The 56,523-nt window shown below is 64.6% G+C and carries 56 protein-coding genes (2 of these 56 only partly in view); 31 read left to right on the top strand and 25 right to left on the bottom strand.

Annotation, left to right across the window (positions count from 1 at the left end):
* The 3 genes in view from U0S50_RS10110 to U0S50_RS10100 are tightly spaced (at most 3 nt apart) and all read left to right on the top strand, a layout consistent with a single transcriptional unit that may run on beyond the window.
* Nucleotides 1–614: the 3' portion of an RDD family protein gene (locus tag U0S50_RS10110; protein WP_322308643.1), read on the top strand. 256 nt of this gene lie to the left of the window's left edge; only the last 614 of its 870 coding nucleotides appear in the window; the start codon falls outside the window, past its left edge; its stop codon occupies nt 612–614.
* The gene (locus U0S50_RS10105) at nt 601–1,296 is read left to right on the top strand and encodes a nitroreductase (protein WP_322308642.1); all 696 of its coding nucleotides are present in this window, start codon (nt 601–603) and stop codon (nt 1,294–1,296) included. Before U0S50_RS10110 ends, U0S50_RS10105 begins: the two co-directional genes overlap by 14 nt.
* A 3-nt stretch (nt 1,297–1,299) precedes the next feature.
* Nucleotides 1,300–1,806 carry a hypothetical protein gene (locus tag U0S50_RS10100; protein WP_322308641.1) on the top strand — a complete coding sequence of 169 codons (507 nt, stop codon included), beginning with the start codon at nt 1,300–1,302 and terminating at the stop codon, nt 1,804–1,806.
* A 331-nt stretch (nt 1,807–2,137) separates the two neighbouring features.
* On the opposite strand, the gene U0S50_RS10095 is transcribed toward U0S50_RS10100, so the two are convergent.
* Complete coding sequence (locus U0S50_RS10095) at nt 2,138–2,629, bottom strand: hypothetical protein (RefSeq protein WP_322308640.1); 492 nt, start codon at nt 2,627–2,629, stop codon at nt 2,138–2,140.
* A gap of 50 nt (nt 2,630–2,679) precedes the next feature.
* On the opposite strand from U0S50_RS10095, the gene gyrB reads away from it, so the two are divergent.
* The 7 genes from gyrB (at nt 2,680) to U0S50_RS10060 (ending at nt 15,105) form a co-directional block, all read left to right on the top strand.
* Nucleotides 2,680–5,232, top strand: coding sequence for a DNA topoisomerase (ATP-hydrolyzing) subunit B (gene gyrB / locus U0S50_RS10090; protein ID WP_322308639.1), 2,553 nt, complete (start codon nt 2,680–2,682; stop codon nt 5,230–5,232).
* 137 nt (nt 5,233–5,369) lie between these two features.
* Complete coding sequence (locus U0S50_RS10085) at nt 5,370–5,768, top strand: septal ring lytic transglycosylase RlpA family protein (protein WP_322308638.1); 399 nt, start codon at nt 5,370–5,372, stop codon at nt 5,766–5,768.
* A 148-nt stretch (nt 5,769–5,916) separates the two neighbouring features.
* Nucleotides 5,917–8,325 (top strand): ligase-associated DNA damage response DEXH box helicase, encoded by a 2,409-nt coding sequence (locus U0S50_RS10080; protein WP_322308637.1) that lies wholly within the window; start codon nt 5,917–5,919, stop codon nt 8,323–8,325.
* Nucleotides 8,326–8,386: 61 nt separating this feature from the next.
* Nucleotides 8,387–9,421: a retroviral-like aspartic protease family protein gene (locus U0S50_RS10075; protein ID WP_322308636.1), complete on the top strand. Its 1,035-nt coding sequence runs from the start codon at nt 8,387–8,389 to the stop codon at nt 9,419–9,421.
* Nucleotides 9,422–9,468: 47 nt separating this feature from the next.
* The gene (gene pdeM / locus U0S50_RS10070) at nt 9,469–10,176 is read left to right on the top strand and encodes a ligase-associated DNA damage response endonuclease PdeM (RefSeq protein ID WP_322308635.1); all 708 of its coding nucleotides are present in this window, start codon (nt 9,469–9,471) and stop codon (nt 10,174–10,176) included.
* 170 nt (nt 10,177–10,346) lie between these two features.
* Nucleotides 10,347–13,178, top strand: coding sequence for a TonB-dependent receptor (locus U0S50_RS10065; protein WP_322308634.1), 2,832 nt, complete (start codon nt 10,347–10,349; stop codon nt 13,176–13,178).
* 103 nt (nt 13,179–13,281) lie between these two features.
* A complete protein-coding gene (locus U0S50_RS10060; protein ID WP_322308633.1) occupies nt 13,282–15,105 on the top strand; it encodes a sodium:proton antiporter in 1,824 nt (607 codons plus the stop codon).
* A gap of 62 nt (nt 15,106–15,167) precedes the next feature.
* On the opposite strand, the gene holA is transcribed toward U0S50_RS10060, so the two are convergent.
* Genes holA through U0S50_RS10040 form a run of 4 tightly spaced genes read right to left on the bottom strand, consistent with a single transcriptional unit; the run spans nt 15,168 to nt 19,792 of the window.
* Nucleotides 15,168–16,199, bottom strand: coding sequence for a DNA polymerase III subunit delta (gene holA, locus U0S50_RS10055; RefSeq protein ID WP_322308632.1), 1,032 nt, complete (start codon nt 16,197–16,199; stop codon nt 15,168–15,170).
* Nucleotides 16,196–16,723 (bottom strand): LPS assembly lipoprotein LptE, encoded by a 528-nt coding sequence (lptE, locus tag U0S50_RS10050; RefSeq protein WP_322308631.1) that lies wholly within the window; start codon nt 16,721–16,723, stop codon nt 16,196–16,198. The genes holA and lptE overlap by 4 nt, the downstream gene beginning before the upstream one ends.
* Before the next feature lies 1 nt (nt 16,724).
* The gene (leuS, locus tag U0S50_RS10045) at nt 16,725–19,274 is read right to left on the bottom strand and encodes a leucine--tRNA ligase (RefSeq protein ID WP_322308630.1); all 2,550 of its coding nucleotides are present in this window, start codon (nt 19,272–19,274) and stop codon (nt 16,725–16,727) included.
* Nucleotides 19,275–19,330: 56 nt separating this feature from the next.
* Nucleotides 19,331–19,792, bottom strand: coding sequence for a DUF3576 domain-containing protein (locus U0S50_RS10040; protein WP_322308629.1), 462 nt, complete (start codon nt 19,790–19,792; stop codon nt 19,331–19,333).
* A gap of 279 nt (nt 19,793–20,071) precedes the next feature.
* Between U0S50_RS10040 and U0S50_RS10035 the strand changes: the two genes are divergently transcribed.
* Nucleotides 20,072–20,791, top strand: a complete 720-nt coding sequence (locus U0S50_RS10035) for a hypothetical protein (RefSeq protein WP_322308628.1) — start codon at nt 20,072–20,074, stop codon at nt 20,789–20,791.
* Here U0S50_RS10035 and U0S50_RS10030 read toward each other — a convergent pair.
* Nucleotides 20,764–21,411 carry a thiamine phosphate synthase gene (locus U0S50_RS10030; protein WP_322308627.1) on the bottom strand — a complete coding sequence of 216 codons (648 nt, stop codon included), beginning with the start codon at nt 21,409–21,411 and terminating at the stop codon, nt 20,764–20,766. The genes U0S50_RS10035 and U0S50_RS10030 overlap by 28 nt on opposite strands.
* A 60-nt stretch (nt 21,412–21,471) precedes the next feature.
* On the opposite strand from U0S50_RS10030, the gene U0S50_RS10025 reads away from it, so the two are divergent.
* The gene (locus U0S50_RS10025; protein WP_322308626.1) at nt 21,472–22,134 is read left to right on the top strand and encodes a YggS family pyridoxal phosphate-dependent enzyme; all 663 of its coding nucleotides are present in this window, start codon (nt 21,472–21,474) and stop codon (nt 22,132–22,134) included.
* Nucleotides 22,135–22,231: 97 nt separating this feature from the next.
* Here the strand turns inward: U0S50_RS10025 and U0S50_RS10020 are convergent, their stop codons facing one another.
* The gene (locus tag U0S50_RS10020; protein ID WP_322308625.1) at nt 22,232–22,759 is read right to left on the bottom strand and encodes a DUF4402 domain-containing protein; all 528 of its coding nucleotides are present in this window, start codon (nt 22,757–22,759) and stop codon (nt 22,232–22,234) included.
* A gap of 149 nt (nt 22,760–22,908) precedes the next feature.
* Here U0S50_RS10020 and msrB point away from each other — a divergent pair, with 149 nt between their 5' ends.
* Nucleotides 22,909–23,316 (top strand): peptide-methionine (R)-S-oxide reductase MsrB, encoded by a 408-nt coding sequence (msrB, locus tag U0S50_RS10015; protein WP_322308624.1) that lies wholly within the window; start codon nt 22,909–22,911, stop codon nt 23,314–23,316.
* 170 nt (nt 23,317–23,486) lie between these two features.
* Complete coding sequence (locus U0S50_RS10010; RefSeq protein WP_322308723.1) at nt 23,487–25,583, top strand: PBP1A family penicillin-binding protein; 2,097 nt, start codon at nt 23,487–23,489, stop codon at nt 25,581–25,583.
* A 23-nt stretch (nt 25,584–25,606) separates the two neighbouring features.
* On the opposite strand, the gene U0S50_RS10005 is transcribed toward U0S50_RS10010, so the two are convergent.
* From U0S50_RS10005 to U0S50_RS09995, 3 genes are read right to left on the bottom strand one after another with little or no spacing between them, the layout of a single operon-like run.
* Nucleotides 25,607–26,338: a M48 family metallopeptidase gene (locus U0S50_RS10005; RefSeq protein ID WP_322308623.1), complete on the bottom strand. Its 732-nt coding sequence runs from the start codon at nt 26,336–26,338 to the stop codon at nt 25,607–25,609.
* Nucleotides 26,319–26,756, bottom strand: a complete 438-nt coding sequence (locus U0S50_RS10000; RefSeq protein WP_322308622.1) for a YcgN family cysteine cluster protein — start codon at nt 26,754–26,756, stop codon at nt 26,319–26,321. The genes U0S50_RS10005 and U0S50_RS10000 overlap by 20 nt, the downstream gene beginning before the upstream one ends.
* 5 nt (nt 26,757–26,761) lie before the next feature.
* The gene (locus U0S50_RS09995) at nt 26,762–27,409 is read right to left on the bottom strand and encodes an SCO family protein (RefSeq protein ID WP_322308621.1); all 648 of its coding nucleotides are present in this window, start codon (nt 27,407–27,409) and stop codon (nt 26,762–26,764) included.
* 85 nt (nt 27,410–27,494) lie between these two features.
* On the opposite strand from U0S50_RS09995, the gene U0S50_RS09990 reads away from it, so the two are divergent.
* Genes U0S50_RS09990 through U0S50_RS09970 form a run of 5 tightly spaced genes read left to right on the top strand, consistent with a single transcriptional unit; the run spans nt 27,495 to nt 31,415 of the window.
* Nucleotides 27,495–28,118, top strand: coding sequence for an ankyrin repeat domain-containing protein (locus U0S50_RS09990; protein ID WP_322308620.1), 624 nt, complete (start codon nt 27,495–27,497; stop codon nt 28,116–28,118).
* A gap of 56 nt (nt 28,119–28,174) precedes the next feature.
* Entirely contained in the window at nt 28,175–29,452 is a 1,278-nt protein-coding gene (ribB, locus tag U0S50_RS09985; protein WP_322308619.1) for a 3,4-dihydroxy-2-butanone-4-phosphate synthase, read from the top strand.
* Between the two features lie 7 nt (nt 29,453–29,459).
* Entirely contained in the window at nt 29,460–30,302 is an 843-nt protein-coding gene (locus U0S50_RS09980; RefSeq protein ID WP_322308618.1) for a DMT family transporter, read from the top strand.
* A 35-nt stretch (nt 30,303–30,337) separates the two neighbouring features.
* Entirely contained in the window at nt 30,338–30,763 is a 426-nt protein-coding gene (gene ribH, locus U0S50_RS09975) for a 6,7-dimethyl-8-ribityllumazine synthase (RefSeq protein WP_322308617.1), read from the top strand.
* Entirely contained in the window at nt 30,756–31,415 is a 660-nt protein-coding gene (locus tag U0S50_RS09970) for a hypothetical protein (RefSeq protein ID WP_322308616.1), read from the top strand. Before ribH ends, U0S50_RS09970 begins: the two co-directional genes overlap by 8 nt.
* Before the next feature lie 79 nt (nt 31,416–31,494).
* On the opposite strand, the gene U0S50_RS09965 is transcribed toward U0S50_RS09970, so the two are convergent.
* The gene (locus tag U0S50_RS09965; RefSeq protein WP_322308615.1) at nt 31,495–32,580 is read right to left on the bottom strand and encodes an alkene reductase; all 1,086 of its coding nucleotides are present in this window, start codon (nt 32,578–32,580) and stop codon (nt 31,495–31,497) included.
* Nucleotides 32,581–32,693: 113 nt separating this feature from the next.
* On the opposite strand from U0S50_RS09965, the gene U0S50_RS09960 reads away from it, so the two are divergent.
* From U0S50_RS09960 to U0S50_RS09935, 6 genes are all read left to right on the top strand, one after another.
* Nucleotides 32,694–33,611 carry a DMT family transporter gene (locus U0S50_RS09960; RefSeq protein WP_322308614.1) on the top strand — a complete coding sequence of 306 codons (918 nt, stop codon included), beginning with the start codon at nt 32,694–32,696 and terminating at the stop codon, nt 33,609–33,611.
* Nucleotides 33,612–33,616: 5 nt separating this feature from the next.
* Nucleotides 33,617–34,282, top strand: a complete 666-nt coding sequence (locus U0S50_RS09955; RefSeq protein WP_322308613.1) for a COQ9 family protein — start codon at nt 33,617–33,619, stop codon at nt 34,280–34,282.
* 64 nt (nt 34,283–34,346) lie between these two features.
* On the top strand, nt 34,347–34,601 hold the full coding sequence (locus U0S50_RS09950; RefSeq protein WP_322308612.1) for a FeoA family protein: 255 nt from the start codon (nt 34,347–34,349) through the stop codon (nt 34,599–34,601).
* The gene (gene feoB, locus U0S50_RS09945; RefSeq protein WP_322308611.1) at nt 34,598–36,469 is read left to right on the top strand and encodes a ferrous iron transporter B; all 1,872 of its coding nucleotides are present in this window, start codon (nt 34,598–34,600) and stop codon (nt 36,467–36,469) included. Before U0S50_RS09950 ends, feoB begins: the two co-directional genes overlap by 4 nt.
* Before the next feature lie 32 nt (nt 36,470–36,501).
* Nucleotides 36,502–37,059 carry a single-stranded DNA-binding protein gene (ssb, locus tag U0S50_RS09940; RefSeq protein ID WP_322308610.1) on the top strand — a complete coding sequence of 186 codons (558 nt, stop codon included), beginning with the start codon at nt 36,502–36,504 and terminating at the stop codon, nt 37,057–37,059.
* 13 nt (nt 37,060–37,072) lie between these two features.
* Nucleotides 37,073–37,543 carry an MmcB family DNA repair protein gene (locus U0S50_RS09935; RefSeq protein ID WP_322308609.1) on the top strand — a complete coding sequence of 157 codons (471 nt, stop codon included), beginning with the start codon at nt 37,073–37,075 and terminating at the stop codon, nt 37,541–37,543.
* Here the strand turns inward: U0S50_RS09935 and U0S50_RS09930 are convergent.
* The 6 genes from U0S50_RS09930 to U0S50_RS09905 form a co-directional block, all read right to left on the bottom strand.
* A complete protein-coding gene (locus U0S50_RS09930) occupies nt 37,540–37,974 on the bottom strand; it encodes a GFA family protein (RefSeq protein WP_322308608.1) in 435 nt (144 codons plus the stop codon). The two genes, U0S50_RS09935 and U0S50_RS09930, sit on opposite strands and share 4 nt — an antisense overlap.
* Nucleotides 37,975–37,988: 14 nt before the next feature.
* The gene (locus tag U0S50_RS09925) at nt 37,989–38,612 is read right to left on the bottom strand and encodes a riboflavin synthase (RefSeq protein ID WP_322308607.1); all 624 of its coding nucleotides are present in this window, start codon (nt 38,610–38,612) and stop codon (nt 37,989–37,991) included.
* Nucleotides 38,613–38,620: 8 nt separating this feature from the next.
* On the bottom strand, nt 38,621–39,565 hold the full coding sequence (gene ribD, locus U0S50_RS09920; RefSeq protein ID WP_416194979.1) for a bifunctional diaminohydroxyphosphoribosylaminopyrimidine deaminase/5-amino-6-(5-phosphoribosylamino)uracil reductase RibD: 945 nt from the start codon (nt 39,563–39,565) through the stop codon (nt 38,621–38,623).
* A 36-nt stretch (nt 39,566–39,601) separates the two neighbouring features.
* Nucleotides 39,602–40,075 (bottom strand): hypothetical protein, encoded by a 474-nt coding sequence (locus U0S50_RS09915; RefSeq protein WP_322308605.1) that lies wholly within the window; start codon nt 40,073–40,075, stop codon nt 39,602–39,604.
* A 254-nt stretch (nt 40,076–40,329) separates the two neighbouring features.
* Complete coding sequence (locus U0S50_RS09910) at nt 40,330–40,791, bottom strand: thioesterase family protein (protein ID WP_322308604.1); 462 nt, start codon at nt 40,789–40,791, stop codon at nt 40,330–40,332.
* A 7-nt stretch (nt 40,792–40,798) separates the two neighbouring features.
* Nucleotides 40,799–42,625 carry an aminopeptidase P family protein gene (locus U0S50_RS09905; protein ID WP_322308603.1) on the bottom strand — a complete coding sequence of 609 codons (1,827 nt, stop codon included), beginning with the start codon at nt 42,623–42,625 and terminating at the stop codon, nt 40,799–40,801.
* A gap of 67 nt (nt 42,626–42,692) precedes the next feature.
* On the opposite strand from U0S50_RS09905, the gene U0S50_RS09900 reads away from it, so the two are divergent.
* From U0S50_RS09900 to U0S50_RS09885, 4 genes are all read left to right on the top strand, one after another.
* On the top strand, nt 42,693–44,858 hold the full coding sequence (locus tag U0S50_RS09900; protein ID WP_322308602.1) for a S9 family peptidase: 2,166 nt from the start codon (nt 42,693–42,695) through the stop codon (nt 44,856–44,858).
* 109 nt (nt 44,859–44,967) lie between these two features.
* Nucleotides 44,968–45,429, top strand: a complete 462-nt coding sequence (locus tag U0S50_RS09895) for a hypothetical protein (protein WP_322308601.1) — start codon at nt 44,968–44,970, stop codon at nt 45,427–45,429.
* The gene (locus tag U0S50_RS09890; RefSeq protein WP_322308600.1) at nt 45,426–46,394 is read left to right on the top strand and encodes a S41 family peptidase; all 969 of its coding nucleotides are present in this window, start codon (nt 45,426–45,428) and stop codon (nt 46,392–46,394) included. Before U0S50_RS09895 ends, U0S50_RS09890 begins: the two co-directional genes overlap by 4 nt.
* A 93-nt stretch (nt 46,395–46,487) precedes the next feature.
* Entirely contained in the window at nt 46,488–47,930 is a 1,443-nt protein-coding gene (locus U0S50_RS09885; RefSeq protein ID WP_322308599.1) for a serine hydrolase domain-containing protein, read from the top strand.
* Here the strand turns inward: U0S50_RS09885 and U0S50_RS09880 are convergent.
* The 6 genes from U0S50_RS09880 to U0S50_RS09855 all read right to left on the bottom strand — a co-directional run bounded on the left by U0S50_RS09880 (nt 47,915) and on the right by U0S50_RS09855 (nt 53,671).
* Nucleotides 47,915–48,526: an HAD family phosphatase gene (locus U0S50_RS09880; protein ID WP_322308598.1), complete on the bottom strand. Its 612-nt coding sequence runs from the start codon at nt 48,524–48,526 to the stop codon at nt 47,915–47,917. The genes U0S50_RS09885 and U0S50_RS09880 overlap by 16 nt on opposite strands.
* Before the next feature lie 97 nt (nt 48,527–48,623).
* The gene (ykgO, locus tag U0S50_RS09875; RefSeq protein ID WP_003046794.1) at nt 48,624–48,749 is read right to left on the bottom strand and encodes a type B 50S ribosomal protein L36; all 126 of its coding nucleotides are present in this window, start codon (nt 48,747–48,749) and stop codon (nt 48,624–48,626) included.
* Between the two features lie 234 nt (nt 48,750–48,983).
* Nucleotides 48,984–50,447, bottom strand: a complete 1,464-nt coding sequence (rpoN, locus tag U0S50_RS09870; RefSeq protein WP_322308597.1) for an RNA polymerase factor sigma-54 — start codon at nt 50,445–50,447, stop codon at nt 48,984–48,986.
* Between the two features lie 14 nt (nt 50,448–50,461).
* Nucleotides 50,462–51,226, bottom strand: a complete 765-nt coding sequence (gene lptB / locus U0S50_RS09865; protein WP_322308722.1) for an LPS export ABC transporter ATP-binding protein — start codon at nt 51,224–51,226, stop codon at nt 50,462–50,464.
* Nucleotides 51,227–51,449: 223 nt separating this feature from the next.
* On the bottom strand, nt 51,450–52,832 hold the full coding sequence (gene pgmG, locus U0S50_RS09860; protein ID WP_322308596.1) for a phosphoglucomutase/phosphomannomutase PgmG: 1,383 nt from the start codon (nt 52,830–52,832) through the stop codon (nt 51,450–51,452).
* A gap of 29 nt (nt 52,833–52,861) precedes the next feature.
* Nucleotides 52,862–53,671, bottom strand: coding sequence for a division plane positioning ATPase MipZ (locus U0S50_RS09855; protein ID WP_322308595.1), 810 nt, complete (start codon nt 53,669–53,671; stop codon nt 52,862–52,864).
* Nucleotides 53,672–53,756: 85 nt separating this feature from the next.
* On the opposite strand from U0S50_RS09855, the gene panC reads away from it, so the two are divergent.
* Nucleotides 53,757–54,596 carry a pantoate--beta-alanine ligase gene (panC, locus tag U0S50_RS09850; RefSeq protein ID WP_322308721.1) on the top strand — a complete coding sequence of 280 codons (840 nt, stop codon included), beginning with the start codon at nt 53,757–53,759 and terminating at the stop codon, nt 54,594–54,596.
* Between the two features lie 132 nt (nt 54,597–54,728).
* Nucleotides 54,729–55,043, top strand: coding sequence for a hypothetical protein (locus U0S50_RS09845; RefSeq protein ID WP_322308594.1), 315 nt, complete (start codon nt 54,729–54,731; stop codon nt 55,041–55,043).
* 104 nt (nt 55,044–55,147) lie between these two features.
* On the opposite strand, the gene U0S50_RS09840 is transcribed toward U0S50_RS09845, so the two are convergent.
* On the bottom strand, nt 55,148–56,302 hold the full coding sequence (locus tag U0S50_RS09840; protein WP_322308593.1) for a GNAT family N-acetyltransferase: 1,155 nt from the start codon (nt 56,300–56,302) through the stop codon (nt 55,148–55,150).
* 7 nt (nt 56,303–56,309) lie between these two features.
* Nucleotides 56,310–56,523, bottom strand: the final stretch of a protein-coding gene (locus U0S50_RS09835) for a RidA family protein (protein WP_322308592.1). It continues 251 nt past the right edge of the window; the window shows 214 of its 465 coding nt (coding positions 252–465); the start codon falls outside the window, past its right edge; its stop codon occupies nt 56,310–56,312.

Genomic DNA, 56,523 nt, shown 5'->3' with positions numbered 1-56,523 from the left:
TCTGGTTCATCGGCTTCGAGCTGGGACAGCGCGCCGCGACCCCCGGCAAGCGCATGATGGGGATTCGCGTCGTCGCACGCGACGGCGGGCGGCTGACCGCCGATGCGGTGGTCGCGCGCAACCTGATCCGCGAACTCGAAGTCTTTCTGCCGCTCACGATGCTGGGCCTCGGCGCTGCCGAGGACATGGTATCGGGATGGACGATCCTCGCCGGGGTCGCCTGGTCGCTGACGCTCAGCCTGTTCCTGCTGTTCAACCGCGACCGGATGCGGATGGGCGACCTGATCGCCGGAACCTGGGTCGTGATGGCACAGCGCGCCAAGCTCGACAGCGACATTGCGGCCAGCGGCGAGACCGCCGGGACGCTCCGCTTCACCGACGCCGAATTGTCGGTCTATGGCATTTTCGAGCTTCAGGAACTCGAGCGCGTGCTGCGCGGCCGCGACGCCCGCGCGATGCGCGAGGTGGCCGACGCGATCCGCGTCAAGATCGGCCGGCCGGTGGCCGAAGAGGACGAAAGCTTCCTCCTGTCCTATTACCCGCAACTAAAGGCCCGGCTCGAACGCAAATTGCTGTTCGGCAAGCGGCGAGAGGATAAATATGCCAGCGACTGACACCCCGCCGCTTTCGGTTCGCGAAGCGCTCCGCATCCGCCGGTCCGTCCGTGCCTTTACCGATGCGCCGGTCGATCCCGCGCGGCTGCGCGACATTTTCGCCGCGGCACAGCGCGCGCCATCGGGCGGCAATCTGCAACCCTGGCAGGTGACGGTCGTGACCGGCGCGCGCTGGCAGGCTGTGAAGGATGCCGTCGCCGCGCGCATCGCAATGGGGCGCGAAGGTTATGAGCCCGAATATGACATCTACCCCAAGGGATTGACCGACCCGTGGGAGAGCCGCCGCTTCGGGGTCGGCGAAGCGCTTTACGGGGCGCTCGGCATCCCGCGCGAGGACAAGCCGGCGCGACTGGCTCAGTTCATGGACAATTATCGGGGTTTCGGCGCACCGGTGATGCTTTTCCTCCATACCTCGCGCATCATGGGTTCGCCGCAATGGTCCGACATGGGCATATGGCTGCAATCGGTCATGCTGCTGCTTGTCGAAGCGGGGCTCGCCAGTTGCCCACAGGAATGCTGGGCCATGTACGGCGCAACGGTGCGCCGCACGCTGGGGCTGGACGATGGGCAGATTTTGTTTACCGGGCTTGCGATCGGTCATGCCGACGCGGAAGCGGCGGTGAACCAATGGCCGGTGCCGCGCGCCGGTATCGATGAAGTGATTGATTGGCAGGGATTTTAAGTGATGACACAGTCCAGGTTTCGCTATGCGATGACGGCAATGCTGACGCTGGCGGTCGCGGGCTGTGCGGCAATCCCCCAGCCCGAAACACCGCCGCCTCCCCCGCCGCCGCCGGTCGCGCCGACACCGCCCCCCACCCCGCTTCCGACCCCGACGGCGGGCTGGGAAGATCGCGCCGTCGATCGCGGCGCCTGGCGCTATGACGCGGCCAGCCGCACGGCGGCCTTCGTTCCGACGGGCAGCGCCGATCCGCTGCTGACAATGGCATGCAGCAGTGGCGGCATCCGCATGACCGCGACGCTGGCAGGCGACGTCAGCCTGCGAACGAGCGCCGGAACCGACCGGATTCGCTTCGACGGGGGTAGCGCGAACCTGCCAAGCCGCGACCAACGGCTCGATCGCATCGCCTTCAGCCGCGGCCGCTTCGCCCTCGAAACGCCAGGCGGCGGCGCACTGACGCTGCCGGTACAATCCGAGATCGGACGTGTGATCGAGGATTGCAGGGGGTAGCTGTCGAAGGCGGTTTGGGGGCCGGAAGCTGCCGCCCCCCACTTTCGTCACCTCGGGTCAAGTCCGGGGTGACAATGATCGATGGGTCAACTTCCGGCCGGACAACAGTCGTTTCCTTTCAACGGAAATCAACGCTTTCCTACATTAATCCCCTGTGCCAGCCTTCCCGCTTGGCTCTTTGAATCGTCGATCATCGCCAGCCCCGGGCAGCCCCGCGCGTCGTTCCTAAAGCGACAAAGGAGACAATTCGGGCGCGCCCGTCCGTATCTTTTGTCGCCTTAAGGGCCAAAAAGGGCATGACCTGGATGGTTCATGCGGGGATTTGCGGCTTTTAGCCGCCCAGACGCACCGTCCCGCCGCGGATCCAGCCCCAGCGGCATGGGCCCTGATATTCGCGCGCATTGGGCACCGTCTTGGCCACTCCGCACATGTCGGGGTCGGTTCCCGGTGCGACGAACACGACGCCGAACCAGGCGTCATTGTCCGCCGCCTCGCACAGCGACACGCGCGCGCCGCCGGCCAGCCGCGCCTTGACCGCGCGGGTTTCTCCCGGGGCCCAATAGACGTCAGTGCCGCCATCCTTGACGCGGCTGATGCTCGAACAGGCGGGCAGGCTGGGGCCTTCGGTGCCGATCATCACCGCTCGGGTTGCGATCGGCTCCCCGTCGATGGCGGGGGCATTGTCGGTGGGCGGTGCCGGCTGGCTGCACGCCGCGAGCGACATCAGGGCAAGAACGGCGAGGGAGGAAGCGAAAGGCTGTTTCATGACCACGAAACTAGCCGCCGCGGCGACGCCGCGCAACGCCTCGCGCGCAGCGGCCAAGGGGCGCATTTTTGCTTGGGTTTTACCGCCGCCGACCCTATATAATCGGCATGACAGACACCCCCGACACCGGCGCGCACGAAGGCGCCGCGAAACAGCCGAACAGCAATGCCTATGGCGCCGATTCGATCAAGGTGCTGAAGGGCCTTGATGCGGTGCGCAAACGGCCCGGCATGTATATCGGCGACACTGATGACGGGTCGGGCCTGCATCATATGGTGTTCGAGGTGTCGGACAATGCGATCGACGAGGCGCTGGCGGGGCATTGCGACCTGGTGCTGATCACGCTCAACAGCGACGGTTCGGTCAGCGTCGAGGACAATGGCCGCGGCATTCCGACCGGCATCCATGCCGAGGAAGGCATTTCGGCGGCGGAGGTCATCATGACCCAGCTCCACGCCGGCGGGAAATTTGAAAACACCAGCGACGACAATGCGTACAAGGTGTCGGGCGGCCTGCACGGGGTCGGCGTCAGCGTCGTCAACGCGCTCAGCGAATGGCTCGAACTGACGATCTGGCGCGACGGCGAAGAGCATTGGATGCGCTTTGAACATGGCGATTCGGTCGCACCGCTCAAGGTCAACGGCCCCGCGCCCCAAAATCCCGATGGAACGGGCAAGAAGGGCACGCGCGTTACCTTCATGGCATCGACCGAGACGTTCAAGAACGTCACCGAGTTCGATTTCGAAAAGCTCGAGCATCGCTATCGCGAGCTCGCCTTTTTGAACTCGGGCGTCCGGATCAAGCTGGTCGATGCGCGCCACGCCGAGCATGAAACCCACGACCTCTTTTACGAAGGCGGGATCGCGGCGTTCGTCAAATATCTCGACCGCAACAAGAATGCCCTGCTGCCCGATCCGATCGCGATCAGCAGCGAGCGTGACGGCATCGGCATCGACGTCGCGCTCGAGTGGAACGACAGCTATTATGAAAATGTCCTCTGCTTCACGAACAATATTCCGCAGCGCGATGGCGGCACCCACCTCGCCGCCTTCCGCGCCGCACTGACCCGCACGCTCAACGGCTATGGCGAGAAATCGGGGCTGCTGAAGAAGGAAAAGGTCAGCCTGACCGGCGAGGATATGCGCGAAGGCCTGACCGCGATCGTCTCGGTCAAACTGCCCGACCCCAAATTTTCCAGCCAGACCAAGGACAAGCTGGTGTCGTCCGAGGTGCGCCAGCCGCTCGAAAGCCTGATGGCCGACCGCATGACCGAATGGCTGGAGGAAAATCCCGCCTATGCCAAGGCGGTGATCCAGAAGGTTATCGATGCCGCCGCGGCGCGTGAAGCCGCGAAACGGGCCCGCGAGCTAACGCGGCGCAAGGGCGCGATGGACATCGCCTCGCTGCCCGGCAAGCTCGCCGACTGCCAGGAACGCGACCCGTCGAAATGCGAGCTTTTCCTGGTCGAAGGGGATTCGGCGGGCGGCTCGGCAAAGCAGGGCCGCGACCGCCACGTCCAGGCGATCCTGCCGCTCAAGGGCAAGATTTTGAACGTCGAGCGCGCGCGTTTCGACCGCATCATCTCATCAAAGGAAGTCGGCACGCTGATCCAGGCGCTGGGCACCGGCATCCGTGACGAATTCAACCTCGACAAGCTGCGCTATCACAAGATCGTGATCATGACCGACGCCGACGTCGACGGCGCGCATATCCGCACCCTGCTGCTCACCTTTTTCTATCGCCAGATGCCCGAGATCATCGAGAGCGGCCATCTCTATATCGCCCAGCCGCCGCTCTACAAAGTCGCGAAGGGGCGGAGCGAGGTGTATCTCAAGGACGATACGGCGCTCGAAAATTATCTGGTCGACGCCGGAATCGATGCGCTGGTCTTTGAAACCGGCGGTGGCGCGCGGTCGGGCAACGACCTGCGCGCGCTGATCGATCATGGCCGCAAGCTGCGCGCGCTGATGCGCTATGTTCCGCGTACGCTCGATCACCGGCTGGTCGAAGCGCTGGCCTTTGCCGGCGCGCTCGATCCCGCGCTCGACGCGGCGGGACGCAACAGCGCTGCCGAAACCGCCGCCAAATGGCTCAACGCCGCCGAGCGCGCGTTGACCGGCGGCGGCGAGGCGCTGTGGACGATCGCGGCGGTCGAAGGCGGCGGCTATACGCTCGAACGCCGTTGGCGCGGAGTCAGCGATCATCATGTGATCGACACAGCCTTTCTCGCCAGCCAGGAGGCGCGTCGCCTCCATGCGCTCGCGCAGGCACAGGCCGACACCTATGGCCAGCCCGGCCGCCTCGTGAAGGCAGGCAGCGCCGCGGTCGAAACCGACAGCGACGGCGAAGAGGGTGACGCGCCCGTGGCCGCCAACGCCAAGGCGGTGTCGGTCACGCGCCCGTCCGAGCTGCTCGACGCGATTTTCGCGCACAGCCGCCGCGGCCTTGCGATCAGCCGCTACAAGGGGCTGGGCGAGATGAATGCCGAGCAATTGTGGGAAACCACACTCGACCCCGCCAACCGCTCGCTGCTGCGCGTCGAGGCCGAACAGGCCGATGTCGCGCACGAAATCTTCGAGCGGCTGATGGGCGACGAGGTCGAACCGCGCCGCGATTTCATCCAGACAAACGCGTTGTCGGTGGCCAATCTGGACGTCTGATCGACCGAATCGACTAAACGCAAATTCAAACCAGCACGCCGCCGACCACTTGCACCGCGTCGGCGGCGCTGCTTCACCGCGCCAGCCTTGAGAAAAGAGTTCCGAATGCGGGGCTCTGACCAACGGGGGAGGCCGATATGCGGCGCGGGTTCACGATTCTTCTGCCATTGCTGCTGGCGTTGCCGGCAACCGCGCAGGAAGCGCTGGGCGATGGCTTCGGCCTCGAAACCGAAGTCGGCAGCGGCACCGCCAGCTACTATGGCCGCGAACTGGCCGGAAACCGGACCGCGAACGGCGAACGCTTCGATCCCGATGCCCTGACCGCGGCCCACCGCACGCTGCCCTTCGGCAGCCGGGTGCGCGTGACCAACCTGACGAACGGCCAGAGCGTCGTTGTGCGCATCAACGATCGCGGCCCCTTTGGACGCGGCCGGGTCATCGACGTCAGCCATGCCGCGGCGCGCGAGATCGGCATGCACCGCAGCGGCATCGCCAGGGTCAGCATGACGCTGATCGGCGAGGAAGAAGGCGAATAGCCCGCGCCGCGAGGCACAGCCGGAAACCGCTCGCTGGAAAATCAGCCGTCCGGTATCATGGCGCCATGCGAGCCCCTGGCCCATGATGCGCCCGATCCGGCATGACTGAACCCTTGCCCCGCCCGCCCTCCCGCGCCACATCCTGACCATGCTTCTGCCTGCCCCCTTCGCCGACTGGTTCGCCGCGCGCGGCTGGCGGGTCCGGCGGCATCAGGTCGACATGCTCGACGCGGCGGGCCGGGGGGAACATGCGCTGTTGGTCGCGGCGACCGGCGCGGGCAAGACGCTCGCGGGATTCCTGCCCAGCCTCGTCGACCTGGCCGCGCACCCCTCCGACCGACTGCATACGCTGTATATCTCACCGCTCAAGGCGCTTGCCGCCGATGTCGAACGCAACCTCGGCGCGCCGATCACCGAAATGGACCTGCCGATCCGCGTTGAAAGTCGCAGCGGCGACACATCTTCGGACAAAAAGGCGCGGCAACGTGCCAAACCCCCGAACATCCTCCTCACCACGCCCGAATCGCTGTCGCTGCTGCTCTCCTATCCCGACAGTTTCACGATGTTCGCCGATCTGAAGACCGTGGTAATCGACGAAATCCACGCCTTTGCTCCGGGCAAGCGCGGCGACATCCTCAGCCTCGCGCTCGCGCGGCTTCAGGCGATCGCGCCGGGGCTGCGCCGCGTCGGCCTGTCGGCGACGATCGCCGATCCCGCCCAATATGCCGCCTGGCTCGCCCCCGATGCCGATGCAAAGGCGGTCACGCTGGTCGAGGGAGAAGCCGGCGCCGATCCCGACATCGCGATCCTGCTGCCCGAAGGCGCGGTGCCCTGGGCCGGCCATTCGGGGCGCTATGCGGTGCATCAGGTGATGGCAGAGGTGGCGCGCAACCGCACCACCATCATATTCTGCAACACCCGCGGGCTCGCCGAGCTGATCTTTCAGGAGCTGTGGAAGGTCAACACCGCCGGGCTGCCGATCGCGATCCACCACGGTAGCCTCGACCGCGAGGCCCGGCAAAGGGCGGAAGCGGCAATGGCCGAGGGGCGGCTGCGCGCACTGGTCGCGACATCCAGCCTCGATCTGGGGCTCGATTGGGGTGATGTCGATTGCGTGATCCAGATGGGGGCACCCAAGGGCTCCTCACGGCTGCTCCAGCGTATCGGGCGCGCCAACCACCGGCTCGACGAACCGAGCCGCGCGCTGATCGTCCCCGGCAACCGTTTCGAATATCTGGAGGCCCGCGCGGCATTGGACGCGGTCGCTGCGGGCGAGCGCGACGCCGATCATTTTCGCCCCGGCGCGCTCGACGTCCTGGCTCAGCATGTGATGGCGCTCGCCTGTGCCGCGCCATTTCGCGAACCCGAACTGCTGGCCGAAATCCGCAGCGCCGCCCCCTATCGCTGGATCGATGCCGCGACCTTTTCCCGCCTGCTCGGTTTTGTCCGCGACGGCGGCTATGCGCTCAAAAGCTATGACCGCTTCCGCCGCCTCGCTCCCGATGGTCAGGGCGGCTGGCGGATCGCGCATCCCCGGCTCGCGGCGCAGCACCGGTTGAACGCCGGGATCATCGTCGACGCCCCGACGCTCGACGTTCGCTTCAAGAATGGACGACGGCTCGGCACGGTCGAGGAATATTTTGCGAGCACCCTCGCTCCCGGAGACACTTTTGCCTTTGCCGGCCTCAGCCTCGAGGTCGAGGCGATCCGCGACACCGACCTCTACGTCCGCGCGACCAGCCGCCCGGCGCGTATCCCTTCCTATGTCGGGGCACGAATGGCGCTCAGCACCCGGCTCGCTGACCGGGTGCGCGCCTTCCTGGCCGACCCCGACGCTTGGCATCGTTTTCCCGAGGATGTGCGTTTCTGGCTGGAAATGCAGGCGCATCGATCGGTGCTGCCGCGCCCCGGCGAGCTGCTCGTCGAAACCTTCCCGCACGAGGAGGCGCATTATCTTGTCGCCTATCCTTTCGAAGGGTGGAACGCGCACCAGTCACTCGGCATGCTGATCACCAAGCGGATGGAGCGGGCCGGGCTTCAGCCGCTGGGTTTCGTCGCTTCCGACTATGCACTCGCCATCTGGTCGCTGCGCCCCGTCACCGATCCCGCCACGCTGTTCGATGCAGCAATCCTCGAGGATGAATTCATCCAGTGGGTCGAAGGGTCGCATCTTCTGAAACGCGCCTTTCGCGAAGTCGCGGTGATCGGCGGCTTGATCGAGCGCCAACATCCCGGAAAGCGCAAGACAGGCAAACAAGTCACCTTCTCGACCGACCTCATCTTTGACGTACTGCGCAAATATGAACCCGATCATCTGCTGCTCGAAGCGGCGTGGGCCGACGCGCGCACGCGGCTGACCGATGTGGCGCGGCTCGGCAACCTCCTCGACCGCGCAGCGGGCACGATGGTCCACATGCCGCTCGACCGGATCAGCCCGCTCGCCATTCCGGTGCTGGTGCTGATCGGACGCGAAAATGTCGCCGCGGCCGACATCGACGATGCACTGCTAGGCGAACTCGCCGATACACTGGCGGCGGCAGCCATGGCGCCCGGCTGATCCAAAGTTGCCGATAGCGGCCAATGGGTGTAATATGCGACCAAAACAGAGGATGCCGATCATGCTGCACGCTGTTTCCCGTTCCCGCCGCCGCTGGGCCGCCCTGTTGCTCGCCCCGCTGTTCGTCGGTGCCGCACCGCCCGCTGCCGCCCAATCGTCCGCTGCACCGGTGCCGCCGGCTGCCGCGCCGGACGTCGGCACCAGCAGCGAAGTGGTACCGATCATCCAGCCCTTCGATCTCGACGCAACGCGGCGGATGTCGGTGCCTGTGACCGTCGAAGGGCAGGGACCTTTTTCCTTTCTGGTCGACACCGGCGCCGAACGCACGGTGATCGCCAAGGAACTGGCGGAGCGGCTGGGCCTCGCCAATGGACAAAAACTGCGACTTGCAACGATCGGCAGTTCTGCCATCGTCCCGTCCTTTCAGGTCGCTTCGCTCGAGATGACCAATCTTCGACTGCAACCCTTCGACGCCCCCGCCTTTGCCGGGCGCCATATCGGCGCCCCGGGCCTGATCGGGGTGGACATGCTGGAGGAAAGGCGGGTCCTGATCGATTTCCGTAGCGAGACGATGCAGATATTGGAAACCCGCCGCCGTGCCCGGCCCATGATCAACAGCTATGACGCCATCGTCGTCAGCGCGCGCAACAGCGCGGGACGACTGATCCTTTCGGACGCGCGGATCGGCGGCAAGCGGATCGACGTCATCGTCGACACCGGCGCGCAAACCAGCATCGGCAATCCTGCCTTGCAACAGTTGGTGATGGCGCGGCGCGAAAATCGCTTCCCGCTCTTTCCGACCACGCTGAATGCCGTATCGGGCGAAGCCGTTCCGGCCGTGCGGACCGCGATCAAGACGATCGAGATCAACGGCGTCAATCTCAACGACCTGCCCATTTCCTTTACCGATGCGCAGGCATTTCGGGCGCTTGGCCTCGCCGATCGTCCAGCCATGCTGCTGGGCATGGACGGGCTTGCGGTTTTCGACCGGATCGAGATCGATTTTCCGAACAAGCGGGTGATTTTCGATCTGCCGAAGGACGCAGGGTCGCAGCCGCTCATGCGCCCGGCGCGCGGCAGCCGCCTGAACGGCTGATCGACCGTCCCTTGTTCGCCGGACGCGGGCTTGGCATAGCCGCGCCGATGGCGTCAACGACCGAGATCCAGTTTGCGGGACACCGCCTTGTACCGCTCGCCGAGCGGGCGCTGTTCTGGCCGCGGCACGAGGCGCTGATCGTCGCAGACCTCCACCTGGAAAAGGCGAGTTGGTACGCGACACTCGGCCAGCCCCTCCCCCCTTATGACAGCCACGACACGCTCGACCGGCTGGCACGGCTGGCGGCCGAAACCGGCGCGCGGTCCATCTGGTGCCTTGGCGACAGTTTCCACGACCGTCATGCCGCCGATCGCATCGATTCCACCGTGGCCGATCGGCTGCAAGCGCTCGCATGGCGACACCGATTGCTATGGATCGCCGGCAATCACGACGGTCTCTCGGGCGGTGCCTGGGGCGGCACGATCGCCGACGAGTTGGAAATCGACGGCGTCATCCTGCGCCACCAGTGCCGTCCCGGTGAGCTCCGTCCGGAAATTTCGGGGCATTTCCATCCCAAACTGCGGACGAATCTGCGCGGGCGTGCCGTGTCGCGCGCCTGCTTTGTCGGCGGCGATGCGCGGCTGATCCTTCCAGCCTTTGGCAGCCTGACGGGGGGACTCGACGTTCAGGATTCGGCAATAGCGGTCAATTTTCGAGGCGCCCCCTATTACGCCATGCTCGTCGTGGGCGACCGGCTGCTCCGTCTTCCCTGTGACAAGCCGCAGGCGATGACGTTACGGCAAGCGAGACAATAATCGCACCAGGACAACAGACGGCGGAATTCTGCCGCTTTACCGCTGTGGCCCAAAAACATCACTCGGCCAAAGAATGGCGCGAAACCGCGCCCCTCGGCTAGATTGCGGGGTTATTTTCGGTATGATTCATGGGCAACAATAAAAATGATATGTTGAGAGGAGTGCCCACCATGAAATCTTCTTCCCTTCTTGCTGCCCGCTTGCTGCGCACCAGTGCGCTCGGCGTGTCGATCGCCGTCGCGGCGATCGCGATGCCGGCGATGGCCCAGGAAACGGCATCCGATGCGGCTGCGCAGGATGACAGCTATGACGACAGTGCGGCGATCGTCGTCACCGCGCAGGGGCGTTCGCAGCTGCTGTCCGATGTGCCGGTCGCGATCTCGGCCGTCAGCGCCGAAACGCTGCAGAACAGCGGCGCCAACGACATCCGCCAACTGAACCAGGTCGCGCCGTCGCTGCTCGTCTCGTCGACCGGCTCGGAAGCCAATGGCTCGGCCCGTATCCGCGGCATCGGCACCGTCGGCGACAACCCGGGCCTCGAAAGCTCGGTCCCCGTCTTCATCGACGGCGTCTATCGCTCGCGCTCGGGCATCGGCCTTAACGAACTCGGCGAAATCGACCGGGTAGAGGTTCAGCGCGGCCCGCAGGGCACGCTCGGTGGCCGCAACTCGTCCGCGGGCCTCATCAGCATTTATTCGAAGAAACCGAGCTTCGAGTTCGGGGCGACGGGTGAGGTCACCTATGGCAATTACGACTATTGGCGCCTCGGCGGCAGCGTTACCGGGCCGATCACCGACACAATCGCGGCGCGGCTCGATGGTATCTGGGTCAAGCGCGACGGTTTCTATCGCGACACGACAAACAATACCGACGTCAATGATCGCAACCGCTACTTCCTGCGCGGCCAATTGCTGTTCGAACCGACCGATGCCCTCTCGGTCCGGCTGATCGCCGACTACACGTTCCGCGACGAAAAATGCTGTGCCGCGACCTATATCGACAACAGCGTCAATCCCTATATCGGCAATCTGAACAACCCCGGCATTCCCGCCACCGGGACTACGAATAATATTATCAAGGTACTCGCCGACCTGGGGCAACCGCTTGGCGCCTTCAGCCAAGGATATAGCCGCAACATTTCTGTCTCACCGGGCCGTAGCTTTGCAGGGGAAACCAAAGATTATGGATTTTCTGGCCAGATAGACTATGATTTCGGCGGCGCCACACTAACCTCGATCACCGGCTATCGCGAATATCGATCCAGTCAGGCGTCTGACACCGACTATGGTGCTGTCGATATTCTGTATCGGGCTCCAAGCGATGATGCCTATCGCCAGTTCCACACATTTACTCAGGAATTGCGCCTTCAAGGTGAGGCGTTTGACGGAAAGCTCGACTGGCTCGTCGGTGGTTATTACGCCAATGAAAAGCTGACCGTTCGGGATAATCTGCGCTTTGGCACACAATATGGCCAGTTTGCAGCATGTCGATTGATATCCGGCACTTCACTTGCCTTCGCTTATGGCCCGACGTCAGCCGGGTGCATAAGTCCGGGAGGCCGCGCTTTCCTGCAAGCAGCGAATGGCGGAGCGGGACAATTCGGAGCCGCAACTCCGCTCATTCTGGGGGCGATCGATCGCCTGAGCACGTTAAGTGATCTTGGGTCCGTCGATGATCGCTATTACCAGAAGGACAATAATTGGGCGCTGTTTACTCACAACATCTTCCATATCACTGACAAACTCGATTTCACCTTCGGAATTCGATATACTCACGACAAGAAGAAGCTCAACGCGACTTTCAGCAATGACAATGTGATCTGCACGCAAAATCAGGCGGCCATAGGGCCGCTGCTGGGGAACGCAGCACTCCAGCCACTTGTCGCGGGCATTTTGGGTTTGAGCTGTCAGGGCAATTCGACCGCTGAACTGGATGGGGTATCCATCAATGATACGCGCAGCGAGAGCAAATGGACGGGCACGGCAATTCTGTCATACAAGCCCGTTGACGACTTGCTGCTCTATGCGAGCTATTCACGTGGGTACAAGGCTGGCGGTTTCAACCTCGATCGGTCGGCATTGAAGCCTCCGGTAATTCTTGGAACAAGCCCCAGCACCACCTTCGCTGCGGTCGGCGGTGCTCAGGCACTGGTTGGCAACCTCCAGTTTGATCCGGAACTGGTCAACAGCTATGAAATAGGTGCGAAATATGCCACCGGCCCATTCAGCCTTGGGCTTTCACTGTTCCGGTCGGACTTCGAAAATTTCCAGCTGAACACGTTTAACGGCAGCGTCTTCATCGTCCAGACTATTAATGGCTGCAAGGCAGATCTGAACGGCGGCGACCGTGATCAAAGCAAATTCCTTGGGGCACCTAACTACAACGCCGCAGCCTCCACCACGGGCGCTTGTAACGCTGGCGATGTTGGCTGGGGGGTACGGACACAAGGCTTCGAGCTAGAGGCCTCCCTGGTTCCTATGCGCGATTTCCGCATGACAGCAGGCCTGACCTATGCGCGGACGAAGTTCCGCGGCAATCTAGTCGGCAACAAGTCCGGCGCTCCGCTAGACCAAGCGCTGCGCCTACTACCCGGCAATAATCTGTCGAACGCGCCCGAACTGGTCGCAACCGGCAGCATCACCTGGACCCCCGAGATCGGAAGCAGCGGCCTGACTGGCCTGGTCTATGTCGATGGCCGCATGACCAGCGACTATAACACCGGTTCCGACCTCTTCCCGCAAAAGGAACAGGATGGCTACGCCTTGTTCAACGCCCGCATCGGCGTTCGCGGTCCCGACGAAAAATGGGGCATCGAACTGTGGGCACAGAATATCTTCAACAAGCAATATGCCCAGGTCGCGTTCAACTCGCCTTTCCAGGAAGGAGCAACCTCCACAACGGCCGCTTTCGCCGATCCGCAGTATCCAGGTGGACGGCAGATCTTCTCGCAGTTCCTGGCCGAACCGCGGACATATGGTGTAACCCTGCGCGGTAAATTCTGATCGCGACAGGCTGAAAGGACGAAAAGGCCGCCCGTGCGCATCGGCGTACGGGCGGCTTATTTTTTGTGGCGCCCCTTCGGGTCGATGCCCTAGGCTGGCTACGATGTTCGCTATCGACTCCCTGCTCGTCAAAATCGCCCTGATCGGGGTCATCGGGATCGGTGCACAATGGCTCGCATGGCGAACGAACAAGCCAGCCATCGCCTTGATGCTGGTGGCCGGCATATTGGCGGGCCCGGTGCTCGGTCTGATCGACCCCGAGCGCGATTTCGGCGAACTGCGCGAACCGATCATCAAGCTGGCCGTCGCTGTCATCCTGTTCGAAGGCGGACTGAGCCTCAAATTCCGCGAGCTGCGCCAGGCCGGACTCGCCGTCTTCATGCTCGTATTTCTGGGCGTCCCGATCGGTTGGGCGCTTGGCACCGCCGCCGCCTATTACGGGGCCGGCCTGCCTTTCGAACTGGCGGCGCTGTTCGGCGGGGTCATGGTCGTAACGGGACCGACGGTGATCGCGCCGCTGCTCCGCTCGCTGAACATCGCGCCGCGGGTCAAGCACATCCTGAAATGGGAAGCGATCGTGAACGATCCGATCGGCGCGCTGCTTGCCGTCGGCATCTATTCCTACATCATCCATGGCGGCGCCGAGGCGAACAGCATCGGCATTGTCACCGATGTTGTCGCGGCCAGCGTTGTCGCCATCCTGCTCGGCGGCGCGGCCGGGTTCGCGCTGACCTGGGCGTTCCCGCGCGGCTGGGTTCCCGAATATCTGAAAGCACCGGTGCTGCTGACCACCGTCATCGCGGTCTTTGTCCTGTCCGATCTGATTCTCCACGAAACCGGACTGATCACGGTCACGGTCATGGGTGTCGTGATGGCGAACCGCGAAACCTATTCCACCCACATGTTGCAACGTTTCAAGGAGGATCTAACCGTCCTGCTTGTTTCGGGCGTTTTCATCATCCTGTCGGCGACGCTCGACTGGGAAGTGGTCCAGAATTTCCAGCTCCGCTTTGTGGTCTTCCTGTTGCTGCTGCTGTTTGTCGTGCGGCCGCTGACGATCATGATCGCACTGCTGTTCACGCGCATACCGCTGAACGAGCGGCTGTTCATCGCCTGGATCGCCCCGCGCGGCATCGTTGCCGTCGCCGTGATCGGCCTGTTCGCGCTGCGCCTGTCGGATTATGGCATCGCCGGAGCAGAAGCCCTCGTACCGCTGAGTTTCGGGGTCGTCATCGCGACCATCTTTGCCCATGGCTTCACGGCCGCCGCCTTTGCCCGATGGCTGGGGCTGGACCGCGGCAAGGGCGACGGCGTGCTGCTGGTCGGCGCCAACAGTTGGACCATCGCCTTTGCCGAGTTCATAAAGAAACAGGAACGCAAAGTGCTGGTCGCCGACCCCAGCCAGCTTGCGCTGCGCCGTGCCCGCCGCGCCGAAATCCCTGTCTATCACGGCGACATATTGGACGAAGCGCATGACGACGCCCTCGACATGGGCGAGTATCAACAGCTGATCGCTGCAACGGACAACGACAGTTACAACGCGCTGGTGTGCAGCGAGCTGGCGCCGGAAATCGGCCATGACCGGGTCAGCCGCCTGATCGGCGCTTCACGCAACGACAGCCAGCGGCGTGGCCGCGTCTTCACGCTGGGCGGCACTCCCGTCGAAGAACAGCTCGACCGGCTGCAGGCGGGATGGTCCTTCAGCCGTACGAAGATAACCGAAAAATTCACCTATGCCGATTTTGTCGCCCGGATGAAGGCCACGGGAGGCGACAGTCTGGCCGTCGCTCGCGCGTCGGGGGAACTCGCCATCTTCGCCCGCCATCATCGGCCGAGCGTCGATGCGGGAGACGAGATATGGAGCTTCGTCCCCCCCGACATTCCGAAGCCAAGGAAACCGGCCGACGAAGCCGCCGTCGCAATCTGAAATTCGTGAACAAAGAGCCGCGACCTTTCGCCTCTTCGTCCGGAGCGCCATCTGTCCGCGCGTCAGCGCGCGCGGGCGGCCTGATGCGCGATGTCGGTCATCAGCTTGCGGAAAAGCACGCCGCCAGCGGTCCCCGATGATTTGAGCGCCCTTTCGCACTCGATCAGCCGAGTCATCAGCCGCGCAATGCGCAGCGAATCCCAGATATGAAGCTGCGCCGTTACCGCGTCGCGCTCCTTCCAGAAGATACCACTGCTCCGCGATGCGGCGACGGTGGCGGGATGCGCGCCCGCGTCCACCTCTGCCCGCAACCGCGCCAGCGCCAGCGCGCGGATGGCGAGAGCGCGGATGATACGAATCTCGGCAACGCCCACCGCAGCCGCCTTGGCAAGCATGGCAGGCAGGTCGCGCACCTTGCCGCCCAAGGCGACATTGATGCACTCGCTGACATCTTCCTCATGCGTCGCGGCGCCCAGCATCGCGATATCCGCGGCGGCGACCTGCCGTTCACGATCCGGTGCGGCGTCGAGATAGAGCGCAATTTTTTCGATCTCGCGCCGCATCAGCGTCTGATCGCCCGAAACCAGATCAACGACGAGCTGCGCCTCGCTGTTCGCCATACGCAGTCCCTGTTCCTGCGCCGCCGCCATCGCGATGCTGACCAGCGCGCGTCGGTCGGGCTGGTAGCAGATCGAGGCGACCGCGTGGTCTGATCCTTCGATCAGCTTCACAAGCTTTGATTTTGCGGTCACGCCGGGGCCGACCGCAATGACGGGATTGATGGCGCTGTCGGCCGACATCAACGCGTCGACCGCCCCCATGCAATCGTCGCCGCTTCCCGAAATTTCGAGCCGAATGACCCGCTGGGCTGAAAACAGCGACATCGATGCGGCCTCGGCGGCGAGCAAAGCGGGGTCCTGCGCCAACTGCCCGGATGTCAGCACGACACGCTCGGCGTCTTTGCCGGCGAGCGCGATCAGACGCCCGGCGACCGCTTCCATCGTCGCATCGTCAGGTCCGGTCAAAAGGGTCAGGCGAACCGAAGGGTCTAGACGCGAGAGCCGCTCCAGCTCGGCGGGCTTGACGCTTTTCATTGCCCCTCGGCGGTGCGGCCCCCGCCGCGGTCGGCAAAGACCGCCAGCCGCGCAACGATCTGGTCGGCAACGCCAGAGGCAAGCCGTTCGAGCGCCGTCGATTCGGCCGCGATCGTCGCATATTCGCTGCCGACTACATCGATGCCGGCGTCTTGCGCCGCCGTTGCGTCGAGCAACACTTCGCCCGTCGCCGCATCGACCAGCTGATAACGCGCGCGCAGCGTCCGCCGCTCGCGCGTCACCGCATCGTCCGAACGTACGCCAAAGCCGGTGATGGAATCTTCGAGCCGCACGTCAAGGCGCAGGCGCCGCCCGGCGCCATCCCGGTCCTGCGACGCCTTCAGCCGGTCGCGCAGCGCATTGCGCACGAGCCAGCCCGAATGGCCCTCGATCGGCGCGACATCGACATCGGCCAACATCTGCGCCACGGCCCCCTTCCCGCCGCTCGCATAAAGCGGACGCAGCCCGCAGCCGCCAACGGCAAGCGAGGCGACAACGAGCAAGGAGACAAAAAGCGCGCGCATATCAGACGACGATATTCACCAGGCGATCAGGAACCACAATCACCTTTTTGGGTGTCGCCCCGGCCAAGAGCTCGGCGATCCGGGGACGCGCCAGCGCCGCCGCTTCGACGAGATCCTTTTCAAGCCCCTTTGCCACGGTCATCGTATCGCGCAGCTTCCCGGCCATCTGGATCGCGATCGTCACCTCATCGTCGACCAGCAGCGCGGAATCAGCAACCGGCCAGGCGGCATCCGCGACCATCGCGCTCGTCCGCTGCGCGTCAGGCAGAGCGGCCCAGGCTTCCTCGGCAAGATGCGGCATCATCGGCGCCACCAGCAGGATCAGCGTCGCACTCGCTTCGGCGCGGGTCGCCGACGGCTGGGCCTTTTCGATATCATTGGCGAGCGCGTGGATCTTGGCCACCGCCTTGTTGAAGCCGAGCGCCTCGATATCGGCGGCAACCCCGGCGATCGCTTGATGCAGCTTGCGTGCCAGCGCCTTGTCCTCGCCGCCATCGCCGACATTTTCGGTTTCGCCAAACAGGCGCCACAACCGCTGGACAAAGCGCCACGCGCCTTCGATTCCAGCCTCGCTCCACGGCAGGTCGCGCTCGGGCGGACTGTCGGACAGCATGAACCACCGCGCGGCGTCGGCGCCATATTGATCGAGGATGGCGTCGGGATCGACGACATTCTTCTTTGACTTTGACATCTTGATCACGCGGCCAACCGCCACGGCGGCGCCATCGGCGGTCAAGGTCGCGCCGTCTGCGGTCCGATCGATTTCTTCAGGCGTGAAGAAGATCGGCGGCAGCCCTTCGCCCTGTTCGCGGCTGTATGTTTCGTGCGTCACCATCCCTTGCGTGAACAGGCTGGCAAAGGGTTCCTTGATGTCGATCATCCCCAGCTTGTTCAATGCGCGCGTCCAGAAACGGGCATAAAGCAGGTGGAGGATCGCATGTTCGATACCACCGATATATTGATCGACGGGCAGCCAGCGGCGGATAACGTCGGGATCGAAAGGGCGATCCGACGGCGACGAGGCAAAGCGCAGAAAATACCACGAGGAATCGACAAAGGTATCGAGCGTGTCGGTTTCACGCCGCGCCGCGCGCCCGCATTGCGGACAATCAACATGCTTCCAGGTCGGGTGGCGATCGAGTGGATTTCCCGGAACCGAAAAATCGACATCCTCGGGCAGCACCACCGGCAACTGCCCCTTGGGGACCGGCACCATGCCGCAATCGTCGCAATGAATGAACGGGATGGGGGTCCCCCAATAGCGCTGGCGCGAGACGCCCCAGTCGCGCAGCCGCCACACCGTCGTGCCCTTGCCCCAGCCTTCGTGCTCGGCGCGAGCGATCACCGCAGCCTTGGCCGCATCGATGCTCATGCCGTCGAGGAAATGGCTGTTTACCAGGCGCCCCGGGCCAACATAGGCTTCCTCGCCCTGAAATATCTGGGCATCGTTATCGCCATCGGCGATGACGCGGTGGACAGGCAGTTCATATTTGCGAGCGAAATCAAGGTCGCGCTGGTCATGCGCCGGACAGCCGAAGATCGCGCCGGTACCATAGTCCATCAACACATAATTCACGACCCACACCGGCAAATGCCAGTCGGCATCAAGCGGGTGCTCGACGGCAAGACCCGTATCGAAACCCAGCTTCTCGGCCGTATCGAGCTGTTCTGCGGCGGTGCCCTGGCGGCGGCATTCGGCGATGAAGGCCGCGAGTTCGGGCGAGTCCTTTGCAAGGCGCTCGGCGAGCGGATGGTCGGGCGAGATCGCCGCAAAGCTGGCGCCGTAAAGCGTGTCGGGACGCGTCGTGAAGACGTCAAAGCCCGGCGCTCCGCCTGCCAGCTTGAAATTGAACTCCAGTCCCTGGCTCTTGCCGATCCAGTTTTCCTGCATCAACCGCACCTTGTCGGGCCATTGATCGAGCCCCTTCAGCCCGTCGAGCAACTCCTCGGCAAAGTCGGTGATCTTCAAAAACCACTGCGACAATTTCTTCTTTTCGACCAGCGCGCCCGAACGCCAGCCGCGCCCGTCGATCACCTGTTCGTTCGCCAGCACGGTCATGTCGACCGGGTCCCAGTTGACGTAGCTTTCCTTGCGATAGACAAGCCCCGCCGCCTGAAGGTCGAGGAACAGCGCCTGTTCCTGCCCGTAATAATCGGCGTCGCACGTCGCGAGCTCGCGGCTCCAGTCGATCGCGAGGCCGAGGCGCTTCAGCTGCGCACGCATCGCGGCAATATTGTCGCGGGTCCAACCGCCCGGATGCACACCCTTTTCCATCGCCGCATTTTCGGCCGGCATGCCGAAGGCATCCCAGCCCATCGGATGCAGAACATCGTGCCCGGTCATCCGCTTGAAGCGCGCCAGAACGTCGCCCATCGCATAGTTGCGGACGTGACCCATATGGATACGCCCCGACGGATAGGGGAACATCTCGAGGATATAGGCCTTGGGCCGGTCGCCCGATTCCGGCGTGACAAAGCTGTCGGCGGCTTCCCATGCCGCTTGCCAGCGGGCATCGGCAGCCAGAGCGCCAAAGCGCGTTTCGCGGGTCATATCCTGTTTCCCGTTGTCAGTTCGCAAAAAGGCGCAGGCGTTTGCGCCCTTGAAAATCAGCCCCGAATAGCGCTGCGGCGCAGGTCACGAGCGCGAGTGAGGATGATCTCTTCCAGCTTTTGCACGGTCGCCGCCTGCACCGGAGCATCGACCCAGCCGCCCCCCTGCGCCACCTGGCGCGATGCCGCGACGCGCAGCGCGTCGGCGCGCAGGTCGCGATCGAGGATCGATACCGTCACCTTCATCCGTTCGTTCGGATTGCTGGGATTCGCATACCAGTCGGTGATGATCACCCCGCCCGACGAATCAGCCTGGAGCAGGGGCATGAACGACAGGGCATCGAGCGAGGCGCGCCACAAATAGCTGTTCACGCCGATCGTCGTAACCTGCGACGCCGCAAGGTCGGCACGGGGACGTTCCTTGCCACCGCAAGCCGCAAGCCCAAGGGCGACGACCGCGACGAGCGCGAGCGTGGCCGGGCGGCGACCGGTCGACGCAAGAACGGAAAGCTTGGACATGCCGAAACACCTTATGACTGGGCGCGACCACGCCCGAAACGGGCCGCGCATGCTGGATTTGCCAGCGTCTCTATCGCCCTTGTCGGCGTCGGGCAAGCGCGGCTGTCGCGTGCGTTCGTCCGTTCATATGGGGGTCATCTTCGCACATCCGCACTGTGGTCTTGACGCAACAACTTCGACGAAAAGCCGGAACGGGACGTTGAATGGGTCCGGAATCACTGGAATTCTTCGGCACATACCCTTATCTGTCGAATCATTAGGGGATGGAGTCGCAGACGAATGGCGCGCAAACCGCGACATTATTGGAGAGCAGGGCTGATCGCTTTGGCGACGGTTTCGGTCGCCCTTCCGCCTGCGCTGGCCGCGATGACGCGCGCCGACCGTATCCGCGACACCGTTTTGTCCGAGGCCCTGCTTGGCCAGTTCACCCCCGCGTCGGGTGATCCCAGGTTGATCGCCCGTTATGCCAAAATGTCGGCCGAAGCACGCAAGAGCTTCAGCTTCACGCCCGCCGTGACCGACGACAATCGCAAGAACCGCGCAATCACCGTGGTGATTCGCGCCCGCGACGACGCATCGAGCGCGGCACGCACCAACGCCCTTGCCGCCGGACGGACAAAGACACCGATCGCCATTGCCCCCGTTGCCTATGATCTTGGCGCGTCGGTGGGCCTCCAGAAATTCTCTACGCCCTCGCTGCCGCGCGAACTCGACCTTCGTAACCTTCCAGTCGCGCAGGCGCCCGAACAGGCTGACAAGAAAAAATCGCGCTTCGCAACGCGCATGATCGCCCGGCCCAGCGAGCCGACCGGCGCCACGGATCGCGTTACATCGCCCGGTTCCGACCAGTCGGTCGATGTCGTCAGCAGCTATCGCCTGACCAAGAACATCGACGTCACGGCGGGCGTGCGCTATCGCAGCGACGCGGCGGTCGAACCGCTGACCGATGCGCGCCGCGACAATCAGGCCGTCTATGTCGGGACTGCGTTCCGCTTCTGATAGCTTCGTCGGCGCGCCGTCCTTTTTGCCGCCAACGCCGACATCCCATCGATAGCAGCCCATCCCGGCCTGACCCCTTGCGCGCCTGCCGCGCGGCGTAGCGTCCGCGCGCGCGATGCATCCATGCCGCCAAGGGCAATGGGGACACCGCCGGCAAGCCGCGCCAGGCGCAGCCAAAGCGATCGGCCCAATGCCGGCGCCCCAGGGTGTGAGCGCGTTGGAAACAGCGGCGATATGAAGCAAACCGCTGCACCGGCGCGCCGCGCGGCACCAGCTTCGGCCAGATCGTGCACCGGAATGGCAATCGGCAGGCCCGCACGCACGCCCCCCTTTATCGCCGCCATATCAGGATGCCGCACATAGGCTCCGTCCGCGCCCCAGCGCCGCGCAAGCGCCGGCGGTCCGGCGACCCAGACCGACAGACGCCGCGCCCTTGCGGTACGGATCAGCCGCCTGACAAGTCGCCAGCGCGCGCCCGTTCCCAGCGCATCGTGCCGCACGACGATTCCGCTGCCCGGCGGCAACAGCGCCGCAAGCCGGTCAACGGACGGGTTCAGCCGCTCATCGCTGAACAGCCAGAGCAGCGGCAAAGCGGACGGCAGGGGGTGGCGTCGGACCATCGCTCTTCCTATAGGCGCGATAAAGCAGCGCGCAACGCGCCGCGATGACGGAAAGAAAAGATGGACGACGCGGCAGCACGGTTGGAAACGGTGAATTCGGCGATTGCCGAGGCGGCGGGACGGGCGCAGCGCAAGGCGGCCGAGATCCAGCTGATCGCGGTTTCGAAAACCCACGACATCGACGCCATTCGCCCGTTGATCGCGGCGGGACAACGCCATTTCGGCGAAAACCGGGTACAGGAAGCCGCCGCAAAATGGCCCATGTTGCGCGCAGAAACAACGGGCATCTCGCTTCACCTGATCGGCCAGCTGCAATCGAACAAGGCCGAAGATGCAGTCCAGTTGTTCGACGCCATCCATTCGGTCGACCGGACGTCGTTGATCGCTGCACTCGCCCGGGCCTGTGACAAGACAGGCAAACGACCGCAGCTTTTCATCCAGGTCAATGTCGGTGACGAGGAGCAAAAGGGGGGCTGCGCCATCGCCGATCTTCCCACGCTGCTGGACGAAGCAAAGGCCGCGGGGCTGGCGATCGACGGCCTGATGGCCATTCCTCCGGCCGATGTCGAACCCGCCCCCTATTTCGCCCTGCTCGACGAACTCGCCGAACGCCACGGCTTGCCGCTGCGCTCGATGGGGATGAGCAGCGACTATGAAACCGCCGTCATGCTGGGCGCGACGCATGTGCGCGTCGGCACCGCCCTGTTCGGCGCGCGCGAATAGCGCCCCTTCCCCATCGCACCGGACGGCGGACGGAGGGGCCGGATCGGGCGGCGCCGATGTCGACCGTCAACACGGTTTCGTTCCCGCTAGCGGCGCGTCACTGATATTCCACCGTCACTGGAATGCGACCGCGATAGTCACCGTCGCCAAGGCCCGCGACCTGCAAACGGCCCCCGAACCGGAACCGCAAACGCCCATCGGGACCGAGGCGCGGCGCCGGGGGCAAGTCGGTGACAAGCCCTGTCACCCTGGCATTGCGCCCGCCTTCGCTTTCCAGATCGACCGTCGCGGGCAGGATCACCCGCACCGCAGCCCCTGGCGCCCCGCGTACCGATACGCTGCCGGACAGGGAAAATCCGCCCAGATCGACCAAATCTCCACTGAGCCGCCGGCTGCCTGATACCGGATCCAGCTCGACCGCGCCGCCCGCCGCTCCCGCCGCAACGCGGCCCAGGTCAAGCTGGGTTTCGACCTCGACCCGCAGCGGGGTTTCGGCCTCGCGCGCCGCAATTCGGCCATCGGTCGCAGTGACCGCGCACAGCATGCATTGCGCGGCGACGGGTATCGCCGCCGCGCCGGATACCCCTGCGGACAGGAGCGAGAGGAAAAGCACCCGCAATCTCACCCCGGCACCCTATCCGATCGTGGTTAATCCGCCGTAAAGCCGCACTGAACGATCAGGCCGCATCCCTTGCCTCAAACGGCCTTCATGCCGATATGGGTTGGCGAGCAAACGGCATCGGGCCGTTGGCCACGATGGAACAGGAAACCGCCATGAGCCATGCCAAGCCGGACCGCAGCCTCGACCCGATGGCGCATCACGTGCTGCGCGAAGGCGGCACCGAGCGTGCCTTCACAGGCAAATATACCGATCACAAGGCCGACGGCCTGTATCACTGCGCCGGATGCGGCGCAGCGCTGTTCGACAGCCGGACCAAATATGACAGCGGATCGGGCTGGCCCAGCTATACCGCGCCCACCGGCACCGATGCGGTCAGCGAACATCGCGACGCCAGCCACGGCATGGTGCGCACCGAAGTGCGCTGTGCGGCGTGCGAAGGGCATCTGGGGCATGTTTTTCCCGACGGCCCCGGTCCAACGGGGCTGCGCTATTGCATCAACAGCGCGGCGCTTGACTTCGCCGGGCGCGGGCAGGATGAGGCGGAAACCCGTCAGGACTGACGCCCAACCTTGGGCGGGCGATTTCGGGTCGGCGCGCACCGGGCGCAGCGAAAGAAGGAATTGAGTCTTTGCGTCGCGAACGACAGCAGACATCGTCAGGAAAATCATCGGCTTCGGGCAAGAAGGGCAGCGGATCGAGCAGCGATGCGCCGTCACGGTTTCGCGTGTGGATGCGGCGCGTGCTGCGCTGGGGCCTTGCCTTGGCGCTGGTCGGCGCGGTGGCCCTGGCCGTTGCGGTCGGCATTGCGGTGCAACGCATGCCGAGTTTCGAGGAACTGAAAAAATCGCCGGCCGGGCAAACGATCCGCGTCCGCGCCGCCGACGGCACCGTGTTCCTGTCGCTTGGCCCCAATTACGGCCGCTGGCTGACGCTGCGCGAGACGCCGCAGGTCATGCAGGATGCCATGGTCGCGGTCGAGGACCGGCGCTTCCGCTATCATCCCGGGGTCGATCCGGTGGGGATGACCCGCGCCGCCATGTTCGCGGTCCAGCATTATGGTACCGGCCGGCGCATGCAGGGTGCCTCGACGATCACCCAGCAACTCGCTCGCAACGTCTTTCTGTCGAACAGCTACACCTGGTCGCGCAAGGCGCGCGAGATGATCCTGGCGATGGCGCTCGAATGGAAATTTTCGAAGGATGAGTTGCTCGAGCTGTATCTCAACAAGGTATATTTCGGCGGCGGCAGCTATGGCATCGATGCCGCTTCGCGCCGGTTCTTCGGACATAGCGCAACCGAGATGTCGCTGTCGGAAGCCGCGGTGATCGCGGGATTGGTCAAGGCACCTTCGCGCTATTCGCCGACCGCCGACGCCCAGGCGGCACTTGGCCGCGCCGGCGTGGTGCTCGACGTGATGGTCGATGCAGGGGTGATCACGCGCTCGCAGGCCGATGGGGCCGAACCCGCCAATGTGCAACTGGCGCAGGAAACCGGACAGAACAGCGCCCGCTACTTCACCGACTGGGCCCTGCCTCAGCTCGACATGCTGATCGACGAGGGGAGCGCGGCTCTCGACGTTTATACGACGATAGACCTCGGTATGCAGCGCGCGGCCACCGCCGCCATCCAGGCGAACACGCCAAAAGGCGTGCAGGGCGCGTTGGTATCGGTCGATCGCGATGGCGCGGTCCGCGCGATGGTCGGCGGCACCGATTATGTCGCGTCCAACTACAACCGGGCGACACAGGCGATGCGCCAGCCGGGATCGGCCTGGAAGGTCTTTGTGTACATGGCGGCGCTCGAGGCTGGCTACAAGGTCGACGATCAGGTGGTCGATGAACCGGTGACGATCAACGGATGGAGTCCGCGCAACTCTTCGGGCCGCTTTTCAGGACCGATGAGCCTGCGCACGGCCTTTGCCTATTCGGTCAACACCGTCGCCGCCAAGCTGGGTGACGAGGTCGGCTTTTCCTCGGTCGCCAATATGGCCCGCCGGTTCGGCATCTCGACTCCGATCAACACCCACCCCTCGATGGTGTTGGGCAGCGCCGAAGTGCGAGTCATCGACATGACGGCTGCCTTTGCCGCCATCGCGCGCAAGGGCGTGTCGGTCCAGCCTTATGCCATTACGAAGGTCACAACCGCCGACGGCGAACTCCTGTATCAGCGGCAGCCGCAAAATGGGCAGACGCTAGTCGATCATTGGGTATCGGCGGGCATCACCGACCTGATGCAGACTGCGGTCAACACCGGGACCGGCCGCGCGGCGCAGATCGGTCGCCCGGTTGCCGGCAAGACCGGGACGACGTCCAGCAACAAGGATGGATGGTTCCTGGGCTTTTCGAGCGGACTGACAACGGGCGTCTGGATGGGCCGCGACGATGCGAAACCCGTCGGCGGATTGCAGGGCGGCCGCGCGCCAGCCAAGGCCTTTGCCGATTATATGCGCGTTGCCGTCGCACGCCGCCCGGTCGAGGCGTTCGATACCGAGGTCGTCCTGCCCGAATGGCAGCTTGAAGAAGAAGGCGACGCCTATTTCGGGGAGCCCGGACAAGAGGGGCTAGTCGATGAAAATGGCATGCCGATCGAATTGCCCGTCGTCGATCCGGTCCCCGGAAACCCCTCTGGCCCGCCGCAGGACGACGGCCCGGTACTGAACCAGCAGTGGATCGAGGAACAGACAGGGCGGCGCCCCGCGCCGGAACCCGGTGCCGTCCCCCGTCCGGCCCCGCAGACCAAGGCGCCGCCTCCTCCTGCTGCGGCGCCGAAGGTCATCGTGCCGTTGCCCAAGGCTCCGCCACGGCAGGGGGCCGAAGAAACCGAATGACCTGATGTTGATGGCCCGGCGTTTCAGGCGGTGAACTTATAGCGGTGCAGGCCGCGCCCCTCGCGTCGCAACCACTGGCGCGCCGACGCAACGTCGCCATCGTGCAATTCGTCGACCAGCGCGTGAAAATCGGGCCCGTGATGCATATGACGCAGATGCGCGACCTCGTGCGCGACGGTTGCGCGGCGGACATGATCGGGCGCCATCACCAGCCGCCAACTGTAGCGCAGATCGCCGGTCGCGGTGCAACTGCCCCACCGGCTGCGCGGATCGCCAACTGCCACGCGGCCGACCGCCAGCCCTGCGCGGCCCGCAATCTCGCGGCTTTCGCGTTCCATCAGCGCGAGCGCTTCGCCCTTCAGCCAGCGCTCGATACGGCGCGCGACGGTATCGGCCGGGCCGCCAAGGTGGATCCATCCGCCATCGAGGCGTACGGCGCGCGGCGCCGCAGGGGTCCAGGCGATACGGCGTTCGATACCGAACAGCGGCACCGCGCTGTCCGGACCGACGGCGATCGGCAGCGCCGCCTTGCCCACTTGCTCGGCGATCCATTCCCGCTGGTCGCCCGCCCATTTGAGCGCTCGCGCCGCACTTGCCCGCCGTGGCAGGGTCAGCCGGAATTCGCCGCGCGCTGCATCGAAGACCAGCCGATAGCGGCGCGACTGGGCGTGCGGGACAAGCCGGACCGGCCAACTCGTATCGCCGACCCGGATCTGCGGGTCCGCTGCACCGCGATCAGACGATGCGCTCGACAAGATGATTCTCGAGCGGGCCCGCCACATCCTCGCCAACCGTCCAGCCAACGATCGATTCGCCGGCACGGTGGACCGCATCGCGATCACCGCTGACCAGATAATGCCAGTCCGGAAGCGGTCGCCCTTCGGCGCGCAATCGATAGGCGCAGCTTTGCGGCAACCATTCGATATCGGCCACGCGCCCCTTGGTCAGGGTCAGGCAATCGGGGACATGGCGGCGGCGATGCTTGTAATCGCCACAGCGCGCGGTCCCAAGGTCGAGCAGGCGGCATGCAACATTGGTGGGATAGATGCGCCCCGTATCTTCATCTTCCAATTTATGGAGACAGCATTTGCCGCATCCATCGCACAGCGCCTCCCACTGCCCGGCATCGAGGCTGCTGAGCGGCGCCTCCCAAAAGGGGCGACCTGCTGCCAAAGGGGTTACTTCACCCACTTCGCCAACTCGGCGGCCACCAGTTCGGGCTTGCCCTCGTCGGTGTCGGTCGACGGATCGTCGAGCGGCAACAGCGCCAGCGGCTTTCCGTCCGGCCCCATCAAAAAGGCGAGCTGGCTGTGCGCCATCAAATACCGGTCCGACGCCGATCCATCGACCTTGTGATAAGTGACGACATAGGCCTTGGCGGCCACCGCGATCTGATCGGGAGTGCCCGTCAGTCCAAGCAGGCGCGGGTGATAGCGCGCGACAAAGGGCTTCAGCGCATCGGACGTATCGCGTGCAGGATCAATGGTGATGAACAGCGGCTGGACCTTTGCTCCGCGCACAGCATCCGCCTTTTCGAACTTCGTCAGCCCGCGCATCAGCTTTTGCAGATCGACCGGGCAGATATCGGGACAAAAGCTGTATCCGAAATAGACGAGCCGATACTGTCCCGCGAAATCACTGTCGCGAACGGTGCGGCCGTTATGGTCCGTGAGCGTGAAAGGACCGCCAATGCGTGCACCCTCCAGCGGCGGGCGGGCATCGGGCGCCGAACCCGCCGGGGCGTTACAACCAGCGAGCATCGCGGCAAAAGCGAGCACCAGGGTTGAACGCAGGCGGTTTTGCCCCATAATTGCAAAGGTCATCATGCGGTCAGCCTTGGTCGGCCAGCCGCCGAAAATCAACCTTTTGTCGTCGCACGCGCGACGCATTTCGCTCAGGGGTCGCCCAAATATGTTCCGACGCGCGGAAATTCGCTTTGCCTCCATCCTGCTGCTCGCATCGGTTGCCGCCGGGCTGGGGCTGACCACCCCTGCGCAGGCGCAGTTTCGCGGCGGCTATGCCTTTTTGATGGCGGTGGAAAATCGCGACGGGACCAAGGCGAGCGACGCGCTGAAGGACGATCCCTCGCTGGTGAACACCCGCCATCCGGACAGCGGCGAAACCGCCCTCGCAATCGCCACCAGGCGGCGCGACACAAATTGGGTGCGCTTCCTGCTGAGCAAAGGCGCCGATCCCGCGATCGCCGACCGCCAGGGCGTCACGCCGCTGATGCATAGCGCCTTGCTCAATTTCACCGACGGCGCCGACGCGCTGATCGAACGCAAGGCGCCCGTCGACCAGGCGAACCGCCGCGGCGAAACCGCGCTGATCCTGGCGGTGCAATCGCGCAACGCCGCAATGGTCCGCCTGCTGGTTCGCAGCGGCGCCAATCCGGACAAGGCCGATCATATCGCGGGCATGTCGGCGCGCGATTATGCCAAACGCGACGACCGCACCGGCGACCTGCTCGCGTTGCTCGATGCCAAAGCCGACGCCCCTGTTCGCGACATCGGGCCCGTTTTCGGACCCAAATGACCACCGCAATGTGATAGCGCGATTGACAATCACATTAGGATGTGAAACATGGTTTCATGTCCACACAACTCATCGATCGCATTCGCTCCATCGTCGAGGACGGCGCCATGTCGCGGTCCGGCCTCGCACGCGCTGCCGGCCTTCATGCCAACAGCCTGCGCGACCTCGATTCGCCCGGCTGGAACCCGACCGCCGACACCCTGCGCAAACTGGAAGACTGGCTGGCGCATGGCAGCGACCTGTCGCCGATGGCCTCTCCGGAAGAAATCATCGCCGAAGCGCGCAACGGCCGCATGTTCATTCTGGTCGATGACGAAGATCGGGAGAATGAGGGCGATCTGGTCATCCCGGCACAGATGGCGACCCCCGATGCGATCAACTTCATGGCGACGCATGGGCGCGGGCTGGTCTGCCTGACGCTGACCCGCGACCGTGTCGAAACACTGGGCCTCGAGCTCATGAGCCGCAACAATGGCACGCGGCACGAAACCGCCTTCACCACCTCGATCGAGGCGCGCGAAGGCGTGACCACCGGGATTTCGGCCGGCGACCGTGCGCGCACCGTGTCGGTCGCGATCGACGCCGCCAAGGGGCGCAGTGACATCGTCACGCCGGGCCATGTCTTTCCGCTGATCGCACGCGACGGTGGCGTGCTGGTCCGCGCCGGGCATACCGAGGCATCGGTCGATATCGCGCGGCTGGCTGGCCTCAACCCCTCGGGCGTGATCTGCGAGATCATGAACGACGACGGGTCGATGGCACGGCTCGACGATCTGATTCCCTTCGCGCGGCGCCATGGGCTGAAGATCGGGACGATCGCCGACCTGATCGCCTATCGCAACCGCAGCGACCAGCTGGTCGAATGCGTCGCCGACGAACCGTTCGAATCCGATTATGGCGGCGAATGGCGCCTGAAATCCTATCGCAACAAGATCGACGGCAGCGTCAATCTGGTGCTGCAAAAGGGTGCGGTTGATCCGGCGGGCGTGACGCTGGTGCGCATGCACCCCGTATCGATCTTTGACGACATCATGGGCCGTCCCGGTCCGAAAAAGCGCCGCCTGCAGCGTTCGATGGAGGCGATCGGCGAAGCCGGGTCCGGGGTTATCGTGATGCTGATGCGCCCGCTGCCCGGATCGGCGGCCGCCGAAGCCGCCCCGCCGCCGCCCGGCGGCATGGACCTGCGCACCTATGGCATCGGCGCCCAGATCCTCGCCGATCTTGGCGTTCACGCCATGGAATTGCTGACCCCGACGCACAGCAATATCGTCGGCCTCGAAGGCTATGGCCTGTCGATCGTCGGCGAACGCCCAATCCCGGGAGAAACCGAATAGCCGCATCATGAGCCAATCGCTCGGCATCGGTTTCGCCATGGTGGCGGCACTGACCACGGCATCGTCCCACGCGATGCTCAAGTCGGGCGAGGATCAGGAAGCGGTACGCGCGCTATGCGGCCTCGTGTGGGTTGCGGCCGCCTTGCCGTTCCTTTTCATCGTCGGACTGCCGAGCGCCGCCATGCTTCCCTGGCTGGCCGGAGCGATCATGCTGCACAGCGTCTATTCGCTGGTTCTGACGCGCTCCTACACGCTGAACGATTTTGCCGTCGCCTTTCCCATCGCGCGCGGCACCGCCCCTCTCGTCACCGTGATCGGCGGCGCGATGATCCTGAACGAGAGGCCCAGCCCCACCGCGTTGATTGGTATCGCCGCGATCAGCCTTGGCATCATCTGGCTATCCACCGGCGGTCGAATCCGGACAGCCGGTTTGTTGGCGGCGCTCGGCGCGGGCTGCTTGACCGCCGCCTATACGATCGTCGATGCAGGCGGGATGCGCGCCAGCGAGGGGGTCCTGCCTTTCCTGTCCTGGTTCTTCTTCGGCACCGGCCTGTCGCTGGCCCTGCAATATCGGGCCAGCGCCGGACCCGCCGCGCTAAACAGGATGCGGCGCGACCTGCGCCACGGTGTCAAGGCCGGGGCACTGGCGATCATCAGCTTCGGGTCAACGCTCGTCGCGCTTCGCTATGCGCCGGTCGCGATCGTCAGCGCGCTGCGCGAAACCTGTATCCTGATCAGCCTTTTCATCGCATGGGGTTGGATGGGAGAACGCATGACCGCGCGGAGTATAACCGCGGCCCTGTTGATCATAGTCGGTACACTGATTCTATTGCTTTGGAATCCCGTTTAACGCACCCTCCCCTTCAACCCATCAAAGGAACTCCCGTGGCCCATATCCTCATCGTCGAAGCCCGTTTTTACAGCCATTTGAACGACATGCTGCTCGACGGCGTACGCAGCGCCCTCGACGCCGCAGGACACAGCCATGAAACGGTGACAGTACCCGGCGCGCTCGAAGTGCCGGCAGCGATCGCGCTCGCCTCCGACAGCGGGCGTTTTGACGCCTATGTCGCCCTCGGCGTGGTGATCCGCGGCGAAACATATCATTTCGAGGTGGTGTCAAACGAAAGCGCGCGCGGTATCATGGCGCTGACCCTCGACGGGCTGGCGATCGGTAACGGCATATTGACCGTCGAAAATGAAGAACAGGCGCTTGCACGCGCCGACAAGACGCGCAAGGATAAGGGCGGCGAGGCGGCAAGGGCCGCAATCGCCATGCTGGCGCTGAAGGAGCAATTCGGCATTGGTTGACCGCCCGCCTCCCAGCCGCTTTTCGGTCGTTGAACGCGGCGGGCGGCTGGTCGTGATCGACCGGATCAGCGGCACCACGCCCCCGACGGCGGCCGAACGCATGGCCGAACATGACCGCCGGATGGGGGTAACGCCGAACCTTACGGTCGCCCCTTCCGAGCGTGAATCGCCGCCGCCAACGCGGGCCGCTTCACCTGCCGCGCCGCGTCCGGCGCCGGCTCAGCCAGCCGCCCACCCCCCACCGACGCGCCGTGAGGCGGCCCATGCCGACAAGCGCCGCGGCGCGGCGCCTTCACCCTGGGGCAAGGGCGCACCGCGCGCCGCCGAACGGGCAGCGCAGCCAGCCGCAACCGACCCGGCCCGCATTCCGGATCGCAAACCTACCGCGCCGGGGACCCGCAAAACGATCCAAACCAGCAAATGGTGGGATATAAAGGGGCCACGAACCGTCGAACTCGGCGAACAGGGGCAAGCCACGCTGACCGGTGGCCTCATGTCACTTTTTTTCGGCTTGCTGTTTCTCGGCCTGATCCTGTTCTGGGCGTCGCCGGTGATCCTGTTCGCGGTTATTTTCGCGCTGATTCGTTTCGGCGGCAATGCGATCGGCACCGTGGGCGGCGCTATCGTCGACCGGGCACTGAAGGACAGATGACGCCCTGCCCCGAATAACGAACCGACCGCGCCGGCGGCGCCCCCGGCCGAGGAAGGCCGAAGCGCGCACCGATAGGCCGTCAGGCCGTCTGCAACGCCGGATAGTCGATATATCCTTCGGGGCCCGGCGAATACCAGCTCTTGTAATTGTCCGGCGCCCAGACGGCGCCGGTTCGGATACGGTCCACAAGATCGGGATTGCTGATGAACGGACGGCCGAAGCTGATCGCATCGGCAAGGCCGGTTGTCAGCGCCGCCTCTGCCTTCGCGACATCGAAATCGCTGTTCAGGATCAGTGGCCGCCTGAACGCTTCGCGGATCGCCGGGGACTGTTTGGGCACGTCGGTGCGCCCGAAACTGCCGTCCGCGCCGGGTTCGCGCAGTTCGAGAAAGCCGATGCCCAGCGCATCGAGCATCGCCGCGGCGGCCGGGAACAGTTTTTCGGGCGCGCTGTCGTCGACGCCCTGCGTGTCGCCGTTCGGCGACAGCCGCACCGACACCCGCCCCGCACCCCAGACGCCGATCAGCGCCTCGGTCACTTCGCGCAGCAGGCGGATGCGATTCTCGACCGGCCCGCCATAATCATCGTCGCGAAAATTGCTGTTGTCGCGCAGGAACTGGTCGATCAGATAGCCGTTGGCGCCGTGCAGTTGGACCCCGTCGAACCCGGCCCTCCGCGCATTTTCGGCGGCACGGACAAAATCGGCGATGACGCGCGGAATTTCGTCGAACCGTAACGGACGCGCCTCTTCGAGCGGCAGCCGCCCTTGCGGCGTATATGCGCGATCATCATAGCGCGTCGCCGACGACGAAACCGCCGGCTTTCCGTCGTTGAACAGGGGATGGACCAGCCGTCCCATGTGCCATAGCTGGGCGACGATCCGTCCGCCGGCGGCATGGACGGCATCCGTCACCGGTTTCCACCCCTCCACCTGCGCCTCGGTCCACAAGCCCGGCGCATTGGGCCAGCCAAGCCCTTCCTGAGAGATGCCCGTCGCCTCCGATATGATCAGCCCCGCCGAGGCACGCTGGCGATAATATTCCACCGCCAGTTCGTTCGGGACAAAGCCCGGCCCCGCGCGGCCGCGCGTCAACGGCGCCATGATGATGCGGTTCGGCGCCTCGATGGCGCCCAGCGAAATCGGATCGAACAGCGAAACGGTCATAATCTCTTCCACCTTCCACTTTGCCCGCGACGTCCCCGCGGGCCGTCGCTATGGGCCAAAAGCTATGGGGGCTTCACGCCCCTGACAAGGGTAGGTTGTAAAAGAAAATCTAAATGGCCGCGAAGCAAGCTCCCGTCCCCAAGGCCGAAAACGGTGCCGCGCCCCCAAAAGGCGGGCGGCTGGCCTTTGCGGCACTGCTCGGCGGCAATATCGCGCTGTCGCTCGGCGCCATGCTCGTGCGGCTTGCCGACACCGGGCCCGTCGCAACCGCTTTTTGGCGCATGCTGCTCGCGCTGCCCTTTCTTGCCTTTTTCGCGTGGCGTGCGACGGGCGGAAGGATGCCGTCGCGCGGCATGACCGCGATCGCCAGCTTTGCCGGCGTATTTTTCGCGATCGATCTGATCGCGTGGCACATCGGCATCCTCCAAACCAAGGTCGCCAATGCGACACTGTTCGGAAACTGCGCCAGCCTGCTGCTGGTGATCTGGGGAATCATGGCGGCGCGTACATTGCCCCGTGGATGGCCGGCGGTGGCGATCCTGCTCGCCTTTGCGGGGTCGGCCCTGTTGATGGGCCAAAGCTATGAACTTTCGCCCGCCTATCTGGTCGGTGATTTGCTCAGCCTGCTCGCCGGGGTGCTCTACACCGGCTATGTGTTGCTGATGCAGCGCGCGCGGGGCGAGCTTGACCCCTGGGCGGCGCTGACCATTTCCACCGCCATTTGCGTACCGATGCTGCTCGGCACCTCGCTGGCAATGGGTGAAGTGGTGATGCCGCGCGACTGGTCCACGGTGCTGCTGCTCGCACTGACCAGTCAGATCATCGGCCAGGGGCTGCTCATCTGGTCGCTGCCGCGCTTTTCTCCGCTGGTCGTCGGGCTGACCCTGCTTGTCCAGCCGGCGGTCGCCGCGCTGGCGGGGTGGCTGGCGTTCGACGAGCGGCTGGGCGCCATCGACATCGTCGGCGGAGTGATGGTCGGCGCCGCGCTCGTCCTGATACGGTTGCCCAGCCGCCGCGCAGCGCCTATCTGAAAGGCATGGCTTCGATCCTTCCCGCCGACCCGACTCTCGACGAGATTCGCGCCGCACTCGCCCCGCTGATCGCCTCCTCGGCCGCCTTTGACGGTTTCGGACAGGCCGCGATTGCCGATGCGGCTACCCGCGCCGGCGTCGATGCCGATGTCGCGCGGCTGGCCTTTCCTGGCGGCGGGCGGGATATGGTCGACGCTTGGTTCGCCGCCATCGATGCGCGCATGGCCGAGCAATGGCCGGCCGACAAACTGGCGACGCTGAAGATTCGCCAACGGATCACCACCCTCGTCGAAACCCGGATCGACCTTCTCGCGCCGGATCGCGAATCGCTGCGCCGCGCGCTGGCACTGCTCGCCCTGCCGACCAATGCAGCCTTTGCCGCAAAGCTCGGTTGGCGGGCCGCCGATACGATGTGGCGGCTCGCGGGCGACACCGCCACCGACTATAATCACTACAGCAAGCGCGCGATCCTGGCTTCGGTCTATGCGGCGACCATGGCGGTATTCCTGAACGACGAGAGCGAAGGCTTTGCCGACACCCGCGCCTTTCTGGCACGCCGGATCGATGGAGTGATGCGGTTCGAAAGCTGGAAGCACCGCCGCTCGGCGCGTAGCATCGAACGCCCCAGCCTGGCCCGTTTCATCGGACGGCTGCGTTACCCCGGCCGGTAAGCCGTACAGCGCGATCATCAATCAAGGCTGGCGCTCGCCCCTTGTTATTGATAATCGCTCGCAAATGAACGCAAGGCTTGATTCCATCCCACTCGGCATGGCCGTCCGCATTTCCCGCATCGACTGGGACCGGCTGTCACAGGACGAGGGGCGGCGCCTGCGCGAATTCGGGATGATGGAAGGCGTCGAGGTGACTCCGCTGCACCGCGGCAGCCTGTTCTCGCGCGATCCGCTGGCGCTGTCGGTCGGTCGGATGAAGGTGATCATCCGCGCCGCGCAGGCGGCAGCGATCGAGGTCGAACCGGCGGTCGCGGCATGACCGGCGCCATGCCCACCGTTGCGCTGGTCGGCAATCCCAATGCCGGAAAATCCAGCCTGTTCAACGCACTGACCGGCGCGCGGCAAAAGATCGCCAACTATCCGGGCGTCACCGTCGAACGCAAAGGCGGCCACGCCAGCTTTTCCGACGGGCGACCGCTGGCGCTGGTCGACCTGCCCGGCAGCTACAGCCTGACCCCGTCGAGTCCCGACGAAGCGGTGACGCGCGACGTGGTGATGGGTCGGCAACAGGGCGAAAAGCGCCCCGACGCACTGATCATCGTCGTCGATGCCGCCAATCTCGACAATCATCTGTGCTTCGCGCTCGAACTGATCGCGCTCGGCCTGCCAACCGTGGTCGCGCTCAACATGCTCGACCTTGCGACGCGCGACGGGCTGACGCTCGATCCCGACCGGCTCGCCGCCGAACTCGGAGTGCCGGTGGTGCCGACCGTCGCAGTGCGCCGCCGCGGCCTGACCGACCTGCTCGCCGCGGTCGATGGCGCCATCTTGTCGCACCAGACCCAGGCGGCCCCCGCCGCCGCCGCGCCGCAGGGCGATGCCTCGCTCCATCAGCGCGCCCGCACGGTCGCGCGCGCCGCGACGATTGCCGAAACGCCGGTGCGCCGCTGGACCCAACGCGTCGACGCGGTCTTCCTGCATCCGGTCGCGGGCTTTCTGATCCTGCTGGGGTTGATGTTCGTCATGTTCCAGGCGGTCTATGCCTGGTCGGAAGCGCCGATCGGATGGATCGAGGGCGGGATCGGCGCCCTCCAGGAAATGGTCGTCGGCACCCTGTCCGACGGGTTCCTGCGCGGCCTGATCGTCGAGGGGATATTGGGCGGTGTCGGGTCGGTGGTCGTCTTCCTGCCCCAGATTCTGATCCTCTTCCTGTTCATCCTGCTGCTCGAAGCTTCGGGCTATATGACCCGCGCCGCCTTTTTGATGGACGGCATCATGGCGAAGGTCGGGCTGTCGGGGCGCGGCTTCATCCCGCTCCTCTCCAGCTTTGCCTGCGCGGTTCCCGGCATCATGGCGACGCGCGCCATCCCGGATGCAAAGGACCGGCTGACGACGATATTGATCGCGCCGCTGATGACCTGTTCGGCGCGGCTGCCCGTCTATACGCTGATCATCGGCGCCTTCATCCCCAATCGCAGCGTCGGCGGATCGCCGGTCGGGCTCCAGGGGTTGGTGCTGTTCGGCCTGTATGTCGCCGGCATCGTCGGGGCGTTGGTCGTCGCCTTTGCCCTGCGCCGCACCATTGCCAAGGGCAGCACCGCCAGCTTCATGATGGAAATGCCGCGCTATCAATGGCCGCGGATCGCCGACGTGGCGATCGCGCTGTGGCAGCGGGCCTGGATCTTCCTGCGCCGTGCCGGCACGATCATCTTCGTGACCACCATCGCGCTGTGGCTGTTGCTGTCCTATCCCAAGGCCCCGGCGGATGGCGGCGAAAGCCAGGTCGAATATAGCGTCGCGGGACGCATCGCGAGCGGGCTCGAGGTGGTGGTCAAACCAATCGGCTTCAACCACGATATTGCGCTGGCGCTGATCCCGGCCATGGCGGCGCGCGAGGTCGCAGTATCGGCGATGGCGACCGCCAATGCGATCGACGCTGGCGACGACGAAGAGGCGATGGCCGAATCGCTCGGCGAACGACTGCAGGGCAAATGGAGCATCGCGACAGCGCTCGCCTTCCTCGCCTGGTTCGTCTTTGCCCCGCAGTGCATTTCGACCATCGCGATCACCCGGCGCGAAACCAACGGATGGAAATGGCCGTTGTTCATGGTTGGCTATTTGTTCGCGCTCGCCTATGCCGCTGCGGGTATCACTTATTGGACAGCCGTTGCCTTTGGTCTTGGCTGATCCTCCCAACTTTCAAGCGGAGCGGAACGGCGATGGCTGGCAGCGTCAACAAGGTTATTTTGATCGGCAATCTGGGCGCCGACCCCGAAATCAAGTCGTTCCAGAACGGCGGCAAGATCGCCAATCTGCGCATCGCGACGTCCGAACAGTGGAAGGATCGGATGTCCGGCGAGCGCAAGGAGCGCACCGAATGGCACAGCGTCGTGATCAACGGCGACGGGCTGGTCGGGGTGGTCGAACGCTTCCTGAAAAAGGGTAGCAAAATCTATATCGAAGGCAGCCTGCGCACCCGCAAGTGGCAGGACCGCGACGGCAATGACCGCTACACGACCGAAGTGGTCGTCGCGGGCATGGGCGGCACACTGACGATGCTCGATGGCGCTCCCGGCGGCGGCGGCGGTTCGCGCGGCGGCGGCGACAGCTGGAGCGGCGGATCGTCGGGTGGTGGTTCCGGCGGCGGCTGGAACCAGGGTGGCGGATCATCTTCGGGTGGCGGCTGGAACCAGGGCGGCGGCAGCGGCGGCAGCGGCGGCAGCGGCGGCGGACGCCCGCCCTTCGACGACGATCTGGACGACGACGTTCCATTTTGAGGACCGATAGCGGATGGCCAGCGACCCGTTGACCGCCACCGACGTGGCGCGCGGCGTCTCCCGCCTGTTCGCACAGGCGGGGCTGGTTGCCATTCCCGAAGTCTCCTTGCCCAACGGGCGGCGCACCGATCTGACCGCGATCGATGCCAAGGGGAATATCACGATCGTCGAAATCAAGGTCAGCCGCGCCGACCTTCACGGCGACGGAAAATGGCCCGACTATTGCGACTGGTGCGACCACTTCTATTGGGCACTCGCTGTCGGGCTTGATCCCGCAATCCTCGATACCCCCGATTATCGTCCCGAAACATCGGGACTGATCGTCGCCGACCGCTATGGCGCAGCGGTGGTGCGCGAAGCCGCGCGACGCCCGCTCGCCCCGGCGCGGCGCAAGGCCGAATTGCTGCGCATCGGCCGCCTCGCTATGCGCCGCGCGATGATCGCCGCCGATCCGGAACTGGCCATGGGGTGGGCCGAGGGTTAGGCTCGATCCATTCTCGGCGAATCAAGGCCGGCCTCGAATTGCGGAGCTTCGTCGGCAATGCACACCCAGGGCGCCTTCGAGCCCACAAAAATATGGGCCGCATAGCCGCGGAAACCGGGATCATCGTCCAGAAGGCCCGCCGGCACGTAAAAGAAACGCCCGCCATGGTCGCGATGCGGAACCGGGCTGCCACATTGACCGCAAAAATGGGATACCCACCCGTCGCCGCCGGGGAGCGTGAACCGTCGAATCTCCTGCTCCCCCGTCATCCAGCGAAAGCTGGAGGCCGCCGCATGGAATATGGCATTGCCATCCGTTCCGGAAAGCTTGCGGCACTTTGAGCAATGGCATTGTCCGACAGGACCAATTTTTCCGTCTATTTCGAAACGGATCTCGCCGCAAAGACACGAACCTCTGACACGCGCTTCCACGGCGGCTCCCTTTCTCAGGCGGCGCGGCCCCGCGCCTGCATCCGCGCGAGGTAACGCGCCAGAATATCGATCTCCAGATTGACGGGCCGATCCGCCGCCACTTCGTCAAGGGTCGTCATCTCTTGCGTATGCGGGATGATGTTGAGTGTGAAATGCGCGCTGCCGTCCGCCTGATCGTTTACCTCGTTGACGGTCAGAGAGATGCCGTCGAGCGTTATCGATCCCTTGGGCGCAATATGCGCGGCAAGCGCGGCGGGAGCCGCAACCGTGACCTTCACGCTGTCCCCGACCGCTTCGGCCGCGACGATCCGGCCGACCGCATCGACATGGCCGGTAACGATATGACCGCCCAGTTCGTCGCCGACACGCAGCGCGCGCTCGAGATTGAGGCGTCGGCCCGCGTCCCACATGCCAGGCGCGGTACGAGCCAGCGTTTCGGCGCTGGCATCGATCGCGAACCAGAAACCGTCGCCATCGCGCCCCTTGTCCACAACCGTCAGGCAAGCCCCCGAACAGGCGATCGAGGCGCCGATATCGATGGTGTCGACGTCGAAGGAGGTGCCGATGACCAGCCGGGTGTCGCCGCGATCGTCGCGGCTGCGAATGGTGCCGATGTCGGTGATGATGCCGGTGAACATGGGGGCCCTTATCCTTTGCTGACCCGCTCGTAAACGTCGAGACGGTCGCTGCCAAGCAGGCGGCTGTCGACGAGCCGCCAGCGGCCATGTGCCTGCGCCAGATCGCCAAGGCCGATGTCGCCGAGCGCCGCGCGACCGCCGCCGATCAGGATCGGCGCGCGGTAAAGCAGCAGCCGGTCGACGCGATCGGCCGCGACAAAGGCTGCCGCAGCGCCCGCGCCGCCTTCGACAAGCAGCGAATCGACGCCATCGACCGCTTCGGGCGACGCCACCGCGGTCCAGCCAACGGGCGCCGCACCGTGGGTAAGCAGAAATTTGCGCGGTGCACGCGCGTCGAGCCCTGGCAAACGGACATCGAGCCGCGGCGCATCGGCCGTCAGCGTACCGCGTCCCACCAAAATCCCCTCATGCCGCGCGCGCTCAAGATGCGCGTGCGCCCGAGCGCGATCGCCGGTGATCCAGCGGCTCGTCCCGTCGCCAAGAGCAATGCAGCCGTCGAGCGAGGTCGCAAGTTTCAGGGTCACAAAGGGGCGTGCGCGCTGTGCCCGCGACCACCAGGGTGCCATGGCGGCGCGCGCGGTATCGCGGCCAATCCCTTCGATCACCTCGATACCCGCGGCGCGCAGACGGACGATCCCCTGTCCATCGGTACGCGGATCGGGATCATGGGTCGCAACGACCACCCGCGCGACCCCGGCAGCGATCAACAAATCAGTACAGCAGGGCCCACGCACGCTGGGATGGGCACAGGGTTCGAGTGTCGCATAGACGCTGGCCCCGCGCGCCGCGCCGCGCGCGGCCGCCAGCGCCATCGCCTCGGCATGCGGACGCCCGCCCGGCTGGGTCCAGCCGCGCCCGACGACCCGCCCATCCGCGACGATCAGGCAGGCGACATTCGGGTTGGGCGCCGACGCAGGCCGACCGCGTTCCGACAGGGCGATCGCCGCCGTCATCCAGTCAGCGTCGGAATGCGGCCGCAGCATCGGCGTTCAGCGCGCCTCCGCCGGGGCCGCCTGCGGGCCGCGGGCCGCGCGTTCAGCCAGCGTCGAACGGCGGGGTGGCGTCGGCGACTTCTTTTCGGCCATCGGCTCGGCATCGGGGCCGAGCGTTTCGCGCGTCACCTTGTCGGCTTCGGCCGAATCATATTCGACCCCCATCATGTCGGCGAGCTTTTGATATTCGGCCCGGCGTTCAGCATTGCGCCGCGTCGTTTCCTTGGCCCGCGCCACCCAATCGGCGCGCACTTCGTCGGCGCTGCGATCGGCGTTCCAGTTTTCGAAATAGACGATCCCCGCCTTCGGCTTTTCATAGGGTATCAGATATTCGGAAAACCCATAGAAAATGACGAGCGACAACGTCACCGCAACGCCCCACACTGGCCATCGGTGCGGGCGCGGTTCGCGGACATAGCCCCAGAAATCGGACAGGCCGCCGCCTACGTCGACCTTGCTGAACATCTTCATACCGCCAATCTAGGCGATGTACCGCAACTTTGCGAGAGGGATGCGCTGTCCACGCGAATTGCGGACCGCGCAGGACGATTGCAAAAAATGCAATAGCAGATGTTCATTTCGCAGTTGCGAAATTCATTGTGCACTGCAATATCACACTTGCCTTTTAGGCATCCTCTCCCAAAAACTTTTACGGGCCGCCCTTGGGCGGCCCTTTTTTTCGACCTTTTTGGTAGAGAGATGGAGCAGCGTAAATCGCCTGCGAATCAATCCTGTACCGGCATCCGCGCTTCGAATCGGCGCACTTCGGCAATGAAGGTTCCCGGAAGCGGGGTGGGCTGCCCGCTGTCGCTGTCGATATGCGCATAGCTGATTTCGATATCGGTCAGCCGTTCGCCATCCCGAAAAATTCCGCAATGAAGCGTGAAGCTGGTCCGTCCGAACCGGCTGATCCGCGCCGATATGGTGATCAGTTCGTCAAGCCGCGCCGGGGCATGATAATCGATTTCGCAATGCGTTTCGCGAATATCTGTACCATATTGGTGAAAATACGGGCCAGGCTGACCTTCGCCCAACGCCCGGAAATATTCGGTCACTCCAATATCGGCATAGACCAGATAATGGCCGTTGAAGACGATGTTCTGCCCGTCGATCTCATTGTATCGGACACGCACGACCTCGCGGACGCGAAAATCGTCCAGCGGCACCTCGCTGCGCGGATTCGCCATCGCCGGATCAGGCCGCCAGCGCCGCGGAACCGCGCTCGACCGGCGCGCATGCCGCCGCCAGCCATTCGCCCGTCGCCGCATCCATGGCCGGTGCCAGCTTTGCCAACACATCGGCGTGATAGGCGTCGATCCAGTCGGCCTCGACCGCCGACAACAGCGCGCCGTCGATCAGGTCACGCGCGATCGGCGCAAAGGTGATGGTTTCAAAGCCCAGCATCTCTTCCTCGGCGCCGTCGATGCATTGCGGGACGACGATCACCAGATTTTCGATGCGAATGCCGAAATGCCCCGCTTTGTAATAGCCAGGCTCGTTCGACAGGATCATGCCGGCGTGCAGCGGTTCCTCGGTGCCCGCCTGGCCGCCCGCGGGCTTCGCGATACGCTGCGGCCCTTCATGCACCGCCAGATAGGCACCGACTCCATGCCCGGTTCCGTGCGCATAATCGACGCCATCGGCCCACAGATATTGCCGCGCGAGGATGTCGAGCTGGCTGCCGCGCGTGCCTGTGGGGAAACGCGCCATGGCGAGCGCGATATGGCCCTTGAGAACCTGGGTGAAACGGCGACGCATTTCGGCGGTGGGCCGCCCTATGGCGATGGTACGCGTGATGTCGGTCGTGCCATCTGCATATTGCCCGCCCGAATCGACCAGATAGAGCGTGCCGGTTTCGATCGCGCGGTTCGTGGTTTCATCGACCTTGTAATGCGGCAAGGCGCCATTGGGCCCCGCCGCCGAGATGGTATCGAAGGAGAGGTCGACCAACGCGCCGCTTTCCTCCCGAAACGCTTTCAGCTTTGCGGCGGCCCCAAGTTCGTCGAGCCCGCCCTGCGGCGCGACGTCTTCCATCCATTTCAGAAAGCGGGCAACCGCGACCCCGTCGCGAACATGTGCGGCGCGGGTCCCGTCCAGCTCGACCGCATTCTTGATCGCCTTGGGCAACACCGCGGGATCGCGATGACGTGCGATGCCAGCGCCCGCCTGGTCGAGCGCGGTGAAGATCGCCGCGACCGCCCGGTCTGGGTCAACCGCCACCTTCTTGCCTGCCAGCGCAGCAAGCGCTGGTTCGAAAGCCGCTCGGTCATGCACCCGCACGCTGTTACCCAGATGCGTGCGAACCGCATCGGTGATCTTGCCCGGGGCGATGAAAAGATCCGCCGTCGCGTCGGCATGAAGCAGGGCAAAGGCCAGCCCGACCGGGGTGTGGGTCACGTCGGAGCCGCGAATGTTGAAGGCCCAGGCCACCGAATCCAGCGCGGTCATCACGGTCGTGTCGAGTCCCTTCGCCTTCAACCAATCGGCGATGATCGCGCGCTTCTCGACGGCCGACTGGCCCGCCAGGCTGGTGTCGTGGACCGTGACGACCGCATCGCTCGGTGCGGGCTGGTCCTCCCATGCGGCGTCGACCGGATTGCTGTCGACCGCCACCAGTTGCGCGCCTTTCGCCGCGAGCGCCTGCTCAAGCGCCCGCGCCCAATCGATGCCGTGGAGCCAGGGGTCATAGCCGACCTTCTGCCCCGCGCTGACATGTGCGCCCAGCCATTCGGCGACGCTCGACTGCGGCACGCCCACATAATCGAACAAGGCGCCGTCCACCTGATCGCGCACCTGCACCGTATAACGGCCGTCGACGAACACCGCGGCCCGTTCGGGCAGCACCGCCGCTGTTCCCGCCGACCCGCCGAAGCCGGTCAGCCATGCCATGCGCTGGGCATAGTCGCCCACATATTCGCTCATATGCTCGTCGCTGATCGGGATCACGAAGCCATCAAGGCCGCGCGCGGCGAGTGCGGCGCGCAAACGGGCGAGGCGGTCGGCATGAACGGGGCTGGACATGGTCACTTCCTTGTTTCTACATCGCCCGCTCCGGCCCATAAGGGACGATCTTCGCGGGGAGACTATCATGCGCGCTATTTGGATGTTTCTGACGGCAATTGCCACCCCGCTCGTCATCCCCGCCACCGCTTTCGCCGAACAGAAAGACAATCGATTGACCAGCACCACCCCTGCCCTGCCCGCCGCGCCCGTTGCCGAGCAGCGCCCGCACCAGATGACGATGCACGGAAAGACGCTGTCGGACCCGTGGCACTGGCTGCGCGATCAAAGCTATCCGACGATCGATGACGAAGATGTGCTGGATTATGTGAAGGCCGAAAACGCCTATTTCGACGCCGCGATGAAACCGCACGAGGCGCTGGTCGAAACCCTGTTCCAGGAAATGAAGGGACGGATCAAGGAAGCCGATTCGAGCGTGCCGCAGAAGGATGGCGACTGGCTCTACTGGGTCGAATATGAGGAAGGCGCGGAGTATAAGAAATGGTACCGCAAGCCGGTGGCCGGCGGCGACACCCAGCTGATCCTCGACGAGGTCGCCCTCGCCAAGGACAAGGAATATTTCCGCCTCGCCGACCTTTCGATCAGCCCCAACGGCAAGATCATGGCCTATGCCTTCGACGACAATGGCTCGGAACGTTTCGAAGTCCGGTTCCGCAACCTCGAAACCGGCGCGATGTTGCCCGACATCATCCCCGGCACGCTGTCGTCGCTGGTGTGGACCGCCGGCAATGACGCGCTCGTCTATGGTCTCGCCAATGAAAACTGGCGCACCGACAATGTCCATGTCCACCGGTTGGGCACGCCGACGAGCGAGGACGTCCAGATCTACAAGGAAGCCGACATCGGTTTTGGCGTCGGGATCGGCAAGACCGCTGACGATCGCTTCATCGTCGTCGCAACCGGCGACAATGAAACGAGCGAGGTTTACCTGCTGCCTGCCGACAATCCCTTGGCGAAACCGGCGCTGGTATCCGCTCGCAAGAAGGGACGCGAGTATAGCGTCGATGTCCGCGAGGACGTGCTGTACATCCATACCAACGACGAGCACCCCAATTTCCGGATCGCGACCGCCAGCCTCGACAAGCCCGGCGAATGGACGACGTTGATCCCGGGATCGGATCATATCTATATGACCGGCCTGTCGATCTTTCGTGACTATTTCGTGCTCGAAGCGCGCGAGGACGGGCTCGATCAGGTCGATGTGCGGCGATATGACGCACCGCTCAATCCCGGCCGCATCGCCTTTCCGGAGGCCACCTATGTCGCGGGGCTGGGCGACAATCCCGAATATCATCAGGACAAGCTGCGGATCGATTATGAATCGATGGTCACCCCCGACACAGTCTATGATTATGATATCGCGTCGCGGACACTGGAAACACTGAAGGTTCAGGAGATTCCATCCGGTTATGATTCATCGCAATATGTAACCGAAAGGGTTAACCTTCCCAGCCGTGATGGCAAAACGATGATTCCGGCTTCGCTCGTTTATAAAAAGGGCCTGGAACGGGACGGCAGCGCGCCGATGCATCTTTATACCTATGGCAGCTATGGCTATCGCGTGCCGCCGGGATTTTCGACGACGCGGCTCAGCCTTGTCGATCGCGGAATGATCTATGCCATCGCGCATGTCCGCGGCGGCGATGACCTCGGCCGCGCCTGGTACCTCGCGGGCAAGACGACCGAACGCACCAACACCTTCAACGACTTCATCGACGTCGCACGGGGGCTGGTCGCCGGGAAATATACCAGCGCGGGCAAGATTTCGATCGAGGGCCGTTCGGCCGGCGGACAGGTGATGGGCGTCGTCTATAACGATGCGCCCGAACTGTGGGGGGCGGTGCTCGCCGGCGTCCCCTTCGTCGATGTCATCAACACGATGGTCGACAAGGAACTGCCGCTCACCCCCGGCGAATGGCCCGAATGGGGCAATCCGATCACCGACAAGGCGGCGTTCGATTATATGCTGTCGTACAGCCCCTATGACAATGTGACGGCCAAGGCCTATCCGCCGATGCTGGTGTCGGCGGGACTCAACGATCCGCGCGTGACTTATTGGGAACCGGCCAAATGGGTCGCAAAGCTTCGGGCGACGCGGACGAATGACACGGCGCTGCTGCTGCGCACCAACATGGGCGCGGGACACGGCGGCAAGTCGGGACGTTGGGGTGCGCTGCGCGAAGATGCAGAGGAGTCTGCCTTCGTGCTGACCCAGCTCGGCGTCGAGGAATAGCGCGAAACCGGCCCGGCGGCCTGGCCGCCGCCGACACCACTGTCCCATCGCCGCCTTTCCGTGAACAATCGGCTTGCTTGGCCGTTCACATTTGTATAAGCGCTTATATATGAATCGCCCAACCGGTCTTGGATCTCGCCTTCGCCTTCTCGTGACCCGGCTCGACGAGGCGGTGGAGCAAAGCTATCGCGACGCAGGGCTCGATTTTCGGCCCCGCTATTTCCCTTATTTCCAGCTGCTGATGGACCGCGATTCGGCGTCGGTTGGCGAATGCGTGGCGGAACTTGGATTTACCCAGCCGGCCGCGACCCAGACGCTTCAGGCCATGACGCGATCGGGGCTGATCGAACCCATACCCGGACGCGACCGCCGCGAACGGCGCTACATATTGTCCGCCGCGGCGCGAGCGATGATCCCCGAGCTCGAACGCATATGGCAGGCGGCTGCGCGCGCGGCGGACATACTGGACGACGCCCTGCCCCATCCGCTCGGCGCCATCATAGATGCCGCACTGGTCCGGCTGGAACGGACAAGTTTCCATCATATGATTGCGCAGGAACTGAGACAATGAAACGCTTTTGCGCCGCACTTCTTCTGTCTTTCGTCGCCCTGCCGGCGGCGGCCCAGTCGATCAACGCCCATGACCGAAAGGCGACGATCGACGCGATCGCAACCCTGCTCGAAACACGCTATGTCGATGGCGCGCTTGGCGCCCGGATAGCGGAAGAATTACGATCGGGCCGGGCCCAATGGCGCACGGTCGCCGACGGTCCGACACTGGCGATCGCGCTGACCGCGTGGCTGCGGCAGCAGTCGGGCGACGGGCATCTGGCGGTCGATTACAGCGCAGCGGAAATTCCGGCGCAAGGCGGCGATGCAGCCTTCGCCGCCGAGGAAGTCGAGCGTTATTACGGCGCCCATATCAATCACGGGGTACAAAAGATCGAGCGGCTCGACGGCAATATCATGCTGATCGACCTGCGCGTTTTTCCGCCTCCCGCGCTGGGCGGAGACGTCATTGCGGCCATGATGACCGTCGCGGCACAGGGGGACGCGCTGATCATCGACCTGCGGCGCAACGGTGGCGGAATGGAAACGCTGGATATGATCCTGTCACACCTGCTGCCCCCCGGCTCGCCCCTCAGCGGCGTCTATGACCGGCCGAGCGACCGGCTTACCCCCCGCCTTTCACCGCCCGCCCCCGCCGGGCGACGCTTCGGCGAAGACAAGCCCGTGTATGTCCTGACCTCTAAACGGACCTTTTCCGCAGCAGAGGCCCTGGCCTACGATCTGCAAGCGCTGAAGCGCGCCATCATCGTCGGCGAAATCACCGGCGGCGGCGCCAACCCCTTCGAATATCGCCGCGTGCACCCGCATTTCGCGCTGAGCCTGCCCGAACAGCGCTCGGTCAATCCGATCACCGGGACCAACTGGCAGGGCGTGGGCGTGAAACCCGATGTCGCGGTGCCCGCCGCCGACGCGCTGGACAAGGCGCTCGCGCTCGCCCACGCGGCTCTTGCGCAGAAAGGCAGCTAGGCTGGCTCCACCCGTGACACCGCCGCGACATTCTGACAAAATCGCGCGACAATATATTCCTATCCCGCCGCGCTCATGAGGGAGAGGGATAGAATGACAATGCATCGCAGCACGCTGGCGATCGGCGCGCTTTCCTTGCTGGCATCAGCCGCCGCGACACCCCCGGCGCACGCCCAGCCCAGCCCGGCCGACATCGCCCAGCGCCTGCTCGACCATATTCGCGAAACCAGCGGCGTCCCCGGCATGGCCGCCGCAGTGTGGAAGGATGGCGCCATCCTTTGGGAGGGGCAGAGCGGCCTGCGCGACATCGAACAGCAGCGCCCCGTCACCCCCGACACCCTGTTTCGGCTGGCCAGCGTATCGAAACTGTTCGCCGCGACTGCCGCTGCCAAGCTGGCGGAAGAGGGCCGGCTGGACCTCGACGCGCCGGTACAGGCGCAGCTACCGTGGCTGCAAAACGGCTGGCCCGCGATCACGCCGCGCCAGCTCGCCGCTCATTTGTCGGGTCTGCCGCATTATCAGCCCGTCGACGCGGCGCGCGGCAGCGAACATTATGCCACCGGCCGCGCGGCGGTCGCAATCTTCTCGAACCGCCCGCTGCTGACCCCGCCCGGCGACGCCTATCGATACTCTTCCTGGGGCTATACGCTGCTCGGCACGCTGGTAGAGGAACGGGCGGGAATAGCCTTCACCGACTATGTCAGGACCCGGCTGGTACCTGGCCTTGCCATTCAAGCCGACGCGACGGACAGCGGCCGAACCGACGTATCGCACGCCTATGAATTCGATGGCGGGCGCGTCGTTCCAGCCCCCCGACACGACTATAGCTACAGCTGGGGCGGCGGTGGGCTGAGCGGAACGGCGGGCGCCGTCGCCTCCTTTGGCGGCCGGATGATCGACGGACAGGTGGTCGCCCCCGCAAGTTTCGCGGCGATGCTCGTCCCGGCCGTCATGACCGATGGGCGCCCAGCTGGCGAGGACGACTATCAGGTCGGCTTCGGATGGCGCTCCGGACGCGACACCGATGGCGCACCCTATGTGCATCACAGCGGCGTCACGCTAGGCGCCCGCAGCACGCTCGGCCTGTGGCGCGAGGAACGCACCGCGGTCAGCCTGTTGTCGAACGCACTGTGGATATCGCGAATCGAGCCGACGGCGCAGATGATCGCGGCGCCGTTTCGCCCCGTTCCCGGCGGGCTTTTCGGCGTGACCTGCCCGGTCGGGACCGCTCGATACAGCGGGCATTTCGGCGACACGCCGGTCAGCGGCCCGGCGCGCTTTGCGATCGAGGGTGGGATCTGCACCGGCCGCATCGAACAGGACACGGCGATGCGCGGCTATTTCGGTACGGCCGTACAGCGCAGCGACGCGCCGCTCACCCTGATCGGCCTCTCCCCAGGCGACAGCCTGGCGCGCGGCGGACTGGTTCATCCCTTTGGCATAGCGGACATGCGTGCCGAGCCGGATGGCTCCTTTGCCGCCGATATCACCACGTCGCGGCGACTGGTGGTGCGATTCGATCAGCCGGGCAAATAGCCGCGCGCGATCAGGTCGCGCTCCAGCGCCGCCGCATCGACGAACCGATGTCCGGCGATGCCCGCCGATTCGGCACCCGCGACATTGGCCGCGACATCGTCGATGAAAATCGCGCCCGCAGGATCGACCCCAAAACGTGCGATCGCCAGAGCGTAAATCGCCGGATCGGGTTTCACCATCCGCTCGGTGCCCGATACGATGATATCCCGAAAGCGGTCGAAAACCGGCTGGGTCGGGCGGAAGCCTTCCCAGAATTCATGGCCGAAATTGGTGATCGCAAACAGCGGCACCCCTGCGGCATCAAGCCGCTCGACAAGTTCGAGGCTGCCCGGCACCGGCCCCGGGATCGTTTCGTTGAAGCGCGTCGCATAGGCGTCGATCAGCGCCGCATGACTGGGAAATTCTCGCTTGAGTTCGGGCAGCATGTCGGCGAGCGGCCGCCCCGCATCATGCTGAAAATGCCATTCGGGCGTCACGACATGGGTGACGAACCATTCCAGCTCATCGCTGTCGGCGATCAGCTTGGCGAACAGGTGGCGCAAGTCCCAATCGAACAGTACCCGGCCGACGTCGAAGATCACGGATCGCCGAATCATGCTCTCTTCCGGATACGCGAAAGCGCCGCCGGAAGCATCCGACGGCGTCACGCTGGCTCGCAAATCGCGCGCGGGGCATTGCTGCCCCGCTGGAACATCAGCCCTGGCGCGCCTTGAAGCGACGGTTGGTCTTGTTGATCACATAGGTCCGACCACGGCGGCGGATCACGCGGTTATCCCGGTGGCGGTCCTTCAGCGACTTCAGGCTGTTGCGAATCTTCATTGCTCTTGTCCGATAAACTTGGCGTTGTACGCGAAGCGGCGCACCTATGGGGAAGCGGGTGAAAAGTCAACCGCCTCGCGCAAGGTCGCGGCCATATTTGCCGCCACGCGGCATCGCCCGACCACCGACCGGCCGGACCGCCCACTCAACGGCAACGGGAAAAGCGCTGCGCAGCAAAGCGGACAGAGGGAAACGGTGCCGAACAGCCCAAAATGCGCGGCGCGTACCGCCGCTTCAGCCCGCGAGCGCCTTTTGCCGGCGCCGCTGCACCGACGATCCATAGCCCATCGCTTCCCGATACTTGACGACGGTGCGGCGCGCGATGTCATGCCCCTCTGCCGACAATTTCTGCGCGATGGTCTCGTCCGACAGGATCGCCTTCGCATCTTCGGCATCGATCAACGCCTTGATCCGGCTCTTCACCGCCTCGGCCGACACCGCGCCATCGCCGTCGGTCGCAGAAATGCCGCTGGAGAAGAAATATTTGAGCTCGAACAGCCCGCGCGCGCACGACAGATATTTGTTGCTGGTGACGCGGCTGACGGTCGATTCGTGCATCCCGATCGCCTCCGCCACCTGCCGCAACGTCAACGGGCGCATATGCGCGACGCCGCTCAGGAAAAACCCTTCCTGCTGCTTCACAATCTCGTTCGCGACCTTGACGATCGTGCGCTGCCGCTGATCGAGCGCCCGTACCAGCCAGTTCGCCCCGGCGAGTTGTTCGGACAACCAGGTCTTGTTCTTCGCTGCCGCGCCCTTGGCGAGTTCGGTATAATAGCGCCGGTTGACGAGCAGCCGTGGCAACGTGCTGCTGTTCACCTCGACCGCCCAGCCCGCCGCGGTGCGGCGCACATAGAGGTCGGGGACCACCGCCTGCACCGCCGAACCGCCGAACCGCAGCCCCGGCTTCGGATCATAGGCGCGCAGTTCGCGGATCATGTCGGCAAGATCCTCGTCATCGACGCCGCAAATGCGCTTGAGCTGAGGAAAGGCGCCTTTGGCGACCAGATCGAGATGCGCGATCATCGTCGCCATCGCGGGGTCATAGCGGTCGGCCTCGCGCGCCTGGATCGCGATACATTCCGCCAGATCGCGCGCCCCGACCCCCGATGGGTCGAACCCCTGAACAGCGCCGAGCACCGATTCGATCAGCGCGAGCGGAACGCCGAGCCGCTGCGCGAGTTCGGCAAGGTCGGCCCGCAGATAGCCCGCCTCGTCGATCAGCGCGACGAGCTGCTGCGCCACCGCCGCTTCCATCCCGCCGAATGTTTCGCCGACCTGTGCGAGCAGATGGTCGTGAAGCGTCCCATCCTGTTCGGCAAAGCTGTCGAAGTCGATCGCCTCGCCCTCGCCCGACAGCCCGACGCTGTCGCTCGCGCTGTCGTGGTGGAACCGCTCTTCGGCAAAATCGACGTCGAGATCGTCGGCGGTCCCGGCATCGGACGATAGCGCCTGGTCGGTATCGGGCGGCTCGGCGGTCGGGGGCGGTGCATCGGTCGCCTCTTCCTGCGCTTCATCGGCAGGTCCATCCCGATCGCCCGGCGCGGCATCGAGCAGCGGATTGCCTTCCAGCGCCTCCGCCAGATAGGATTCGAGTTCGAGGTTCGACAGCGCAAGCAGCTTGATCGCCTGCTGCAGCTGCGGCGTCATCACCAGCGATTGCGACTGGCGTAGATCGAGGCGCGGACCCAGGGCCATCGCTGGCTAGATCCTCACAAGGAAAAGCCTTCGCCGAGATAGAGGCGGCGGACCTCGGGGTCGGCGACAAGCTCGGCCGGTGATCCGGCAAGCAGAACCTTACCGTCATAGATGATGCAGGCGCGATCGACGAGGTCCAGCGTCTCGCGCACATTATGGTCGGTGATCAGCACCCCGATGCCGCGCGTCTTCAGATCGGCGACCAGATCGCGAATGTCGCTGATCGAAATCGGATCGATCCCGGCAAAGGGTTCGTCGAGCAACATGATCGACGGATTGGCGGCAAGCGCGCGGGCGATTTCGGCACGGCGCCGCTCGCCGCCCGACAGCGCCATCGCCGCCGAACCGCGCAGCCGGGTGAGGCCGAATTCGTCGAGCAGTTCGTCCAGCCTTTGTTGCCGTGCCGCCTTGTCGGGTTCGGCGAGCTCCAGCACCGCCTCGATATTCTGTTCGACGGTCATGCCCCGAAAGATCGAGGTTTCCTGCGGCAGATAGCCAAGACCCAGGATCGCGCGGCGATACATGGGTAGCGCGGTGATGTCGGCGCCGTCGAGCATGATGCGCCCGGCGTCGGGCTTTACCAGCCCCATGATCGAATAGAAGCAGGTCGTCTTGCCCGCACCATTGGGGCCGAGCAGGCCGACGACCTCACCCTTTGCGACCGAAAGCGAGACGTCGGACAGGACGACGCGCTTGTCATAGCTTTTGGCGATCGAGATGACGGCAAGGCCGTTGCCTGCCGCCGCATCTTCCTGAACATGCGCGACATGTTCGGACATGCCGTGATCGTCGGGAGAAAGCGTCGCCGGAGCTGTTTCGTCGGTCATGATCGTGGAGTTACCCGAGGAGGGGCGGCAGCGTCAATCTGGCAAGCTTTTTGCAGCGCGCTTTTTGCGAGCGTGAAATCGCGCCAAATTCGCTTCTCTGCGGCGGAAAGGACGGTCAGGTCCGGCAACCGGCGCCCGCCCCCGAAAAGGGACGGGCACCAATGGCCTGAATGGCTCAATGCGCCGCCTGCGGCCCCCGCTCCACGCCCGATTGGGCAAGCTGAGCATCGATTTCGGCGACCAGCCGGTCAAGCCCCGCCGCGTCGGCCGCCTCGGCCCGCGCCACCAGCACATCCTGGGTGTTCGATGCGCGCAGCAGCCACCAGCCGTCATCGGTCAGCACACGCGCGCCGTCGGTGCGGTCGACCTGCGCGCCCGACGCGGCGAGCCGGTCCAGAACTTCATCCACAATGGCGAATTTGCGTACCTCGTCGACCTGGAAACGCATTTCGGGGGTGTTGACCATCGGCGCCATGCCGCTGCGCAGCTCGGTAACGCTCTGGCCCAGCTTTGTCGCCGCCTCGATCAACCGCACCGCGGCATAGGGGGCGTCATCATAGCCATAATAGCGGTCGGCGAAAAAGATATGACCGCTCATCTCGCCCGCCAGCGGACTGTCGCTTTCCTTCATCTTCGCCTTGATCAGACTGTGTCCGGTCTTCCACATCAGCGGGGTTCCGCCGAGTTCGGCGACCCGGTCGAACAACGCCTGGCTGGCCTTCACATCGGCGATGACCGTCGCGCCCGGTCGATCCTTCAGCACCGCGGCGGCATAAATTTGCAGCAACTGGTCGCCCCAGATCACCCGTCCCTGACCGTCGATCGCACCGATGCGATCGCCATCTCCATCGAAAGCGACACCGAAATCGAGGCTCTTTTCGGCGACCAGCTTCTTCAGATCGGCCAGATTCTTTTCTTCGGTGGGATCGGGATGGTGGTTCGGAAAATGACCGTCGATATCGGTAAACAGCAGGTGATGCTCACCAGGCAGACGCGCGGTCAGTTTTTCGATGACGGTGCCCGCGGCGCCATTGCCCGCATCCCAGCCGATGCGATAGGCGCCGCCGGCGAAGCCCTCGACCAGCCGATCGACATAGGCATCGACGATGTCGATGCTGTCGGCGTGCCCGGTTCCGCTTTCCCAGTCGCCCGCCGCGGCCATCGTACCGATCGCCTGGATGTCGGCGCCGAAAAAGGGGCGTCCCTGAAACACCATCTTGAAGCCGTTATAGTCGGGGGGGTTGTGGCTGCCGGTTATCTGAATGCCGCCATCGACCTCTTCGGTTGAGGCCGCATAATAGAGCATCGGCGTCGGCCCCAGCCCGACACGCAGCGCATCGACCCCGGCCTCGTTGATCCCGCGAACAAGCGCCGCCTCCAGCATCGGCGACGACAGTCGGCCGTCATAACCGACCGCCACCCGTCGCCCGCCAGCGCGCACGATCAGCGTCGCGAAGCTGCGCCCAATCGCATAGGCGTCGGCGTCCGACAGCGTGTCGCCGACCACACCGCGAATATCATATTCGCGCAGCATCGTCGGATGGAAAACATGGCTCATGGGAGAGGACTCCTTTCGTGGAGGGCGGTTCAGGCCGCGGCGAACAGATCGCCGTCGGGGTGCAGCTTTTCACGTTCGGGCAGGTTCAATCCGCCCATCGCCTCGCGCAGTTCCTGGCGCGCGACGACATGCCCCATCCCCATGCCGCCCAGATGCGCCTTGTCGAGCAGAGTGAGCCCGGCAGGGAAAAGCTCGCGGTAAATGACGCGCTCGCCAAGCCCCGGGATGACGCGGAAACCGACGCGGCGCGACAATTGGCCCAGCGCCTCTCCGACGCGGCGCATATTGTGGGCATCGACATGCTGAAGCCGGTTGCGCAGGATGATCCAGTCGATCGTGCGCCCGTCGCTCTTGGCGCGCGCCTTGCGCGTGTCCCAGATCAGTTCGGAATAGAAGCTCGGCCGCACGACCTGAAAGCTTTCGGGATCAACCTGACCGATCAGATCGAAATCGATGAAGCTGTCGTTGATCGGCGTGACCAGCGTGTCGGCACTGGTCGCGATGTGCCGCGCGAACAGATCGTCGCGGCCCGGCGTGTCGGCGATGAAATAGTCGGCGCCTTCACTCAGCCGCGCAACCTGTTCGTCCAGCTCCTCGACCGTCGATCCTTCGAAGACTTCGAAACGCGGGGTCGGCAGGTCGATGCCGCGGCGCCGCGCGGTGTTGGTGCGGTTTTCCAGATAGCGGTGAAAGGTGCGCTGGCGCGGGTCGAGGTCGATCCCCGCGACGCGCCAGCCCTGGCTGGCGAGCGCGACCGCGAAATGGACCGCGCAGGTCGATTTGCCGGTTCCGCCCTTTTCATTGGCAAAGATGATCCGGTGGGGGGCTGCGCTCGTCATGGCCGTTGCGATTTTCCTGTTGGCGCGGCATGGCGGCCGCATGGGTGGTGCCTTTAGCGCCGCCAATATCGGAGGGCGGGCGGCCGTGCAAATCATCCGTGACATCGCAACGCTTCATCGCGCAATCGACGCCCTGAAACTGGGACGAAAAAGCGTTGCTCTGGTTCCCACCATGGGCGCGCTGCACAACGGGCATCTGTCGCTCGTCCGCATGGCCCGGCGCGTTGCCGACCATGTCGTGGTATCGATTTTCGTCAATCCGACCCAGTTCGGACCCAATGAGGATTTCGACGCCTATCCCCGCGACGAGGGCCGCGATGCCGCCCTGCTGGTCGATGCAGGAACGGCGTTGCTGTGGGCTCCCGCGGTCGATGTGATGTACCCGGACGGGCATCGGACACATATCGAAGTCGCCGAACTGGGCGCGGAATATTGCGGTGCCGCACGGCCCGGCCATTTCGACGGCGTCGCTACCGTCGTTGCGAAACTGTTCAATCAGGTGCGCCCCGACGTCGCGATCTTCGGCGAAAAGGATTGGCAACAGCTCGCGATCATCCGCCGCATGGCACGCGACCTCGACTTTGCGATCGACATTTTGGGCGCGCCGATCGCGCGCGACAGCGACGGCCTCGCCCTGTCGTCGCGCAACGCCTATCTGACAAAGGACCAGCGCGCCGCCGCAGCCGCCTTTCCAGCCGCGCTACAGGCCGCCGCGCAGGCGATCGCAGCGGGGGAAGACGTCGAACGCAGCCTGGCCCGGGCCGAAGCGGCGATAGTCGCGGGCGGCTTCGACAGTATCGATTATGTCGCGCTCGCCGATGCCGACAGCCTGGAGCGGCTGACCGAATTTCGCGCACCGGCGCGCCTTCTGGCGGCCGCGCGTATCGGAAAAACCCGCCTGATCGACAATCTTGCGGTGAGCTGAACCAACAGTTTTTATTGGGTTTTTCTAATAATCCCCAAGAAAATGGGCACGTCGTTAACGCTTTGTTGACCATAAGCCGCAAGGTTTGGCCCCGAAGTCTCCATGTGGGGTGGAGGCGACAAGGGGATGATCATGGCGAACAGTCTGAAGTCTGCCCAGTTTCTGATCGAAAGCCGGCTGCTCGATGCGGCACGCGGCGATGCCAATGCCTATTTCGATCTGGGGATTGCTTTCTCAACCGGCACCGGAGGGGTCGATGTCGACCTGATCCAGGCGCATAAATGGTTCAATCTCGCCGCGCTTGGCGGCAATCGCGAAGGCCAGCGCTGCCGCGCCGACCTGTCCGACGAAATGTCGCGCGACGAAATTGCCGAGGCGCAGCGCCAGGCCCGTGCCTGGCTCGACGAAACCGCCCGGCGCCCGGCTGCCCGGCGCTTTGCAGCCTGAACCCGCTTCGCGTCGCGGCACCGGCCTGACCCCCGCGCCGCGCAAAAGCCTTTAGCGGTCAGCGAAGGCGCGTCTGGCTTTCGGCCACGCGCGTATCCATCCTGCTACCGCTCATCGACCCGCCGGAAGGGCATATGCCCTTCCAGCCATTCCATCTCGGATTCTTCGGCGCGGCGTTCCTGCGCCAGAAAGTCGGCGACGGCGCGGCGGAAACCAGGATCGGCGATATAATGCGCCGACCAGGTTGCGACCGGGCCATAGCCGCGTGCCAGCTTGTGCCCGCCCTGCGCTCCCGCTTCGACCCTTGCAAGGCCGCGCGCGATCGCGATGTCGATCGCGCGATAATAGCATAGCTCGAAATGAAGAAAGGGGATGTCGGCCAGACAGCCCCAATAGCGCCCGTACAGCGTGTCGGCGCCCAGGAAATGCATCGCCCCCGCAACGGGCCGCGCGCCGTCATAGGCCAGCAGCAGGATGATCCGCTCGGCAAGCCGCGCACCGATCAGGTCGAAGGCAGCGCGGGTCAGATAGGGGTGCCCCCATTTTCGCGCGCCGGTGTCCTGATAGAACAGCCACATCGCATCCCAATGCTCGGGCCGGATGCCCTCGCCGGTCACTTCCTCGATCCGCAGCCCCTCGACCGCGCGGGCGCGTTCCTTGCGCAATTGTTTGCGCTTCGCCGAATTGAGCGTGGCGAGGAAATCGTCGAACCCCGCATAGCCCCGATTGGCGAAGTGAAACTGAATGTCGCGCCGCACCAGCCAGCCTGCCCGCTCGAACAGCGGCATTTGTTCGGGCGCAACGAAGGTCGCATGCGCCGACGACAGGCCGTGCTGGCGCACCACCGCCTCCGCAGCGCGGATCAGAAGCCCGGCATCCTCATCCCCCGCCGCGAGCAGGCGCGGCCCCGGCACCGGGGTAAAGGGCACCGCGATCTGCAATTTGGGGTAGTAATCACCGCCCGCGCGCGTCCAGGCGTCGGCCCAGCCATGGTCGAAGACATATTCGCCCTGGCTGTGCGCCTTCAGATAGGCGGGCGCAGCGGCGACCAGCACCCCGGCGTCATCCTCGACCAGCAAGGGCGCCGACTGCCAGCCGCTGCCAGGCCCGACGCTGCCCGATTCCTCGAGCAACGACAGAAAGGCATGGCCGACGAACGGATTGGCATCGCCCGCCAGCGCATCCCACGTCGCCGCATCGATTGCAGCGACGCCGGTGCCGAGCGAAACGGTCCGGGCGGGCGGGTCGGCCTCCGCCATCGGCCGCCTAGGCCGGTTTCACCGCGACGATGGCGTCGACCTCGACCGCCGCGCCGAGCGGCAGCGACGCGACGCCCACCGCGCTGCGCGCATGACGGCCGACTTCGCCCAGCACCGCTTCCATCAACTCCGACGCGCCGTTCGCGACCTTGGGCTGCGCGGTAAAGGCGGGGGTGCTGTTCACAAAGACGCCCAGCTTCACGATTTTTTCCACGCGCGAC

The organism is Sphingopyxis sp. (assembly GCF_034380315.1).
Classification (GTDB): Bacteria; Pseudomonadota; Alphaproteobacteria; order Sphingomonadales; family Sphingomonadaceae; genus Sphingopyxis.
This window is presented reverse-complemented; position numbering and strand designations above follow the sequence as displayed.

Bases quoted from the DNA above. Each gene is read 5' to 3' on its own strand.
- U0S50_RS10105 (WP_322308642.1), top strand. From the start codon at position 601: ATGCCAGCGACTGACACCCCGCCGCTTTCGGTTCGCGAAGCGCTCCGC.
- U0S50_RS10100 (WP_322308641.1), top strand. From the start codon at position 1,300: ATGACACAGTCCAGGTTTCGCTATGCGATGACGGCAATGCTGACGCTG.
- gyrB (WP_322308639.1), top strand. From the start codon at position 2,680: ATGACAGACACCCCCGACACCGGCGCGCACGAAGGCGCCGCGAAACAG.
- U0S50_RS10085 (WP_322308638.1), top strand. From the start codon at position 5,370: ATGCGGCGCGGGTTCACGATTCTTCTGCCATTGCTGCTGGCGTTGCCG.
- U0S50_RS10080 (WP_322308637.1), top strand. From the start codon at position 5,917: ATGCTTCTGCCTGCCCCCTTCGCCGACTGGTTCGCCGCGCGCGGCTGG.
- U0S50_RS10075 (WP_322308636.1), top strand. From the start codon at position 8,387: ATGCTGCACGCTGTTTCCCGTTCCCGCCGCCGCTGGGCCGCCCTGTTG.
- pdeM (WP_322308635.1), top strand. From the start codon at position 9,469: ATGGCGTCAACGACCGAGATCCAGTTTGCGGGACACCGCCTTGTACCG.
- U0S50_RS10065 (WP_322308634.1), top strand. From the start codon at position 10,347: ATGAAATCTTCTTCCCTTCTTGCTGCCCGCTTGCTGCGCACCAGTGCG.
- U0S50_RS10060 (WP_322308633.1), top strand. From the start codon at position 13,282: ATGTTCGCTATCGACTCCCTGCTCGTCAAAATCGCCCTGATCGGGGTC.
- holA (WP_322308632.1), bottom strand. From the start codon at position 16,199: ATGAAAAGCGTCAAGCCCGCCGAGCTGGAGCGGCTCTCGCGTCTAGAC.
- lptE (WP_322308631.1), bottom strand. From the start codon at position 16,723: ATGCGCGCGCTTTTTGTCTCCTTGCTCGTTGTCGCCTCGCTTGCCGTT.
- leuS (WP_322308630.1), bottom strand. From the start codon at position 19,274: ATGACCCGCGAAACGCGCTTTGGCGCTCTGGCTGCCGATGCCCGCTGG.
- U0S50_RS10040 (WP_322308629.1), bottom strand. From the start codon at position 19,792: ATGTCCAAGCTTTCCGTTCTTGCGTCGACCGGTCGCCGCCCGGCCACG.
- U0S50_RS10035 (WP_322308628.1), top strand. From the start codon at position 20,072: ATGGCGCGCAAACCGCGACATTATTGGAGAGCAGGGCTGATCGCTTTG.
- U0S50_RS10030 (WP_322308627.1), bottom strand. From the start codon at position 21,411: ATGGTCCGACGCCACCCCCTGCCGTCCGCTTTGCCGCTGCTCTGGCTG.
- U0S50_RS10025 (WP_322308626.1), top strand. From the start codon at position 21,472: ATGGACGACGCGGCAGCACGGTTGGAAACGGTGAATTCGGCGATTGCC.
- msrB (WP_322308624.1), top strand. From the start codon at position 22,909: ATGAGCCATGCCAAGCCGGACCGCAGCCTCGACCCGATGGCGCATCAC.
- U0S50_RS10010 (WP_322308723.1), top strand. From the start codon at position 23,487: ATGCGGCGCGTGCTGCGCTGGGGCCTTGCCTTGGCGCTGGTCGGCGCG.
- U0S50_RS09995 (WP_322308621.1), bottom strand. From the start codon at position 27,409: ATGATGACCTTTGCAATTATGGGGCAAAACCGCCTGCGTTCAACCCTG.
- U0S50_RS09990 (WP_322308620.1), top strand. From the start codon at position 27,495: ATGTTCCGACGCGCGGAAATTCGCTTTGCCTCCATCCTGCTGCTCGCA.
- ribB (WP_322308619.1), top strand. From the start codon at position 28,175: ATGTCCACACAACTCATCGATCGCATTCGCTCCATCGTCGAGGACGGC.
- U0S50_RS09980 (WP_322308618.1), top strand. From the start codon at position 29,460: ATGAGCCAATCGCTCGGCATCGGTTTCGCCATGGTGGCGGCACTGACC.
- U0S50_RS09965 (WP_322308615.1), bottom strand. From the start codon at position 32,580: ATGACCGTTTCGCTGTTCGATCCGATTTCGCTGGGCGCCATCGAGGCG.
- U0S50_RS09960 (WP_322308614.1), top strand. From the start codon at position 32,694: ATGGCCGCGAAGCAAGCTCCCGTCCCCAAGGCCGAAAACGGTGCCGCG.
- U0S50_RS09955 (WP_322308613.1), top strand. From the start codon at position 33,617: ATGGCTTCGATCCTTCCCGCCGACCCGACTCTCGACGAGATTCGCGCC.
- U0S50_RS09950 (WP_322308612.1), top strand. From the start codon at position 34,347: ATGAACGCAAGGCTTGATTCCATCCCACTCGGCATGGCCGTCCGCATT.
- feoB (WP_322308611.1), top strand. From the start codon at position 34,598: ATGACCGGCGCCATGCCCACCGTTGCGCTGGTCGGCAATCCCAATGCC.
- ssb (WP_322308610.1), top strand. From the start codon at position 36,502: ATGGCTGGCAGCGTCAACAAGGTTATTTTGATCGGCAATCTGGGCGCC.
- U0S50_RS09935 (WP_322308609.1), top strand. From the start codon at position 37,073: ATGGCCAGCGACCCGTTGACCGCCACCGACGTGGCGCGCGGCGTCTCC.
- U0S50_RS09925 (WP_322308607.1), bottom strand. From the start codon at position 38,612: ATGTTCACCGGCATCATCACCGACATCGGCACCATTCGCAGCCGCGAC.
- ribD (WP_416194979.1), bottom strand. From the start codon at position 39,565: ATGACGGCGGCGATCGCCCTGTCGGAACGCGGTCGGCCTGCGTCGGCG.
- U0S50_RS09915 (WP_322308605.1), bottom strand. From the start codon at position 40,075: ATGAAGATGTTCAGCAAGGTCGACGTAGGCGGCGGCCTGTCCGATTTC.
- U0S50_RS09910 (WP_322308604.1), bottom strand. From the start codon at position 40,791: ATGGCGAATCCGCGCAGCGAGGTGCCGCTGGACGATTTTCGCGTCCGC.
- U0S50_RS09905 (WP_322308603.1), bottom strand. From the start codon at position 42,625: ATGTCCAGCCCCGTTCATGCCGACCGCCTCGCCCGTTTGCGCGCCGCA.
- U0S50_RS09900 (WP_322308602.1), top strand. From the start codon at position 42,693: ATGCGCGCTATTTGGATGTTTCTGACGGCAATTGCCACCCCGCTCGTC.
- U0S50_RS09895 (WP_322308601.1), top strand. From the start codon at position 44,968: ATGAATCGCCCAACCGGTCTTGGATCTCGCCTTCGCCTTCTCGTGACC.
- U0S50_RS09890 (WP_322308600.1), top strand. From the start codon at position 45,426: ATGAAACGCTTTTGCGCCGCACTTCTTCTGTCTTTCGTCGCCCTGCCG.
- U0S50_RS09885 (WP_322308599.1), top strand. From the start codon at position 46,488: ATGACAATGCATCGCAGCACGCTGGCGATCGGCGCGCTTTCCTTGCTG.
- U0S50_RS09880 (WP_322308598.1), bottom strand. From the start codon at position 48,526: ATGATTCGGCGATCCGTGATCTTCGACGTCGGCCGGGTACTGTTCGAT.
- ykgO (WP_003046794.1), bottom strand. From the start codon at position 48,749: ATGAAGATTCGCAACAGCCTGAAGTCGCTGAAGGACCGCCACCGGGAT.
- rpoN (WP_322308597.1), bottom strand. From the start codon at position 50,447: ATGGCCCTGGGTCCGCGCCTCGATCTACGCCAGTCGCAATCGCTGGTG.
- lptB (WP_322308722.1), bottom strand. From the start codon at position 51,226: ATGTCCGAACATGTCGCGCATGTTCAGGAAGATGCGGCGGCAGGCAAC.
- pgmG (WP_322308596.1), bottom strand. From the start codon at position 52,832: ATGAGCCATGTTTTCCATCCGACGATGCTGCGCGAATATGATATTCGC.
- U0S50_RS09855 (WP_322308595.1), bottom strand. From the start codon at position 53,671: ATGACGAGCGCAGCCCCCCACCGGATCATCTTTGCCAATGAAAAGGGC.
- U0S50_RS09845 (WP_322308594.1), top strand. From the start codon at position 54,729: ATGGCGAACAGTCTGAAGTCTGCCCAGTTTCTGATCGAAAGCCGGCTG.
- U0S50_RS09840 (WP_322308593.1), bottom strand. From the start codon at position 56,302: ATGGCGGAGGCCGACCCGCCCGCCCGGACCGTTTCGCTCGGCACCGGC.